Source organism: Rhizobium sp. BR 362 (genome assembly GCF_036528765.1).
Lineage (GTDB): Bacteria > Pseudomonadota > Alphaproteobacteria > Rhizobiales > Rhizobiaceae > Rhizobium.
The window spans coordinates 55,930-112,406 of sequence record NZ_JARWGH010000004.1; the positions used below are offsets into that span (position 1 = coordinate 55,930).

Genomic DNA, 56,477 nt, shown 5'->3' on the forward strand with positions numbered 1-56,477 from the left:
GAACGCAAGCGGCAACTCGCCATGCGGCTGTGGTCGCGCGGACGACCGGTCGCAGGCACCCCCGCCGAAACCTATTTCCGCAGACATCGCGGCATCGCCTGCCCATTGCCGTCAAGCCTGCTCTGGCTGCCGCCCTCCTGCCGGTTTCCCGGAGCCGCGATGCTGCCCTTCGAGGACCCGGCGACAGGAACGATCAAGGGGCTGCATCTGACGACACTCAAGGCTGACGGGATGAAGATCGAAAAGAAGATGCTCGGTCCCGGTTCGGCGGGTTATCCGCTCGTATGTGCCATGCCTGAAGGCTGCGATCATCTCGTCATAGCCGAGGGTGTCGAGGAAGCGCTTTCGCTGCATCAGGCGACAGGGTTGCCGTCATGGGCCGCCGGTTCGGCCGGGCGGCTGCCGGGGCTTGCTGCCCATGTTCCGCTCTGGGCGCGTCTGGTGACGATCGTCAAAGATGACGACGACGCCGGGCGAATGGGCAGCCTTAAACTGCAACGGCTGATGCACCGGCAGCGCCGCGAAGTCGCAATACTGGAGGCCGTTTGATGGATATCAACGACCATCTGCGCGCCGGTGGCGAGGACGAGGTTCGGAAGCTTTTCGACGCGGCTTGGCTGAAGCGCCGAACCGCGCTGGACGAAGCACAGGCGGTATTTCGAAAGTGGCTTTCCGACAGCTATGACACGGCTATTCTCCACGCGATCGTCGCCGCTAGGGTCAGCCACGATCTGGCCGGTATTCCGCTCTGGCTGCTCGTCGTTTCCGGTTCCGGCGCGGCGAAGACGGAGAGCGTAACATCGCTTCGCGAAACCGGCGTCCATATCGAAAGCACCATCGCATCCGAGGGCGCGCTGCTCAGCGCCTCGCCAAAAAAGAGCCATGCCAGAACAGCAACCGGAGGGCTCCTGCGCAAAATAGGCGACAGCGGCGTGGTCGTTATCAAGGATGTGACCACGATCCTGTCGATGCCATCCGTCGCCCGTGCGCCGATGCTGGCGGCATTGCGGGAAATCCATGACGGAAAATGGACCCGCAACGTCGGGACGGACGGGGGCCAGACGCTCGACTGGGAAGGCCGCGTCACTGTGATTGGAGCCGTCACCTCAGCGTGGGACGAGCATCACGGGGTCATCGCCATGATGGGCGACCGCTTCGCGCTGATGCGCTTCGACAGCAACGATTACCGGAGCGAGACTGGCCTGCAGGCGATTATGAACGGCAGCTATGAAACCCACATGCGCGACGAAATGGCGAGGGCTGTCAAGGCTGTCGTCGATGCCGCTGACTATGCGGATATCAGCCTTGCCGACGCGGAGATGCGGACGCTCGTCGCTATTGCCGATGCCGTCACATTTATCCGCACCGCCGTCGTTGTCGATTATCGCGGCGATATCGTCGACGCGCATCTGCCGGAAGCGCCGACGCGGTTCGCCAAGCAGCTGGCGCAACTGTTCAAAGGCGCGCTTGCCATCGGTATGAGCCGTGAGGACGCGATGAAACTGGTTGCCCGCTGCGGTCATGACACCGCGCCGCCGTCGCGGCTCTCGGTCCTGATTGATGTGGAAGCTAATCCGGGGACCAATATCACTGCCAGCGCAAAGCGCCTAGGCAGGCCGCGCAACACTGTGAGACGATGGTTTCATGCCCTGCTCATCCTCGGCCTTCTGACCTCAAGAGAGCTAGCCGACGGCAGCGATGGATACTGGATCGGCAAACGGCTGAACCGCGTCGGCTTTGCGCTGATCACGAAATCGGGGGGTGTCCGGTAAAAAATAATAGAAGTTAATTTTAATAAGAAAAATAAAGGGAAGAGGTGTTTTCAGCTGTGCTCCCTTTGCACCTACTTACATTACCGGACAGGAGGGTGATGATGTGGACAGCCCGCCCATTGTTGGCGAGCTTGCCTCAATCGCGTATCCTTACCCGATGCCACCGCTTTCGAACCAACGCCACGAAGGTTTTTGCCGCCTCATCAGCCGGGGAGAAGCCGCGTCACGGGCCTACGGTGCGGTCTATCATACGACCGGCAATAACGCGGAAGCGGCTGCCTCTCGCCTGTTAAGAAACGTCAAGGTGGCAAATCGCATTGCAGAACTGAAGGGAGCGGCGGCAAAACGGACATTGAAAACGGTCGAAAGTCTGGTTAGCGACCTCGATGAGGTCATTGTTTTTGCAAGACAATGCGGAAATCCAGCAGCGATGGTCAGTGCCATTGCTGCCCAAGCGCGACTGCTTGGACTTGAAGCGCCAAAGCAACTTGAGGTCATGCATAAGCCTGCACCGCTACCGACCAAGGTGCTCGAATTGACTGAGGCGGAATGGCAAGCGCAATTCTCCACTGGGCGAGGACCGAAACCCGCTTTGACCGGTGCGGGCAGGCGGAGGGCGGCGGCGAAGCGATTGAATGGCCACCCCCTTGAGAACCCCGTTTCCAACGCGACTGTGATCGGCGACACCACCAAGCCCATCGGATGGCTGGATTTGGATGAGGCGGAGTGATGAGCAGCGAGCCGCGAAACCATCCGCCCATCACGAGGGCTTGGCTTATCTCCGAGCTAAGATCAGTGGCCGCCGACGCGACGAAGCATGGCGATATGGTTGCGGCCAAAGAGGCGCTGGAACTGATCTGGCGCATCGCGCTTAGCGGCTGCGAAAATCGCACCCTTCACTGATATCCGCAAAGCATCCGCCTGCATGTAAGCGTCTCAGTTGAGTTGTTGACAGCTGTAAACCATCGACGCAAGGCGATCATTGCGTAGGGCCATAGCTAGCCCTTCAAATATTCCACAGCTAAATCGCGCGGATCGCCATTTCGTACCCTTAAGGAGGTGAGCCCTTTTTGGACGGACGGATGTAGTGCCGCGATCTTATTTTCTTTTGCATTTCCCTACCCGATTGAGGCGATTGCAGAAATCGGATTTGCAACTTGCGGCCTATCTCGTTTACTCTGCGGGAATCAGACTAGGGGGATCACTTGGCTAGCTATCAGCGTATCGCGCTCTTCGTTTTCTTCGACTCAATAGAGCAGGATCTTGTTCTTCGCCTCCGTTCGATACTACAGGGAAAGGACGCGGTACTTACGGCCGACGAGCGCGAGAGAACGATCACGCGTCTGAAAGACAGCGATCTGCCAAAAGAAGATCTAACGGACTTCGATCTCTTGCATCGCCTTGATATTGGGGACAAATACGCCGTTCTTTTGCGCCACAAGGCATTTTTATCTGACTCCGAACGCAAGCACTATCTGGCCAAGCATGCGGCGTTCAACGCCTGCATTGCCGTCCGTAACGCCGTCATGCACGGGCGGCCACTGACGATCGAGGAATACTCGAGATCGTTCGCCCTCGCGAGCGACTTGGTGAAAAGCCCATCCTATTGGCCGACGCTCGCTACCTCCTTCACTAAATACAACAAAGATCCAGAGTCGGTTGTTAATCTCGCTATTTCATTCATCGAGACCACCGACGGTTCCCAGATATTTCACAACCTTCCGATTCCTGATTATGACGATACCGGCTTTTTCCCTCGCCCGCAGTTGGAGGCCGAACTCAAGAAGAAGATTTTGAGCAGACACCCAGTCGTCACGGTTTTAGGAGACGGCGGCAACGGAAAAACGGCGATCACCCTCCAAACGTTATATGGTTTGGTTAATTCGAACGATCACCCCTTCGATGCGATCGTCTGGGTTTCGGCGAAATCTTCCCGGCTGACAGTCGGCGAAATTGAGCGCATTGAAAACGCTATCACCACTTCACTCGCGCTGTTTACCGAAGTTGCGGCCGTATTTGAACCGGGCGCGAAAGAACCGATCGACCGTGTTCGAGCCCTGCTGGAGAACAATAAAATTCTGTTGGCAATAGACAATTTGGAAACAGTTTTGGACGAATCGATCACGTCTTTCGCGTCTGATGTTCCGGGCGAAAGCAAGATAGTCTTCACGTCGCGGATTCCGCTTGGCGCTGATCTGACTGTTCAAGTCGGCGCATTTTCGGAAGCCGAAGGTCTGAGCTATTTGCGAAGCCTGATCAATATCTACGGCGTGAGCGGCTTGAAAGGTTTCGGCAACGAGGACCTTAAGCACTTTGCGGCCCGCCTCGGGAATAAACCATTGCTGATAAAGTGGTTCTGCCTTGGCGTGCTTACCGGCATGGCACCACATGCTATAGTCAAGAATCCGGAAATAGCTCTTCGATTCTGCATGGAGAATATCTACGACGCTTTATCAGCTAATGCGCGCAGTGTCCTCTCTGTCCTCGCATCGCTTCCACGAGCTGCATCGCAGGCGGTTATCCAACATGTGGCTTCCCTGAGCGCTATATTGATCGAATCAGGGATCGCCGAGCTATTGAAGTACTCGCTCATTCAGCGAGCTGCGGAGTACAAATACGAAACCTGTTACCAAATCCTTCCGTTCGCGCGCTCATATATTATCCGCGTCCTCAATTTGAGCGCTCAGGACAGTCATATGATTATCTCTAGATACAAATCCGTCTCATCAACGTTTCAGTCCGAACAGGGAGCGGCATATCGAGATCGTTACGGAATGCGCTCCTTCACGGTCCGTTCCCCCTCAGAAGCGCTCGCGGTTCAGAAACTCCGAAGGGCCGTCGGTTTCGCAACCGACGGCCATCTCGGGAGTGCCATCGAACTAATTGAAGACGCGAAGATATCCAACCCGGATTATTTCGAGGTCTATCGAGCTGAAGCTTTCGTTTATTTTCGTCAGTCGGACTACACCAAAGCCAAGCTCAGCTACGAAGCGGCGGTTGAGCTCGCGGGCGACCAGCCGCAGATCTTTTTTTTCTTCGGAGGCTTCCTCCTCCGCGCATACAACGACTACGATGGTGCCGAGGAAGCGTTTAATAAGGCTCGCGCACTCGATCCTTATTCCAATGAAGTAGTCAGGGAACTTGCGCGCACGAACATTTATGCGCATCGGTTCGAGCAGGCAAACAAACTCCTTGGCGAAGCTTTAGAACGCGGTGCGAGCAGTTCTAGGGAAGCCACTATTCTCACCGATTTGCAAATCCAAGCTTATACTCGAAACTTGGAGTATTTGCTGACGCGGAACTTGCATCCGGAGATCATCGCGACAGTCGCGCAATACCGCAAATTCGTCGAAAAAATCGCGCCGGATACCCTCGATATGACGATGGTTGGGCACTTGTTTTCGTCCTTAACGACAATCAGGAAGATTGAGCGCATAGTTGATCGATCAGAAGCATCCGCGCTGTCCCTTGGTATCACTAAATTGCTTCCTGTCCTTGATGGAGAGGGTTCAGTGGGCCGTCTGAAGGAGAAGGGTAGAAAGCCATCGTTTGGGTTCCTTGCCGATGCATTCGGCAACGAGACATACGTGTCGAGGTCTTCGGTTTCTGACATCGTATGGGAAGCGATGTGCAGCGGTAAGTCGGTTCGATATCTTGTCGGCAGAACCTCGGACGGCAAGACGTTCGCCGAAAAGGTTGAGGTCACTGAGCCCAGTTGAACTTACTCAGCAAGAAAATCTCACCCTTCACTGACATCCGGCACGATTTGTGTTGCATCTGTTTGTCCATATTTGTATCATTTGCTGAAGGAAATGTTACAGTCAGCGGGATGAAATACCTTGAGTGGCAAGGGAAGTATAAAGGCTGTGGCCTATCTGCGAACCTCCAGTTCGGCTAATGTCGGGCCGGACAAGGACAGCGAGAGGCGGCAGCGCGAGGCGATCACCGCATATGCCGAGGCAGCCGGTTACGAGATCGTGGAGAGCTACTACGATGCCGCCGTCAGCGGTGCCGATGCCGTCACCGAGCGGCCCGGCTTCTCCTCGATGCTGGAGCGGCTGCTGTCCAACGGCGTACGCACCATCCTCGTGGAGACAGCAAGCCGCTTTGCCCGCGACCTCATCGTTCAGGAAACAGGCCACGGGATGCTGAAGGTGCGGGGTATCGATCTAATCGCCGTCGACAGCCCTGACAGTTTCGTGGCCGATACTCCGACCGCTCGGCTGATTCGGCAGGTGCTCGGGGCGGTGTCGGAATTCGAAAAGGCGATGCTGGTCGAAAAACTGCGCGGTGCGCGTGAGCGCAAGCGCCGCGAGACCGGCAAAAAGGTTGGTGGCAGGCGGAACTATGCCGAGCTTGAGGGCGGCTCAGAAATGATCGCGCTGGCAAAGAAGCTGCATCGCTACCCGGTGAATGGCAGGAGGCGATCGCTGGCCGAGATTGCCGACGCGCTGAAAGAGGCTGGGTACCTGTCCGGCGCCGGAACTCGGTTCACTAGAATGGCCGTATCGCGCATGATCGGAAGGAAGGGAGGGTAGCCGCCAGCCCGGCTTTCCCGGACGGCGGCCCCCACTCCCAAAAAGGGGCCCACCCATCCCTCGTATATCGATCCTTCATTCCGCCAAGGAAGTCCACAGACGTGAGTAAAGCTTCGCTGGCGCCAAGATACGATTCAACCGTAAAATCCGCCGAGTAGTTAACGTCGGGCCGACATTGGCACATTCAACGCTCGAGGTTTGCCGGTTTGACTAGTTTCCCTAGCCAACCTATTGAATTTAAACCATAAGTTCAAGCGAGAACGCCGACCTCGAAACCCCATTGGGAAGTTCAGCTTAGGTGCGGCAACTTGCCGTAGCCTACAATGAAGCAGATGGCGCCAGAAAACTGCCTTTGACCTTTTGAGACTGCGAGCCAATCCAAGAACATCAAGATCTGTGCTGAAGGAGCGGAATACCGCATTTCTGAAGGTACTCAAATGTTTCGTCGTAAAAAGACGGAGGGCGCGTCGGGTCATTATCGTCTCCGCGCGGGACGAAAATCACCATACCCTGCCGGGCCCTAGTGAGAATGACGCGATATGCGTTGCGCTGATAGCGGCGACGTGCAGCATCGTTGACTGCCTGCCATTTGGTGCCCTTGAAGGCAAAATGCTTCCATTCTCTGCCTTGATACCGATAATCCGCATCCCAACAAACTACCGTCCAGTCGAGTTCGAGCCCTTGCACGTCGAATTCACTGGCGACTTCCTCAAGATAGTACGATGAGCGCACGTCGGCTCGGTCGTTGAGAAACCAGACTGGCGGATCAATCGCTGACTTCATTTGGATTCCTTCGGGTCGCAGGCGATACGCGCCAGAGGAAGCAACCAAGCCGAAGCGCTCGGAGCCGCGCGCGGTATTTCTGAGCCATTTTTTTGCCGGTTCCAGATCGCGCGTGACATAGATTGGATAACGCGACAGTATTTTTTCTGCGTAGATCCGTGCTTGTTCGGGATGGTTGTCTAGAGTTCTACTGACGAAGGCCGAGACGTCCTCGGCGCGAAACGAACGCATAGAAACATCGAGGTGTAGAGCGTTCTGTTGCGACACATGTGGAAGCGCGAGGAAACGCTCGGCGTTCGCCGCGCCGCTAAAATCCGGATCTGTAACGCGCTGAGAAATGTAAACATCCCAGTTCGCGTAAGATCTACCCAGCGCCTCGAGCCATTCTGGCAAGCCTGCCTCGCCAGTATTGATTTCCTGACCGCCCCCGATAAGGCATACGACCGTGCACCAATCGTTGTGGCGATTCATGACGCTGATTAGAAACTCGGGCTCGGACATATCGAAGCCATGATGGCCGCGTTTCTGTTGCATGAATTTGGAAGCTTGCTCACGGGTCCATGCTCTCTGCGCCTCATCGAACACGGTAACTTTTTCGACGGGAACCTCGGCTTCGCCAACATAGTGATCACGAAAGTGATGGATGTTCTGGACGAAGCTACGAACTTTCCGTTCGGCGGCGGACTTTGAAATACCCTGTCGCGCGGCTTGATCTCTCGACAGAGCCTCTCTGAGAACCGCCACGAGCGGCCCGTTCCCTGAGAGAAACACTGCGTGCTCATCTACGTGGCCCTCAGCGCGCTGGGTAGCGATGTTAAGTCCGGCAAGCGTCTTACCGGCACCCGGGACGCCAGTGACGAAGCAAATTGATTTTCGCCGGTTGCGTTTTGAATGCTCGATGATCCGACCGATGCAGTCGGCCGTGTCCTTGAGATTTCGAGCACCTGCGTCGGATCTTGAGATATCATCTACACCGTGTGTTTCGTACAGAACCCGAGCTGCCTCGATAATGGTAGGTGTAGGTCGATATCCAGCTGCGATCCACTCGGCAATACTGAAACTAGCCGCACGCTTCTCCGCGACAGTCGCCAAAATAAGTTGCCCCAGATCGCTCGCCGTGGCGCGGAGCGGGCGGGCAACGTTATCAACCCATTCAACGGGCTGGCTTATCACTTCGCGCGCCTTCGTGGCGACCACAATTGGCACAATTGGAAAGTGGTAGCTGCCCTCGTGAAAGCTGCGCAGGTCGAGTGCATAGTCTTCCACCTGCTCAATAGCATAAGCATCAAACCTATCTGCGCCGACCTTAAACTCCAGCACAAATATGATCCCATCCTTAATCAGAACTGCGTCGGCTCGCTTCCCCATTCGCGGGATGGTGAACTCGAGAAAAAGGTGGCCTGTCGATAGCCGCGACAGTTGGTGGCGTAGGATTGCAAGTTGGGCGAGCCAAGCCGATTTTTGGTCTAGATCAAGAGCGTGGGCGTGCCGGAGTGCTAACACGCCGAGTACCTGCTCATCCGACGCCTCGGCAAATGTAGAAATATCAGCATCAAAATATGATCGAACCGGCATGCTGTAGGTCCTCAACTTGCGGCAATGAAACATGAGTCCCTTATCACTGAAAGCGTTAACGGCTCGCGAGAAGCGGAACGACCCGGCATGTTGGTCTGCAATTCCTCAGAGGCCGTTGCTGGTTCCAATCGGCGGGCGAAGACGCGCTACGCCCGCATGGCTGTCTCGCGGATGCTGGAGCGGAAGCCGCAGGCTAAGTAGGGGGAGTGGTTGCCTCCTCCGGGCCCTTCCCGGTGGCGGGGTGGGGGGTCGTAAAATGGGTCCCCTTCCGCTCACGGAATGGGCATCAGTGAAGCGACCGACCGACCCGACTTGTGGATCGGCCAGTCCGGGACACTTATCGAAGATGCAATGCACAGACCGTTGCTAACATCGGCGCGGGCTTGCGTACTGGAGACGCGGCCAATATAAACTTCGCGAAGCAAAGACCTTACAAATCGTCGTGATTTGATCACTCTATGAAATTTTCGGTGCTGTTTGCTTGAGTATCGGTTTGTTGCAGTCTTGATTTGGTGTCCCATTGTTGGCCGCTACGCGGCAACCTTTTGTCGGCTATATTTAGCTTTCGAGAAGCGAGATGCCCGGCGACCGAACAAACACGCCACCTTTCTTAAGTAGTGCCCAAATTATTCTGGCTGTTTTGCTGGCTACAGCTACGGCCGCGACCATAAATGGGCGACGCTTCTTGAGTCGACTAATCCACGTTGCGTTGCCGTCAGCTTCTTTGACGTGTCTAAGAACCGCCATCGCGCCGATAACGAGCAACGAGCGGAGCTGCCTGTTCCCCATTCTCGAAACGGGGCCCAGCACACGGCTCTCTCCGCTTGAATGGGATTTCGGTGTTAGGCCTATCCAAGCCGCAAAATGACGTGCGGATTTGAAGCCAGACGGATCGGGAGCAAGTGCTTTGATGGCGACCGCAGTTGTTGGTCCGACGCCGGGGATTGTCGTCAATCGGTCAATGTCTTGGTCGCGCTTTGCCTGAACTTTGATTTCTCGCTCGATCTGCTCGACCGCCTCCTGCAGCCGTTCGATCTGCGCCACAACGATCGCAAGGCCAAAAAACACCGGTGGAGGAAGCAGCGTCGGGCCATGCTCGCGAACAAACTTCAATAGGTACGGGACGTTTGCTTTCCCTCTCGCTGCGACTATGCCCAACTCGGCCAGATGGGAGCGTAGCGCGTTGACCGATTGAGCTTTTTGACGCACCAGCAAGCTACGAGTGCGAAACAACATCGCGAGTGCCTGCTGAGAGATCGATTTGATTGGCACAAAGCGCATCGTCTTCCGCGTCAGCGCTTCGTTGATAGCTTCTGCATCAGCGGCGTCGGTTTTACCCCGTTTTACAAACGGCTTCACGTACGGCGGATGAATGAGGCGAACTTCATGGCCGAGACCCTGAATGCTCCGCGCCCAGTGGTGCGCCGACGCGCATGCTTCAAGCGCAACAAGACACGGTGGCAATTCACGGAAAAAGCCTAGAACGTCTGACCGTTGTAGCTTTCGATTTAATACTGTCGCCCCCGCGGCGTCGGCCGCGTGGACCTGAAAGACATTCTTCGCGATATCTAATCCAATGGTCGCAACTTCCTTCATGACATAACTCCGGATGATGGATGAACAACCGGCATAGTATCGGCGCAAATCGCAAGTTCTGCGACGAGCTTGCCATCTCTCGCATGCTCGAACGGAAACCAGAGGTCACGTCGGGAGGGATTGCTACCGCTCTTGGGGGCTTCGGGGGGCGGGGGTGGGTATCAAAAAAGGGTACCCTTCCGCAGACGGGTTTTCCGTTTTGCCGCCAGCTTGCCCGTGCCTTGCCCACGAGACACGCTTTGCGATATCAATTGACGCAATGCGGTTGCGCGAAGCGGGGACGGATGATGTGGATAGCTGCTGACTTTCTCGCGGGGTTTATCGTCTGTGCGGTCCTGTTTGGAATAGGGGCTGGACGGCTCGATGAGGCGAATGAACTGGGGGCGTTTGCCGATGAAAGGGAGCGCCTAAAGGGCCGAGTTCAATACTGGCGGAAGGTGACAGCAGCGTTCTATTGGACAGCATGTGGCTGGCTTGCGGTATGTGCGGCTTTGCTGCCAATCTCGCTTTTTGTTGACGGAATTGATGAAGAGATGAGACGGTGGCAATTGCTGGCGCCGTTGCTGCTGGCGGTAATTTCCTCCGCGATTGGGCTGTTTTGCTGGAGAGCTGGCATGATGACTGGCGATAAGCTTAGTGACCTTGAGGGGAAGAGCGCGCCGCCAGCAAGTATTCTGTAGGTGGCGGGTAATAACCCCTATTTCTAAATTTTCCTTTCGCATACAACTTGCTTTGAATTTGGCAAAAAGAACGGGGAACTCACACCTGTCGAGGTTTTCCGTCGCAGCGAGCGGTTGAATGACGCTCTATGAAGCACTTGCATCGCCAGCCCGTGACGCCAAAGGACGCCTTTCGGCGAAATATCTTCGCATGGCCACCTTCGGCCCAACCCGGTCACACGTCACCGATCAATTCTAGAAGCCCGCGAACCTCATCCGTGGCGTGCCACAATTACATTTATGCCGATCTGCTATCCTTCGTGGGAACAATGGAGGGTTCCATGAGCAAGAAGCGACTGCTGGCCGAAGCTGAGAAAAGACGCGTCCATGATGAGCAGATGGCGCTAGAGCGCCTCGCTTATCCTCATCATGACATCACGATCATGGTCGAAGATGAAACTGACAACAATGGCGAGCCGAAGGTGCATATCATCATCGATGGAGTGTTCGTTGCTGTCGGCTACTGACCCATGAAGATTTAAAAATCGAGTTCTGTGACCTGTCGAGGCGGCTTCTGAGACAAGATGCATCCTCGTTCCCGGCGAAATGCTTCGCATTCGCCCACCGCCCGCCGTTTCGTAGGCCCGTACGCAGGCCCATTATGCTTCACCCTTTCGACATGATAGGGAGCCACTAAGTATAAATGTCATAATGATTTCAACATGGTGCGGTCGACGGGAGCGAACCCGCATACCCGAAGGTGAGGGATTTTTAGTCAATCACGTCCCAAGGCCTCCTTTCGAATGAGCGGTCGACTCCCTGTTGCGAAATGGATGCCGAGCGGTGCGGTTTTTTGTTTTCGCAATGGTATTTTGTTACCTCAACTTTTTGAGGTCAGTCGCAAGACGCAACAAACCGTTAACGGCAATAGCAAAAATTGCTGGCGAACTCTGGTTGTCAATCCAGACTTTACACTCTACTTGACAATAGATAAAATATGCAAATCACACCGCTAGGATGGCAGCCACATGGATTCTGAAGACTTTGACCCGCTGCATGGCGCGGCGCCAAAAGAGATTCCCTTATCCAACGCGCCGCTCGCATCTGCGCTTTGCCAAGTGAGATTTCCTGACATCGTACAAGTTAGGGATATCAATTTCATTGGCGGATTTCAGGAGAAGGTTCGTGGCCACTATCCGCTGTTTTCTGGCGATCTCATCCAGACTTTCAACATGCTCCCTAACGGGCTTCAATCCAGTCAGGATCAATTATGGCGCCTCTCGGACGCGGACGCTAATTGGCGGATTTCACTGGGCGCCAACTTCGTGACTCTTGAGACTAAGAAGTATTCTTCTAGGGCCGACTTTCTCAAAAAACTGAGCTTCGTTTTGTCCTCCTTAGAGGACACAATTCGACCAACCCACGTCTGGCGGGTCGGCGTTCGATATGTGGACCGCGTGAAAACGTCTTCAATGGGTAATTTTGGGGACATGCTTCGGCAGGAGATGGCTGGCCTCAGCGCGACGCATCTTCGTAACTCGTTCAATCACTCCTTATCGGAAGTTTCCTGTAAGGTGGATGAGGGGAACCTTCTCGTTAAATGGGGGATTCTCCCAGCCAACGGCAGCCACGAGCCGGAGGTGATGCCACCGATCAACGATGAGTCGTGGTTTTTGGACATTGATGTTGCTCATGAGTATCGCGACGGCCCCCGACAGTTTCTAGTCGAGGAGTTGGTTGCTGACGCCGAGGCAAAGGCAACGCGATGCTATAGCTTCTTTAGATGGGTCGTTACGGACAAATTTCTACGCACCTTCGGAGGGAATGTCTGATGATCGTTGAAGTCCCTTATGGCCATCCGGAAACGGTAATCGAGAGGCGTTTAGGAACGTCTCCGTGCGCAGACGGCCATAATCCGCCGATCGCGGTTCTCGATGTTGGTTCGAAAACACTCAAAATTGGTGGTAACTTTGTGTCTTCGACCGTCTCCGGTTGGACTGCCGATGACATCGCCTTGCGAATTGGCAGAAATACAACCTCGACGTTCGAAAAGGTAAGATCGATCGAAAGCCCAAGCAGGGAGTTCGAACCCCAAGATGCGGCTGTCCAAATAGCTGAAATTAGGCGTCTGCTTGCAGTCAGCGTCGATCAGCTAGGTCGGTTACTCGGTTGCTCACGACAAGCTTTCTATGACTGGCAAAATGGCCTAAAGGTATCGCTGGCAAACCGCGAGAGAATTTCAAAGCTGCTTGCTGCATTGCAGTACCTCGACCGAGGTACTGCCGAAGAAAATCAGAACTTGCTTTTCGCTGCCAATAACGGAGCTTCGATTTTTGAGCTTCTGGAAAGCGGCGAATACGACCGCGTTCGCGCCGCTGTACCCAAAGGGGGCGGTCGACCGGACGCGCTGTGGAAGAAAAAAGATCAAGCTCAATCAAAATTTGCAGATGAGTGGTACGATAGACTTATCGCTTCTGACGACATTAGTGATTCGGCAGAGGGGTTTGCTGGCCGAGAAAGCGGAAAGAGGCTTCGGCTCAAGAAATTGTAGAGAGCTGGATGACTTCGACGGTAGATGCGTCTTCGGAAATAGACAAGGCCTCCTTGGAAAAGTGGCGCCAAGGCGACTTTACGGTAGAAATCAAGCAGTTCTTGGTGGTCGACAGCGTCGAAAATGGCGAGTTGATGCCATTCGGATTGGATGTGCCCGGTTTTGTTGTTGTTAGTCAAACCTGCGATATCGTTAACTATGGCCCCGGCAAAGAGAACGTTGTGGTCTGCCCGCTCCGCGAAGCGACCGAAGGCCTTCTGAGGGAAATACATCGAGGTCGAACTCCGGTCGCTGCGAAGCTTCAGCACCCTCCGAAAGAAAATCTCGTTGTCGACCTGAATCGGATGATGACGGTGCCGAAGAGCGTATTGAGTAAGCTAAAACGAGAAGTCGGATTTAGTGACGATGCCGAACGGAACCGTTTTGGCGAAGCTCTGGCTAGGAAGCATGGCCGCTTTGCGTTCCCGGATGATTTCAACGATGACGTGCTGGCGGCCATCAGAAGCAAAATGCAGAAGTGGCACGATAAGGATTCTGATAACGGAAAGGCGTTACGCTCCATCGCGAGCATTCGCGCGACTGCTGCGCCGGATTGGGATGCGAAGCTTGTTGAGGTCGGCTTTAGAGTGGTGTTGTACCCGGCGAATCGCAGGCTGATCTCGAACGACAAAATAGATGAAGTCTTGAAAACGCTTTTTAATGGCGTGCAGTGGCCTGCCAAATACACCAGAGCAAATCCGCTTTTCATTATGCAAACCTTGGCGGACTTGAGTGCGCAAGACTATATCGACAGCGTGGCTATCGACTGGGACTTCCTCTCCAACTCATCAAAATGAGAAACTCACCACACGCGGCACCTAACTATGCCCGATTGGCGATGGTGCCTGGTGCGGCACGAGTGGTATCTCCGCAACAATCCTGCTTAGTGTAAGCGCCGCAAAGGTGCAAGCAGCAGTGCAAACGGCTCGCAAATTATCTATAAGTTTTGAGATATTTCAATAGTTTAACTGAATACGATGGCGGACAGGGAGGGATTCGAACCCTCGGTACGCTTTCACGTACACACGCGTTCCAGGCGTGCGCCTTAAACCACTCGGCCACCTGTCCTTTGGCGTTTCGCAACCGGTCAGGAGGCAAATCGTCGGAACGGCCGCGATATATACCGATGAATTTCTGAGGATCAACCCGAATCTAACAGATTTTTGACTTCCCGACAGAAAACTCTCCGCCTCCGCTCCATTGCGCTTGTCAGGCTCTCAACTTATCTAAGTAGAAGGATGGCGCAGAGCTCGTCCATGGCCGATGGGTAATGCGTATGCGGAGGGTGCGATGCGTTTCTTGTTGCGTTTTGCCAGCCTTGTTGCGCTGGTCATTGCGGTGATCGCAGGCACCATCGATTCCATCCAATCGGTTGCCGCCTCTGCCGTCGTGCTGACGCCGATGGGCGATGCCTGGAACGATGTCAGCCCATCATCGCTTGCGACCGTCCAATCACTGGTTTCCTATTATATTCATCCGCGTCTTTATGATCTGGTCGTACAGTGGCTGTTGTTCCAGCCGGCCTTTGCGGTGTTCCTGGTGATCTCGCTGCTTTTATGGATGATCGCCTATAAGAAACCGCCAGTCGCAGGCCGCTTCAGCGTGTGAGGCCGTCGGGATACAATAAAAACCAGTCACCCAGGCGCCGGAGGCGGGAGAAGGAACTTGCTTGATCACGACCTCGGCCCCTTCGGCATAAAGGCAGAGCGCTGGAATATCGCCGCCGGCCTGACCTACATACCTGCAACACCATTTCACCGTCTTGGTATTCATATCGGAGCGCCGGTCAATGCCTCCTGCCGATGCGACGGCCGGCAACATCGTCGCCTTCAGTCTCATGGCGATATCGATATTGTTCCGGCGGGGTTGGACGGCGAATGGGAAGACGATGCCGACTGCACGATCCTCCGCCTTTGGATAAGTCCCGCCATTATGCGCAGCGCGGCGGAGGATATGGAGATCGATCCCGACAGCATTGCCGTCAGTCCGAGGTTTCAGCATCGGGATCCCGGTATCGAGCACATCGCCTTGGCGCTGGAGACACAAATGAGGACGGAGGAACCGGCCGATCGCCTGTTCGTCGAAAGCCTTGGAAAGGCCCTGGCGGTCCGGCTCATCGGCGGCCCATTCCGCCCGACGACCATAGCCGCCCGGCAAAAGCTTTCGTCAAGCCAGAGACGCAGGCTGGTCGAGTTCATCGAATCCAATCTCGATCGGGACCTATCGCTGGCGCAATTGGCTGACGTCGCTTCGATCAGCGTCTCGCATCTGAAGGTGCTGTTTCGCCGCTCGTTCGGCGTGCCGGTTCATCAATATGTGATCCGCCGCAGGGTGGAGCACGCGAGAAACCTGCTTGCCATGGGAGAGCTGCCGATCAGCCAGGTCGCCCTGGCCGCCGGTTTCGCCCATCAGAGCCATATGGCGCAGGCGATGAAGCGCATTCTCGGCCTGACCCCTGCTGGCATCCAGCGGATGAGGCAATAGCCCGAGAAAGGCCGACCGCTCCTTGGTCGCCATGGAAGCGATGATTTTGCTGTCCGTTTCTGCTCTTCATCGTCCGATCCTGTGCGACAGGACGTCTAAAAACAGCATGCTCTGCATCCGCAACGAAATCTTGGAGGATAAAGAGATGTTCGTAATTCTGGGTGCGACCGGAAAGATAGGGCGTGCGACCATTGCCGAGCTTCGCCGCCATGGCGCACCGGTAAAAGCCGTCGTTCGGCGTCAAAATAGCGCCGATGATCTCAAGGCTATGGGCTGCGAGGTTGCGGTCGCGGACATTCGGGACGGTGCGGCTCTCTATGAAAGCATGAGCGGCGCGACCGCCGTACAGATCATCTGCCCGACGAGCGTTCGAGCCGACGATGCAGCCGCAGAGATGAAAGACAGCATAAGATCGATCGTCGATGCACTCGACCGGAACAGGCCGAGTTCGGTTCTGGCCATCTCGGATTATGGCGCGCACCTGGCGTCCGACACCGGCATCACGCTGATTTTCCATCATCTCGAGTCGGAACTGAAAAAGCTACCCGCCGCTTTGACCTTCCTGCGCTCCGCCGAGCATATGGAGAATTGGAGCCGCCAGATCGGACGCGCGGTTGAGACCGGCGTGCTTCCTACCCTGCATCATCCGACAACCAAACTGTTCCCCACCATATCGGCTCCCGATGTCGGCCTGATTGCGGGCGAGTTGCTCTTGTCCAACGCCCACGCATTTCTCAACATCGTCCATGCGGAAGGGCCAGAGCGTTATAGCGCGGAGGACGTCGCGCGGATTGCTGGAGAACTCGCCGGCCGAAAAATTGTCGCAAGCGAGATGCCGCGCCCGGACTGGATCCCGGCACTCGTTCGCGGAGGGCTGAGCGCAAGCTATGCCGAACTGGTTGCCGAGATGTATGACGCCCACAATGCCGGGCGGATCGATGTCGAGCCAGGGGTTGGAGAGGTCAGGCGAGGCCGAACCAGTCTGCGCGAGGTTCTGGCGTCGATGACGGCAAATATCTGATGGGGGAACTTCGGGCTGCCTTTCGGCCAATCGCCCTCATATAGATCACGAGGGTATCAAGACAACGGATCGCAAGCGTGGCATGGCTTCGAAGCCGGTCCTGCGACATCGATCGTCGGCCGTTGCTTGGCTAATAAAATTGCAGTTTGAGAGCAAAAATGTTCGAAAATCAGCTCCTTTGAGCGCGTTTTTGGCAATTCCCACAAATCTTTACCAACTGAAAAATTTCTCGTGAATTTTTCCTGCAGCCATGCAAGGATGCGCGCCAGCTTGACCTCGGGGGAGGTCGGCGGTTCCGCAGACATGTCCGGCCAACGGGCTTGCGGGAGGACCCAACAAGATAGCAACAATAGGGCTGCAACTCATGAAAAAATCCCTTTTGACCCTTTTCGCCTTGGCTGCCATGTCGGCAACGGCGCTTGCGGCCGACATTAAGCCGGCGATCGTTTATGGCACCGGCGGCAAGTTCGACAAGTCCTTCAACGAAGCGGCCTATAACGGTGCCGAAAGGTTCAAGAAGGAAAGCGGCATCGCCTATCGCGACTTCGAGCCGACGGGCGACACTCAGGGCGAACAGGCGCTGCGCAACTTCGCCAGCAAGGGCTTCAATCCGGTCATCGCCGTCTCCTTTGCCTGGACATCCGCTCTTCAGAAGGTTGCCGCCGAATATCCGAAGACCCAATTCGTTCTGATCGACGACAGCCTCGACCTGCCGAACGTTCGCTCCGTCAAGTTCAAGGAAAACGAAGGCTCCTACCTTGCCGGCGTCATGGCGGCCATGGCTTCGAAGTCCGGCAAGATCGGCTTCGTCGGCGGCATGGACATTCCGCTGATCCGCAAGTTCGAATGTGGCTATGAGCAGGGCGCCCGCGCCACCAATCCGAAGATCGAAGTCCTCCAGAACATGACCGGCACGACGGGTGCGGCCTGGAACGACCCGGTTCGCGGCGGCGAGCTCACCAAGAACCAGATCGACCAGGGTGCCGACGTTGTTTACGCGGCTGCCGGCGCCACCGGCCTCGGCGTGCTGCAGACGGCTGCCGACAACAAGAAGCTCTCTGTCGGCGTCGATAGCAACCAGAACTATCTGCATCCGGGTTCGGTCCTGACCTCCGTCGTCAAGCGCGTCGACCTCGCCGTTTACAACGCCTTCACCGATGCGAAGAACGGCAAGTTCACAGCCGGCACGCAGGAACTCGGCCTCAAGGAAGAGGGCGTTGGCGCTGCCATGGACGACAACAACAAGCCGCTCGTCACGCCCGAAATGAAGGCCGCCGTCGACAAGGCGACTACCGACATCATTTCCGGCTCGGTCAAGGTGCACGACTACACGACCGACAACGCCTGCCCGAAGAGCTGATATGAAATAAGGGCGTATGACGATATTCAAACGTCATACGCCCTTTTCTTATCCGGAAGTCTGATTTCTGGAGCTGCGTAGTGAGCCAAACGCCTGCCATCGAACTCGTGGGCATCGACAAGAAGTTCGGTGCCGTCCATGCCAACAAAGACATCAACCTGACCGTCGCCAAGGGCTCGATCCACGGGATCATCGGTGAGAACGGTGCCGGGAAGTCGACTCTGATGTCGATCATCTACGGCTTCTATCATGCCGATAGTGGTGAGATCCGCATCAACGGCAATCCTATCGCCATCCGCGACAGCCAGACGGCGATTGCCGCCGGCATCGGCATGGTGCACCAGCATTTCATGCTGGTCGACAATTTCTCCGTGCTGGAAAACGTCATGTTGGGTGCCGAGGGCGGCGCTTTGTTGGCGAAGGGCGTCACGGCCGCCCGAGCCGAACTGAGGCGCCTGGAGCGGGATTATGGCCTCGACGTCGATCCGGACGCCTTGATCGAGGAGCTTCCCGTCGGTCAGCAGCAGCGCGTCGAGATCCTGAAGGCCATGTATCGCGGCGCCGAGATCCTCATTCTGGACGAGCCGACCGGCGTTTTGACGCCCGCCGAGGCCGACAATCTCTTCCGGATTCTCCGCGTATTGCGCGACCAGGGCAAGACCATCATTCTCATCACCCATAAGCTGCGCGAAATCATGGCCATTACCGATACGGTGTCGGTCATGCGCCGCGGCGAAATGGTCGCCACGCGCAAGACGTCCGAAACGACCGTCGAAGAGCTCGCAGAGCTGATGGTCGGCCGTCGCGTGTTGCTGCGGGTCGAAAAAGGCTCTGCCCATCCCGGCGAGGTGGTGCTTTCCGTCCGTAATCTGACCGTCAAGGACGGCCGTGGCGTGACCATGGTCGACAATGTTTCCTTCGACGTCCGCGCCGGCGAGATCGTCGGCATTGCCGGTGTCGCTGGCAACGGCCAGTCGGAACTGCTGGAGGCGATCGCCGGTATCCGCAAGCCGGCCTCGGGCGAAATCTACCTGCATGGCGAGCCGAGCGGCACGGCCGATCCGGCCGCCTTGCGTGAACTCGGTCTTGCCCATATCCCGGAAGACCGCCATCACATGGGTCTCGTCCTCAAGTTTGAGGAATATGAAAATTCCATGCTCGGCTATCACCGCGACCCGAAATACGGTCGGGCCGGCATGCTTGATCTCGACGCCATGCGCAGGGATGCGCTGGAGAAGATCGAGAAATACGATATCCGCCCGCCAAATGCCCGGCTGAAAACAGCCAACTTCTCCGGCGGCAACCAGCAGAAGATCGTCGTCGCCCGCGAGATCGAGCGCGATCCGAGGGCGCTGCTGATCGGCCAGCCGACACGCGGTGTGGATATCGGCGCCATCGAATTCATCCACCGCCGTATCATCGAGATGCGCGATGCCGGCAAGGCGATCCTGCTGGTGTCGGTGGAGCTTGATGAAATCCGCGCGCTTTCCGACCGCATCCTCGTCATGTTCGCCGGCCATATCGTCGGCGAGAAAACGGCTGACGCCGGTGAACAGACACTCGGCCTGATGATGGCCGGCATTGCCGCATGAGGCCTTGATGAGCACTGTTTCCGTTCCGCTTCCCAATTGGATCAACTACGGCCTGATCCCGGTCATCAATCTCATTATCGCCTTCCTGATTTCCGGCCTCGTCGTCTGGTTCATCGGCGAAAGCCCGCTGGATGCGCTGAACCTGCTCCTGCAGGGCGCGCTCGGCAGCGGCGAGGGTATCGGCTTCACGCTGTTCTATGCCACGAGTTTCATTTTCACCGGCCTGTCGGTGGCCGTCGCCATCCATGCCGGCCTGTTCAATATCGGCTCGGAAGGCCAGGCCTATGTCGGCGGGCTCGGCTGCGCGCTTGTGGCGCTGACGCTCGACAAATATGTGCCCTGGTATGTGACGATGCCTTTCGCCGTCATCGGTTCGGCCGTTTTCGGTGCGCTCTGGGCCCTTATTCCCGCCTGGCTGCAGGCCAAGCGCGGCAGCCATGTGGTCATCACCACCATCATGTTCAACTTCATCGCCTCCGCGATGATGAATTTCATCCTGGTGCATGTGCTGATCGTGCCCGGCAAGATGGCGCCGGAAACCCGCACTTTCCTTGCGGGCGGCCAGCTTCCGAAGCTGGACTGGCTGATGGGCATCTTCGGCTCGACCATCGGTGCGGCACCCCTCAACGTTTCCTTCCTGATCGCGCTGGTCATGTGCTTCCTCGTCTGGGTGCTCGTCTGGCGCACCAAGCTCGGTTATGAAATGCGCACGCTGGGCTTAAGCCCGACGGCCGCCGTCTATGCCGGCATTCCCTACGCCCGCACGGTCATCATCGCCATGCTGCTCTCGGGCGGTCTGGCCGGCATGATGGCGCTCAATCCGGTGATGGGCGCTTCGGCCCGCCTGCAGGTCGAGTTCGTGCTCGGCGCCGGTTTCGTCGGCATCGCCGTATCGCTGATGGGCCGTAACCATCCGATCGGCATCATCCTTGCGGCGATCCTGTTCGGCATTCTCTACCAGGGTGGCGATGCGCTTTCCTTCGACATGCCCAACATCACGCGCGACATGATTGTGGTCATCCAGGGTCTGGTCATCCTTTTTGCCGGCGCCCTCGAATATATGTTCCGGCCCGCGCTGGTGCGCACCTATCAAAAATTCGCGACGACGTGAGGATCGGCCGATGGAATATTATGACCTCCTCATCAGCATACTTGGCTCGACCATCCGCCTGTCGATTCCGCTGATCTTCACGGCCCTTGCCGGCCTCTTTTCCGAGCGCGCCGGGATTTTCGACATCGGCCTCGAAGGCAAGATGCTGGCCTCCGCCTTCGCCGCCGCCTGTGTCGCCTCCGTCTCCGGTTCGGCCTGGGCCGGTCTCGGTGCCGGCATCGTCATATCGGTCGCGTTCGGCCTGCTGCACGGCTTCGCATCGATCACCAATCGCGGCAACCAGATCGTCTCCGGCGTTGCCATCAACTTTTTGACCGCCGGGTTGACCATCGTGCTCGGCCAGGCCTGGTTCGGCCAGGGCGGTCGCACGCCGACGCTACCGGCCGAGGCGCGTTTTGCTTCGATCACCTTGCCTGGCGCCAACGCCATTCATGACGTGCCCTTTATCGGGCCGCTCTATGCCAACGTTATTTCCGGCAACAACATCCTCACCTATCTCGCCTTCCTCGCCGTGCCGATTTCGTGGTGGATCCTTTATCGGACCCGCTTTGGCCTGCGCCTGCGCGCCGTCGGCGAAAATCCGGGCGCCGTCGATACGGCCGGCATCTCCGTCGAGTGGCTGCGCTATCGGTCACTGATCGTCGCTGGCATTCTCTGCGGCTTCTCCGGCACCTATCTTGCCATCGCCCAATCGGCTGCCTTCATCAATAATATGTCCGCGGGCAAGGGCTATATCGCGCTAGCGGCGCTGATCTTCGCCAAATGGAAGCCGGTGCCGGTCATGTTCACCTGCCTGCTCTTCGGCTTCCTCGATGCTTTTGCCAATTTCATGCAGGGCAAGGCGGTGCCTGGCATCGGCGAAGTGCCGGTGCAGATTTTCCAGGCGCTGCCCTATATCCTGACCTGCATCTTGCTCGCAGGCTTCATCGGCGTCGCCAAACCGCCAAAGGCGGGCGGCGTGCCCTACACCAAGGAGCGCTGATCCATGTCGCATGATCTGTTCGAGGCTGCCCGCGGAGCGATGGTCTTTGCCCATGCACCCTATTCGAAATTCCCCGTCGGCGCGGCGATCCGCGCCGAGGACGGCAAGGTCTATACCGGCGCCAATATCGAGAATCTGTCCTTCCCGCAGGGCTGGTGCGCCGAGCCGACCGCAATCAGCCATATGATCATGGCCGGCGCCAAGAAGATCGTCGAAATGGCCGTCATCGCTGAAAAGCTGCCGCTCTGCCCGCCCTGCGGCGGGTGCCGGCAGAAGATCGCCGAGTTCGCCAGTAAGGAAACGCGCATCTATCTCTGCGACGAAACCGGCGTGAAGAAGACCATGACCATGGACGAGATGCTGCCCTTCAGCTTCGAAACCGAGATACTCGGATGACCGCCGCCGCCGACCTCTTGGCCGAAAAGCTCGGTGATCTTCAGCCGCGCTACGGCATCATCCTCGGCTCCGGCCTTGGTTCGCTGGTCGATCAGGTGAAGGATGCCGTGCGCATTCCCTATGCCGATCTTCCCGGTTTCCCCGTGAGTGCCGTCTCCGGTCACGCCGGCACGCTGGTCGCCGGTCATCTCGGCGACGTGCCGGTCATCATGCTGTCCGGCCGGGTGCATTATTATGAAAAAGGCGACGCCAACGCCATGCGTGTGCCGATCGAGACGCTGAAGGCGCTTGGCGTCGAAACGCTGATCCTCACCAATTCGGCCGGATCGCTGCGCGAGGAAATGCCGCCGGGATCGGTGATGCAGATCACCGATCACATCAATTACTCCGGCATGAACCCGCTGATCGGCGAAGAAAGCGACGCGCGTTTCGTCGGCATGACCAGTGCCTATGATACGGACCTGATCATGCGCATGCGCAAGGCGGCGGAAAAGGCCGAAGTCAAGCTGTCGCACGGCGTCTATATGTGGTTCTCCGGCCCGAGCTTCGAAACTCCGGCGGAAATCCGCATGGCGCGCATTTTGGGCGCCGATGCCGTCGGCATGTCGACGGTGCCGGAAGTTATTCTTGCGCGTCTTTTCGACCTGAGGGTTGCAGCGGCCTCCGTCATTACTAATTATGGGGCTGGCATGACCGGCGCTGAGCTCTCGCATGAAGAGACGAAGGACATGGCACCGGTTGGCGGCACTCGCCTTGCCGCCATCTTGAAGGAAATGATTGCGGACGGAGGAGACGAACAATGACGAGCCATTCCCTCAGAGAAACGGCGGCCGTTGCGCTTTCCCTTCTCGATCTTACCAATCTTAAGGACGACTGCACGCCGGCCCAGATCGAGACGCTCTGCGCGCGCGCCCAATCGCCCTATGGCAACACCGCCGCCATCTGCATCTGGCCGCGTTTCGTCGCCCAGGCGCGCGGTATTCTCGGGACCGACCATGCGGTAAGGATCGCGACCGTGGTGAATTTCCCGGCCGGCGATATGGAAGTCGCCGATGTCGCCGCAGAAGCACGCGAGGCGATCTCCGATGGCGCCGACGAGATCGATCTCGTCATTCCCTATCGTGCATTGTTGGCCGGCAATGAGCAGGCCGTCACCGACATGGTCGCCGCGGTCAAAGCCGAATGCACCGGGCCGGTGCTGCTGAAGACCATTCTCGAAACCGGCGAACTCAAGGACGTGGCGCTGATCCGGCGTGCCTCCGAACTGGCGATTGAGGCCGGCTCCGATTTCATCAAGACCTCCACCGGCAAGGTCGCCGTCAACGCAACGCTGGAAGCGGCCGATATCATGCTGCGGGCGATCCGCCAGAGCGGCCGTAAGGTTGGTTTCAAGCCGGCCGGCGGCATCAGCTCCGTCGCCGATGCGGCCCTCTATCTCAGCCTTGCCGAGACCATCATGGCGCCGGATTGGGCCATGCCTTCGACGTTCCGTTTCGGCGCGTCGAGTTTGCTCGACGATATCCTCAACGTGCTTGGCGGCGGGCAGTCCACCGCGGCGGCCTCCGGCTACTGAGCGATGATCCCGCAGGAGATCATCCGTCGGAAGCGGGATGGCGGCACGCTTCACGTTACCGATATCGACGCCTTCATCGCGGCCCTTGCCCGCGATGAGCTGGCCGAAAGCCAGATCGGCGCCTTCGCCATGGCCGTCTGGTACCGCGGCATGACGCGCGAGGAAACCGTGGCGTTGACACTCGCCATGGCCCGCTCCGGCGATATGCTTTCCTGGGCCGGCATAGACAGGCCGATCGCCGACAAGCACTCGACGGGGGGCATTGGCGACAATGTGTCATTGATGCTGGCGCCGATCGCCGCTGCCTGCGGGCTTGCCGTGCCGATGATTTCCGGCCGCGGCCTGGGGCATACCGGCGGCACGCTGGACAAGCTGGAATCGATCCCAGGCTACGGCATCACGCCGCATGCGAGCCACTTCCGCAAGGTGGTAGACGAGGTGGGCTGCGCCATTATCGGCCAGACCGGGACCTTAGCGCCCGCCGACGGCAAGCTTTATGCCGTGCGCGATGTCACCTCCACCGTCGATTCCGTGCCGCTGATCACCGCTTCGATCCTGTCGAAGAAGCTGGCGGCCGGTCTTCAGACCCTGGTCCTTGATGTCAAAATCGGCAATGGCGCCTTCATGACCTCGCTGGAGGAGGCTGAGACGCTGGCCCGCTCGCTGGTCGAGGTGGCGAATGGCGCTGGGGTCAAGACTTCGGCTTTGATCACCGACATGAACCAGCCGCTGGCCGATGCCGCCGGCAATGTCGTCGAACTCCGCAATTGCCTGGATTTCCTGAAGGGTGGCAAGGCGAACACGCGTCTGGAAACGGTCGTTCTGGCCTTCGCCGCCGAGATGCTGACGCAGGCCGGGATCGCAAAGACATTGCTCGATGCCGAGGCAAAAGCGCACGCAGCGCTCTCCTCCGGCAAGGCGGCCGAGCTTTTCGCCCGCATGGTCCAATCGCTCGGCGGCCCTGCCGATCTGCTGGATCGCCCGGACAAATATCTGACCGCCGCTCCGGTGCAGAAGGCTGTTCCTGCGTCTTCGGATGGTTGGCTTGCGGCCTGCGATGCCCGCGCCATCGGCATGAGCGTCATCGATCTCGGCGGCGGTCGCCGTCATCCGCAGGATAAGATCGATCATCGCGTCGGCTTTAGCGATATCCTGCCGCTCGGAACAAAGGTCAGCAAAGGCGACCGCATCGCAACCGTCCATGCCGCGGACGAGACGAGCGCCGAAAGAGCCGCAGCCGATCTCGGCGCAAACTACCGCATCGGCGACGCCGCACCCGTTTTGCCGCCGGTGATCGTTGCGCGGATTTGACGGACGATTATTGCGTCAGACGCAATGAGCCGTTTTCGGCGCTGTAGGAATTGAGCTTTTTCAGGAAGCTCATGCCGATCAGTGTCGTGCTCAATGCGCCGTCTTTCGCAACCACGGCCTCGACATCGCGAACCTTGATCGTGCCGATTTCGAGACGGTCGAGTTTGACGAGAGCCACCTTAGATGGGCCGTTGGCTGTCTGTATGGTGTAGCGATAATCGAGATCATTGCCGCTGATGCCGAGGCGGCGTGCCGTGCTCTCATTGATCGCCACATAGGTCGCGCCCGTGTCGATCATGCCGTGCACCGGCCGGCCATTGATCTTGAAGTCGCCCTCGTAGTGACCGCCCGCGCCCGCAGGCAACGTTACGCTTCCATATGCCGCCGCCGGCGTCGCAACCGACTGCTGCGGCACGGCAACCTTGACAACGGGCGTCGCGCTTTCGCTGATTGCCGTTTGCGTGCCGAGCAACGCGGGGACTTGTGTAGCCGCGGCGGCGATAATGCCGGCAATGACAACCACGCGAACGAGCATTGGCGAGATCCCTCCTATGAGCTTCGCATGTCGAGCCCATTGATTGATCTCTACTGTTTAAAGCAGCTTCGCTGACAGGGCGCTAAACAGATCAATAAAAAGCCCGGCAGTTGGGGGCTGCCAGGCAAAAAAAGCAGATATGATGGCAGGACTTACTTCGTGCCGTACATCCGGTCGCCGGCGTCGCCGAGGCCGGGGACGATATAGCCCTTTTCATTCAAATGGCTGTCGATCGCTGCCGTGAAGACAGGCACGTCCGGATGCGCCTTGCGGAAATTGGCAATGCCTTCCGGGGCGGCGAGCAGGCAGAGGAAGCGGATATTATGGGCGCCGCGTTCCTTAAGCTTGTCGATTGCCGCGATCGAGGAATTGCCGGTTGCCAGCATGGGGTCGACGACGATGATCAGTCGCTCGGAAACATCTTCCGGCGCCTTGAAATAATATTCGACCGGCTGCAACGTCTCATGATCGCGGTAGACGCCGATATGCGAAACGCGGGCCGAGGGCACAAGGTCGAGCATGCCTTCCAGCAGACCGTTGCCGGCGCGCAGGATCGAGGCGAAGACCAGCTTCTTGCCTTCCAGGATCGGGGCATCCATCGGCTGCAGCGGCGTCTCGATGGTCTCGATCGTCAGTTCGAGGTCGCGCGTCACTTCGTAGCAGAGGAGCGTCGAAATCTCCCGCAGAAGCCGGCGAAAGCTTCCCGTCGACGTCTCCTTCTTGCGCATGATGGTCAATTTATGCTGCACGAGCGGGTGATCGATGACAGTGACGCCGTCCATGGTTTCAGCCTTCCAGTAATTCCGCGATGTCAGATGTTTCTTCCACGGAAATTGTCTCTGGTGCAAGAAAATAGGACTGATGGCCCTACATCATCCCCAAGCTCATGCCGCCGACAGCGGGCGCGCGCGTTCGATCCGTTCGCGTTCTTGCGGAGAGTGCATCACGTCCCATAAGTCATTGCGCCGCTGCACATTAAGCCAAAACTCAGGGCTGTTACCAAATACGCGCGCAAGAATGAGAGCCGTCGCCGCTGTCACGCTACGACGATTATTGCACAGTTCATTAACATGCTTTCGTTGCACGCCCATGGCCTCGGCCAACGCACTTTGCGTCAGCTCCATCGGTGCCATGAATTCCTCGACCAATATTTCACCGACGCTTGCCGGCTTGCGTTTTGTCATCAACATGATTCATCTCACCGGTAGCTATGGTCATCCAAATAGATGTCCGTTGCTTCGCCATGGTTGCCGCTCCATCGAAAGATAAGCCGCCATTGCTTGTTGACGCGAATAGAACAAAAGCCTTCGAGGTTGCCGCGCAACTTCTCGAAATGATTGCTCGGCGGGACCCGCAAGTCCTGATCCGTCGTTGCATCATCGATCATTTGAAGCTTGCGAAACAGTCGGCTATCCAGACCGGCTGGTATTTTCTTCGAATATACATCTTCGACAAAGAACTCACGCAACCATTCATCTCGAAAGCTTACGATCATTTAATTTCCGCTGTGAGATAGTGTACCGCTCCATGGGACAAATTTCAATCCTGACAACCAAATTATGCCAGCCTTTCCAACAGGGACGTCCGTGTCGCGTCGTCCACAAACGCCGCCTCGACCGCCGTGCGGGTCATGGCATCGATCTCGTTGTCGCTGAAGCCGAAGGCCGTCGATGCCAGTTCGTATTCGCGCTTCAGGGAGGTGTGGAAGAAGGGCGGGTCGTCGGAATTGATGGTGACACGCACACCCGCATCGCGAAGCTGGCGCAGCGGATGCGCTGCGAAATCCGGAAAGACATTCAGAGCGACGTTCGAGCCGGGGCAGACTTCCAGCACCGTGCCGAGATCGGCAAGGCGCTTGACAAGGTCGGCATCTTCGACGGCTCGCACGCCATGGCCGATGCGGGACGGACGGACGAGTTCGACCGCATCGGCGACGCTGAAGGCGCCGCAGACTTCGCCGGCATGAATGGTGAGGCCGAGGCCGGCTTCACGGGCGATGTCGAAGGCGCGCGCGTAATCGGCAACGCGGCCCATGCGCTCCTCACCCGCCATATTAAAGCCCGTGATCAACGGATTATCGCTTCTGGCCGCATATTCGGCGGCCTTGATGACGCGCTCCGATCCGAAATGACGTTCGCCGGTGACAAGCAGCCGGGCGACGATGCCGCTCTTTTCCTGTGCTGCGCGAATGCCGGCCGAAACACCGGCCATATAGGCGTCGGCGCCGAGCCCAATGCGGTCGCCATGGTCGGGCGAGACGATCAGCTCGCTATAGATCGTGCCGATGCCCGCAAGCTCTTCGAGATAGGTCTCGGTCAGCAGCGCGTAGTCTTCCTCGGTGCGATAGAGCTCAGAGACCTTGTCGTAGCAGACGAGGAATTCGGTGAAATCATTCCAGAGGTAGATTCCGTCACGCATGAAGGCGCTGGTGTCGACGTTATATTTTCGTGCCTGTGCGAGCGTCAGCGCCGGCGGAGCAGCACCTTCCAAATGACAGTGCAGCTCGACCTTCTTCAAATGCGATGTCACAAAAAACTCCTTCCATGCGGCCCTGCCGCTATTCCCAAATGGCGGGCGACGGTTTCGCCAATATCGGCATAGCTCTGGCGGACGCCGATCGAGCGTGAGCGAATGCCAGGCCCGTAAGCGATCACAGGCACGCGCTCGCGCGTATGGTCCGTGCCGCGCCAAGTCGGGTCGCAGCCGTGGTCGGCGGTCAGGATGACGAGATCGCCGGGCTTCAGCTTCTCGTGCACCTCCGGCAGTCTTGCATCGAAGGCTTCAAGGGCCGCCGCATAGCCCGCCACGTCGCGGCGATGACCATAGACCATGTCGAAATCGACGAAATTCGTGAAGACGAGATCGCCGTCGGCTGCCTCGTCCATAGTCCGGAGCGTCGCATCCATCAGCTTCATGTTGCCATTGGCCTTGATGACTTTGGAGATACCCTGGTGGGCAAAGATATCGCCGATCTTGCCGACCGCATGCACGGTGCGTTCGGCTTTGACCAGGCGGTCGAGCAGGGTGGGTTCTGGCGGCAAGACGGAAAAATCGCGTCGATTGCCCGTGCGCTCGAATGTCGCCTGCGTTTCGCCGACGAATGGGCGGGCAATGACGCGGCCGATATTATAGGGATCAAGCAGGGTGCGGACGATCTGGCAGAGAGCAATCAGCCGTTCCAGGCCGAAATAATGTTCATGCGCGGCAATCTGGAAGACCGAGTCTGACGAGGTGTAGCAGATCGGCTTACCGCTGCTTATATGCTCCTCGCCATATTTGGCGATGATCTCGGTGCCGGATGCGTGGCAGTTGCCGAGAATGCCGGGGAGATCGGCTGCCTCGCAGATCGCTTCGACCAGTTCCGGCGGAAATGCGTCGCCCTCGGTGGGAAAATAACCCCAGTCGAACATGACCGGCGTGCCGGCAATTTCCCAGTGGCCGGATGGCGTGTCCTTGCCGCGCGACACTTCATTGGCGCAGCCATAAAGACCATAAAGCTGTTCCGGCTTCGGCATACCGTCCGGATAGCGGCCAGTGGCCGCCTTGGCAATCTCCAGCAAGCCGAGGCCCGACATGTTCGGCAATGACAAGGGGCCGGAACGCAGGCCCTCGCGGTCGGCGGCACCAGCCGCGCAGAACTCGGCGATATGGCCGAGGGTATCGGCACCCTCATCACCATAGGCGGCGGCATCCGGACCGCCGCCGACACCGAAGGAATCAAGAACGAAGAGAAAGGCGCGCGCCATGGTCCACCCGATAGGATTGCTCAACGCGCGACGCCCAGCGTCGAGCGCATTGAACGTCACCCATATAACGGCGACGTCAACTTGGCAATTTCCTGTTCAACTTCGCAATATAGCAGGAATTCACAGGGGTTCTGTTCAACAATCGCTGCAGGTAATCGCACTTTCGGTGCGTGGGCGATAGAAATATTCGCGGCCGATAGTGATCTGGCTGCTGCCGGCCGGCAGGAAATCCGAGCCGAAACTGATGAGCTGATATGGAATGGCGAGCTCGGTGCGCACCAGAAACGTGCTTGGCTGATCGATATCGCTGGGAACGGTGACGGCGCTGCCGGTCGAATAGGGTTTGCTGCCATCCTGTGCCCAGGACCAGGCGACAGTGGCGTTGCTGCTGGCGTCGAGCTGAATGCCGGTGATTTTCAGCGTCAGGCCGGTCGTGTCGTAGGGCGTGAAAATGGCGCTGGCAACCGAAGGCATGGTGGCGAGCAGCGTCTTGCTGACGCTCGATTGGTGCGTCAGGATGTCGGCGATGGATCCGGCCGACCGGCTGGCGCGTTTTTCAACGCTGAGCGCCACGGTAAGCTCGAAAGCGCCGAGATAAAGCATCAGCAGCACCGGGAAAAGAATGGCAAATTCGATCGCGCCGATGCCCCGCTCGTCTCGGGCAAGGCGCCGCAGGGGCGCGCAAAACCTAGCCATCAGCTTCTTCCGATCCATCGCGACCCTCCTCACGGATAATTCTCGTTTTGGAAGGCCGATGTCGCGACGATGAGATAGGTCGTCGGCATAGAACCGTCAGATGGACGTATGGTGGTGAGGTAAGGCCGCAGCAGATCGGTCATCACCTGCCAGCGATAGTAGGCACGCACCATGTTCTTCGACTCGGCACCGCCGGGCGCAAAAGTGAAGCCCGTCGTGTTCAGATCGGAATATGGGTCTGACGAGGTGCGCGGCACGGTTGTCGGCATAGCGGCGAAGGTCGCGTAGCTTTCGACATCGAGATAGAGATTGGTCGGCGTCGCCAGCTCGGCCGCGGAGCAGACGATGATCACGGAGATCTCGTTGCAGAAGGCCTGGCGAAACTGCGTCGCGGTCATGTCGGTCGTCGCGTTGTGATTATAGGTGATCTGCCCGGTTCTGATCTCGCGCGACACTGTATCGACCGCATTGGAAACCACTTGTTCGGCCGTGAAGGCGACGAAGGTTTCCAAAATTGCGAAGATGATCAGGAAATAGGGAATAGCCAGAAGGGCGAATTCGATGGCCGCAGTCCCGTCGCGAGAACGCACGAAATCGTGCAAGCGCCCGTACGCACGTCGCTGTGCAAAAATCCTGCCCCCAAGAAGATCGTCATCTGGCATCATACCGGAATCCGCGCCGATTTAAGTGGGGGTAAGGCTAGAGCTGCTTTCTTGATAATCCGTTTCGCATCTCCCTCCATATTGAAGGGATGCTTGGATTTATTTAAGAAAGAGATGTCTTATGTAGTATAATTGAATATAATAAGTGGCCGACGATGCCGTCGCTATGGCGTGGCGGATGCGGCGGTGGTGGTGTTGTTCTGTTGGGCGTGCTGCTCGCAATTGGGCGTGCAGGACAGCACCGAACGGCTGGTCTGGCGGTAGACGCGGACGGTATTACCCTCATCGATCGAAACCAGGATACGTTCGTCGACGATCGCATTGCCGTCGGAATCGAGCAGGACGATGTTCGTCGTGCCGAAACTGCGGCCGGTAAGCACGATGGTCTTCGGATCGGCGACCGTTGCGTCGGCAACCTGCGAGTTGCCGACGATGACCTTGCTGACCGGACGATCGAGCTTCAATACGCGCGCATGATCCATATAGACACGCAGCATGCCGTCGTCCGCAGCATACGAAAACTGCGGCACTAGGCCCACTGTTGCGGCGACGCAGGCAAAGAATGCGATTCTGCCGCGGGTCGGCATGGTTTGGCCTCGTGAAGCTGATGGCAAAATGATTGCCAAATAGAATGAGAAAGAATGGTGAACGAACAATTAAGAGAAGGGCTACTCGTTCAATTCCGATGCAGCGCCGCCTCTTCCTCTTTCATTTTGGGATTTCCCTACGGGAGCTGCAATATACCGGGACAACTCCCGCTAATCGCTAATATATAAACCCCTAAACATTGCGAAGAGGCTGAAGATTTTCTTTAAAAATGCTCGGAAAGACCTGAATTGACGTTAACTAGTCTATTTGCGTTTCCGAGTTTCCAATCTGTTAACCCACTTCTTTAAAGCGATGGAAACGGCCAATCGGTACCGTGCAACTCATCCGATCAACGGCAAACAGTTGGCGGACGTGCTGTCAACAAAGTGAGTGGAGTTAACCTATGACCAAGCTTTTTTCGCGTTTCCTTAAAGATGAATCCGGTGCGACCGCAATCGAATACGGCCTGATCGCAGCGCTGATCTCCGTTGCCATCATTGCGGGCGCCACGACCCTGGGCAACTCGCTCAGCAACGTTTTCAATCGTATTTCGAGCAATATGACCACCGCTTCGACCGCACATTAATTAATTGCGGGTGCTGCGAATTCATGTCTCAGGCGAAAACCGCTCAGTATCATGAGCGGTTTTTGACTTTTATAGCTGAGTTGGGGATGTTTGATGCTTGAAGCCGCGACATTGCTGATCTTCCCGCTGTGTCTGGCGGTCGCAGCCCTCACTGACCTGTTTACCATGACGATACCAAATCGGGTGTCGCTCATATTGGCCGGCTCATTCATCGTGCTGGCGCCGCTCGTTGGTCTGACGCTGCCCGAGATCGGTATGCACTTCGCCGGCGCGGCCATTGTTTTCTGCGCCTGTTTTGCGCTCTTCGCATTGAACGTCATGGGCGGCGGCGATGCTAAGCTGTTGGCAGCTTCCGCACTTTGGTTCGGCTTCGATGCGTCGCTTCTCTCTTTCCTTATCTATGTCGCCTTCCTCGGCGGCGTGGTGACGATTGTCATCCTGATGATACGCTCGCAGTCGAATGCCATCATGGCCATGGGACTGCCGCTGCCGAACTCGCTGCTGATTGCCAAAAAGATCCCCTACGGCATTGCCATCGCCATCGGCGGCTTCCTGGCTTTTCCCTCCTCGCCGATGGTCGCGGCAGTGTCATCGCAAATTATCTAAATTAGAACTTTCTAAGTATTAACGGTATATTGCCGATTTTATATTTTGCATGACTTCGATAGTCATTCTTAAGTAACTGTAAATGTAATATACCATTAACCATAATTACACCAATTGCAGAGCATTCTGCGGGGCGAAGAATCGTATTCCCCAAGGAATGATCATGAAACCCGCTCGCTTAATGATACTCGCGGTGGCAGTTGTCGCGGCAGGGCTTGCCGGACTGCTAGCGATGCGTCTGGCCGGCTCACGCACTGTCGTGCCGCAGATCGAAGCGGTAGTAGAGAAAGAGGCGACGGTTAATGTGCTCGTCGCCGACGCCAATCTTCCTGTCGGCTCGCGCCTGAATGACAAGTCGATTCACTGGATGGCCTGGCCGCAAAGCGGCGTCGTCAAAGGTTTCATCACCGAAACCGATCGCCCTGATGCGTTGAAAGACTTGAACGGCGCAGTCGTGCGTCTGCCGATCTTTGAAGGCGAACCTATCCGCGAAGAGAAGGTCGCCGATTCCAACAGCCACATTCTTTCCTCGCTGTTGCCCTCCGGCAAACGCGCAGTCTCCACCGAAATCTCCGTCGCGACGGGTGCCGGCGGCTTCATTCTTCCCAATGACCGGGTCGACGTGATCATGGTGCGCAAGGGCGATACCCAGAAATTCGTAACCGAGACCGTGCTCAGCAATGTCCGCGTGCTCGCCATAGATCAGCAGGTCGAGGAAAAGCAGGATGGTAGCAAGTCCGTCGTCGGCACGACCGCGACGCTTGAGCTGACGCCGGATCAAACCAAGGTGCTTGCGGTCGCCCAGCAGTTAGCCGACCGGCTGACGCTGGCGCTTCGCTCCGTCGCCGATGCCCAGCAGCCGGACACGACCGCCGCCGATTACCTGCTGGCCGGGGACAATGGCGGTGCCGTCGTCCAGGTCATCAAATCCGGCGCGATCGTCACCAATGGCGCAACCGCAGCCAAGACGCCATGAGAAGGGGCGGGACCATGTTCAAGACCAGCAAACCGATCGGCCTCCTCTCACTTGCGGCTCTCTCCTTTTCGACCGCTTTCATCGGTCTGCCCTTCGCAGAGGCGCCGGCTTTCCTGCGCATTGCGACGGCGAAAGCCGACGGTTCCGACAGCATTGTCACCATTGCCGGCCTCGGCACCAAGCGCACGCTGAAGCTCGGCCTCAACAAGGCGCTGGTCGTCGACTTGCCGGCAGATGCCCATGATATTCTCGTCTCCGATCCCAAGATGGCCGATGCCGTGACGCGTACCTCGCGTCGCATCTATCTCTTCGGCAAGACGGTGGGCCAGACCAATATCTTCGTCTTCGGTGCCGACGGGAAGGAGATCGTCAGCCTCGACCTCCAGATCGAGCGCGATATCTCCAGTCTTCAGTCCAATATCAAGCGTTTCATTCCGGACTCAGACATCAATGTCGAGATCGTCTCCGATAACATTGTCATGACTGGCACGGTGCGTACGCCGCAGGATTCGACGCGCGCCGAACAGCTTGCCGAGGCTTTCCTCAAGGGCGGTGAGGCGACGACGCGCAACGAAACCGCGAGCGCCAGCGGCGGTGACAATTCCGTCGCTCTCTTTGCGGAAGCGCGCCAGACATCACAGATCGTCAACCTTCTACAGATCGAGGGCGAGGATCAGGTGACGCTGAAGGTCACCGTCGCCGAGATCAAGCGCAGCGTGCTGAAGCAAATCGGCTTCGACAATCTCGTCAGCAATTCCTCCGGCCTGACCGTCGCTCAACTCGGCAGTATTACTAGTGACACGACAGCGGCTGCGGGCGGCGGCGGTATCGCCGCTCTGTTCAAGACTGCGCTCGGCAAATACAACATCAGCACCTATCTCTCCGCCATGGAACAAGCCGGCGCAGTTCGCACACTGGCAGAGCCGACCTTGACGGCAATCTCCGGTCAAGCCGCAACCTTCAATTCCGGTGGTCAGCAGCTTTACTCCACGACCGATAGCGACGGCAACGTCACGATCACTCCCTATACCTATGGCGTAAGCCTGGCCTTCACGCCTGTGGTTCTTTCAGCGGGACGCATCAGTCTCCATATCCAGACTCAAGTGTCCAACCCCGTCGGCACCTCGGGAACCGCGACGTATAACCAACGTGCGGCTGATACGTCGGTCGAGTTGCCCTCCGGCGGCTCCATCGCGCTGGCGGGTCTCCTCAGCGATAGTGTCCAGCAAACCACCAACGGCACCCCGGGCGCCTCGAAGATACCGATCCTCGGCGCACTCTTCCGTCAAAAGAGTTTTGAACGCGACGAAAGCGAACTCGTGATCATCGCGACGCCCTATCTGGTGCGGCCGGTCGCGCGGGCTCAGCTCGCTCGTCCCGACGACAATTTCTCACCTAGCAACGATGTCTCCGCCTTCTTCATGAATCGCGTCAACAAGATCTACGGGCACAGGGATGGGCCGCCGGTTGCGGATGCCGATTTCCACGGCACCGTCGGCTTTATCTACAAGTGAGGGGGAGACGGACAATGACGCATCCCTTTTCAACCGGAACAACGAGAGACCAAAAAATGGCCAGCCTCGATCGCAATGCGCCCCGTATCACCAGGCCGCGATTTGCCACCCTGGCCTTGATCATGATGGCTTCCGCCGTCAGCGGATGTGCCGGTTCGCCGGATGGCATGACGACCAGCGCTATTTCCGACGACTATCGTCAGCGCCACCCTATCGTGCTGACCGAAAAAGAACATCACGTCGACGTTCCCGTCATTGCAGGCGATCGTCGTCTTACGACCGGCGCCCGCGACACGGTTCGCGGTTTCGTGCAGGACTATAAGGCGCATGCTTCCGGCACCGTCGAAATCCTGGCGCCTGGCTCTTCGGCCAATTCGCCTGGGGTTTCTGTGTTCCGCCGACAGATTCGGCAAGAGCTTGTCGCAAGCGGCATCCCGTCGTCGCGCATCGTCGACAGCTATTATCAATCCGGCGGCCCCGGCGATGCTGCGCCGATCCGCCTGCGCTTCATGGCAACCACTGCGGCCACCAATGCCTGCGGCCAGTGGCCGGAAGATCTGTCCGCCAACGCCTTCGACAATCAGAATTACTATAACTTCGGCTGCGCTACTCAGAACAACCTCGCAGCGCAGGTGGCAAACCCGACCGACCTCATCGCGCCGCGTGCCATGTCGCCGATCGATACCGACCAGCGCAGCAAGGTGATCGATAATTACCGCAGCGGCAACGTCCCGACCAGCACGGCGACGATCGGCGGCTTCAGCAGCGGTTCCTGAGCATGAGGATAGCTGGCCGGCGGAACAGGATAGAATTATGAGCGCTATCAACTACGATATCAGAAAGCCCGAGATGGAGGCCGAGGACGCGCCCCGCACGGGCGATCTTGAGAACATGCGGCCATTGCCGCGCATTTCCGTGCATGCCTTTTGCGAAAGCGAGCAGTTGCAGCAGGTGATGGACCGATGCGCCAATGACCGGCGCATGTCCAAGGTCAGCCTCCGGATCACCAGCGGCAGCACGGCGGCGGCGGCAAACATGTTCGCCTCGACGCCGACGCCCAATCTGATCATTCTGGAAACCCGGGCCAATCCAGGCAATCTGCTGGCAGAGCTCGCGCCGCTCGCCGCCGTCTGCGATCCCAGCACCAAGGTGGTGATCGTCGGCTATCACAATGATATCGGCCTCTATCGCGAACTCATCCGCAACGGTATCTCCGAATATATGGTCCAGCCGGTTGCCATGGTCGATGTCATGGCAGCAATGACGGCGATCTTCGTCGATCCCGATGCCGAGCCGCTCGGCCGCAGCGTCGCCTTCATCGGCGCCAAGGGCGGGGTAGGGGCGTCCACCATCGCCCATAATTGCGCTTTCGGCATCTCGAACCTGTTCTCGACCGAGACGATTCTCGCCGATCTCGACCTGCCGTACGGCACCGCCAATATCGACTTCGATCAGGACCCTGCGCAAGGCATTGCCGAAGCGGTCTATGCGCCGGAGCGTCTTGACGAGGTTTTCCTCGACCGCCTTCTGACCAAATGTTCACAGCACCTGTCGCTGCTCGCTGCTCCCTCCATGCTCGACCGCGCCTATGATTTCGACGGCCAGGCCTTTCTGCCGGTGCTCGACGTCCTGCAGCGCAGCGCCCCGGTGAGTGTCCTCGACGTGCCGCATCTCTGGACGGAATGGACGCGCTCCGTGCTTTCGGCCGTCGACGAAGTCGTGATTTGCGCAGCGCCCGATCTTGCCAACCTGCGCAACGCCAAGAACATGTTGGATGCGCTGCGCAAGCTGCGCCCCAACGACAAGGCGCCGCATCTGATCCTCAATCAGGTCGGTATGCCGAAGCGCCCGGAAATCGGTCCCTCGGAGTTCTGCGAGCCGCTGGAGACCGACCCGATCGCCATCATTCCTTTCGATATCAACCTGTTCGGCAACGCCGCCAACAGCGGCCGCATGATTTCGGAGACCGATCCGAAATCACCGGTCGCCGAGACCTTCTCGCAGATATCGCACATCGTTACCGGGCGCATTGCGCTGAAGAAGGCCAAGAAGGGCGGCCTGTTGGGTCTCCTGAAGCGGAAGTAATTGTTTGATGTCGCATGATCTCGTTCGAAGGCCGGTTCGTGTTTTTGAGATTATGCTCTAGCGTAGAATTGGATCGACGGCATGTTTGGCAGACGCGGAAATGAAGGTCCTGCAAAGAGCGGCGGCGTCACGCCTCCGCCGTCGCCGCCGCGCGCACCGTCCGCTCCTGCGCCTGCGGCATCGACCGTACTGGTGGAGCCGGCGCGTGAAGGGGCGCAGCAACGCCAGCAAGTGGCGCCGCCATCGATGCAGACGCCGACACGACGCCGGCCGGCCCGCACCGAAGAATATTACGACACCAAGTCGCAGGTCTTTTCCGCGCTGATCGATACGATCGACCTGTCACAACTCTCAAAGCTCGATGCCGAGGCTGCGCGCGAGGAAATCCGCGACATCGTCAACGACATCATCACCATCAAGAATTTCGCGATGTCGATCTCCGAGCAGGAGGAACTGCTCGAGGACATCTGCAACGACGTGCTCGGTTATGGCCCGCTCGAGCCGTTGCTTGCCCGCGACGACATCGCCGACATCATGGTCAACGGCGCCGGCCAGACGTTCATCGAAGTCGGCGGCAAGACGGTGGAATCGGAAATCCGCTTCCGCGACAATGCCCAACTCCTTTCCATCTGCCAGCGCATCGTCAGCCAGGTCGGCCGCCGCGTCGACGAATCGAGCCCGATCTGCGACGCCCGCCTTCCGGACGGATCGCGCGTCAACGTCATCGCACCGCCGCTGTCGATTGACGGCCCGGCGCTCACCATCCGCAAATTCAAGAAGGACAAGCTGACGCTCGATCAGCTCGTCCGCTTCGGCGCCATCACACCGGAGGGCGCCACGCTGCTGCAGATCATCGGCCGCGTTCGTTGCAATGTCGTCATTTCCGGCGGTACCGGCTCGGGCAAGACGACGCTTTTGAACTGCCTGACCAACTACATCGACCGCGACGAGCGCGTCATCACCTGCGAAGACACGGCCGAACTGCAATTGCAGCAGCCGCATGTCGTTCGCCTCGAAACCCGCCCTCCGAATATCGAAGGCGAGGGTGAGATCACCATGCGCGATCTCGTCAAGAACTGCCTACGCATGCGTCCCGAGCGCATCATCGTCGGCGAAGTGCGCGGACCGGAAGTCTTCGACCTGTTGCAGGCGATGAACACCGGCCATGACGGCTCGATGGGCACGATCCACGCCAACACGCCGCGCGAGTGCCTCAGCCGTATGGAATCGATGATCGCGATGGGCGGCTTCAGCCTGCCAGCCAAGACGGTGCGCGAAATCATCTCCACCTCCGTCGACGTGGTCATCCAGGCCGCCCGCCTGCGCGACGGTTCGCGCCGCATCACCCAGATTACCGAGGTGATCGGCATGGAAGGCGATGTGATCATCACGCAGGACCTGATGCGCTACGAGATCGAAGGCGAAGATGCGGGCGGCAAGATCATCGGACGGCATGTGTCGACCGGCATCGGCAAGCCGAATTTCTGGGACCGCGCCCGCTACTACAACGAGGAAAAGCGCCTGGCGGCTGCCCTCGACGAAATGGAAAACAAGTCGAAATAGGACTTTCCCGATGTTCGGTGTCGATCCGGTGGTGCTTCTGATTGTCGTCCTCGCAGCCGTCTCCGCGGCCGCTGTCTGTTACAGCATTCTCTATTCGCGGATCGAGGCGCAGAAGAAAGCCGACAGTCGCGTCAACCGGATCAAATCGGCCGAGACTGACCGCATGAAGGTCAAGGCGGCGCGCGATCGCGTGCAGGAAATGTCGAAACGGCGCAAATCGGTGCAGGATTCGCTGAAGGATCTGGAAAAGCGCCAATTGGAGAACACCAAGCAGAAGCAATCGCTGAAAATGCGCCTCGGGCAGGCCGGCCTGCCGGTGACACCGGCGCGTTTTTATCTCTTCAGCGTGCTGTTCGGCTTTTTCGTCATGCTTGTCGTCTTCCTGGTCGGCGCGCCGCTCGCCGTCGTCGCCGGCCTTCCCTTCGCCGCCGCCTTCGGTCTGCCGCGCTGGGTCATCGGTTTCCTCATCAAGCGCCGGCAGAACAAATTCCTGGAAGAATTTCCCAATGCTCTCGACCTCATCACCCGCTCGATCCGCTCTGGCCTGCCGCTCAATGACGCCGTGCGGCTCGTGGCAAGCGAGGCCCGCGAGCCGGTGAAGTCCGAGTTCCGCCGCGTCGTCGAAGCCCAACAGGTCGGCCTCAGCATGCCCGATGCCTGTGCGCGCATGAGGAACCATATGCCGTTGCAGGAGGTGAACTTTTTCTCGATCGTCATCGCCATCCAGGCGCAGGCCGGCGGCAACCTGTCCGAAGCGCTGGGCAACCTCGCGCGCGTGCTGCGCGAGCGCAAGAAGATGAAAGCGAAGGTTACCGCCCTGTCGATGGAAGCAAAAGCCTCGGCCGTCATCATCGGCTCGCTGCCCTTCATCGTCGCGACGCTCGTCTATCTGACCTCGCCGCAATACATGCTGATCCTTTTCAAGGATCCGCGCGGCCATTTGATCCTGGGGGTCGCCGGCATCTGGATGTCCTTCGGCATCTACATCATGCGCAACATGGTCAATTTCGAGATTTGACCGAAGGAGACGCCGAGCCATGTCCGCCGATTTCGCCAGCAGATTGACCGACCCCGGCACGATCCTCGCCGTTTTCGTCGCGATTGCCGTCTTCGCCACCTTCTACACCATCGCCGTGCCCTTCCTGGAGCGCGGCGATCTCAACAAGCGCATGAAGGCTGTGTCCACCGAGCGCGAACAAATCCGCGCCCGGGAACGCGCCCGCTTGAGCGCCGACGGCGGCAAGGCCTCGCTGCGCAGCCAGAACAACCGCAATGTCCGTCAGATCGTTGAGCGCTTCAATCTGCGCAATGCTCTTGTCGATGCCAATACGGTCAACCGCCTGCGGGCCGCCGGGCTGCGCTCGGAAAATGCGCTGAACATGTTCCTGGTGGCGCGTTTTCTGTTGCCGTTCCTGTTTTTGACCGTTGCCGCCATTTTCGTTTTCGTCCTTGGCTACTTCGCCGCCAAGCCGTTCGCGATCCGCCTTCTCGGCGTTATCGCCACCGCCTATCTCGGTTTTTATGCGCCGAACATCTATATTTCCAATCGCGTGACCAAACGGCAGAAATCCATCAAGCGTGCCTGGCCGGATGCGCTCGACCTGATGCTGATCTGCGTGGAATCGGGTATTTCCATCGAAGCCGGCATGCGCCGCGTCTCGGAGGAAATGGCGGAACAGTCGGCATCGCTCGCCGAAGAAATGGTGCTGACCACGGCAGAACTCTCTTTCCTGCAGGATCGCCGCATGGCCTTCGACAATCTCGCCAGCCGCACGCAGATCGAAATCGTCAAATCGGTGACGCAGGCTCTGATTCAGGCCGAGCGCTACGGCACGCCCATCTCGCAGGCGCTGCGCGTGCTCGCGCAGGAAGGTCGCGACGAACGCATGAACGAAGCGGAGAAGAAGGCGGCCGCCCTGCCGCCGAAGCTGACCGTGCCGATGATCGTCTTCTTCCTGCCCGTCCTCATGGCCGTTATCCTTGGCCCGGCAGCCATCCAGGTGATGGATAAATTCTGAGATAGAAAACTTGCCGCCGGCGCGGGACGTGACTAGTTTCCAATCCTACGTCACGGGCGATGAGGTGTATCGGCGCGGGAGGAAAGCGCCACTCGCCCCGACGCTAGGTCGGGAGGATCTGCATGTCGTTCATCGCCATCTTTTTCAGCATCGTCGCTGCCGTTTTCATCGGGGCGGTCAGTCCCGGTCCGAGTTTCGTTCTCGTTTCCCGCATCGCCGTCTCCCGCTCGCGCAAGGCGGGCCTTGCGGCAGCCCTTGGCATGGGCGTGGGCAGCGTCACCTTCGCGACTTTGACCCTCTTCGGTCTGAACGCGCTGCTGATGCAGGTCGAATGGCTGTATCTTACCCTGAAGGTCGCCGGCGGCCTATATCTGATCTATATCGGCATCCGCATTTGGCGGAGCGCCGCCCATGATCTTGCTCTCCACGCCCCGGCCACGCCGACCGGCGGCAGCATCGGGCGCAATTTTTTGTTCGCGCTGGGAACGCAGCTCAGCAATCCGAAAACGGCAATTTTCTACGGCAGCATTTTTGCAGCGCTTCTCCCGGCCGAACCCGCTCCCGGGCTGATGCTCGCCGTGCCGCTGGCGGTCTTCGCCGTCGAGGTGGGCTGGTACACAGTGGTGACGCTCGCCTTTTCGTCGAACGGTCCACGCGCGCTCTATCTCGGAGCCAAGCTTTGGATCGACAGGATTGCCGGCGCGGTCATGGGCGCTCTCGGCGCTAGGCTCGTAGCGGAGGGCCTGCCACGCCACATTTGGAGGTGAAGGTTTAGTTGACAGCTTTCTTGGCGTCGCCGGCGGCAAGTTTCTGCCAGGAATTCTGCTGCGCCAGCATGGCGCGCAGATAGGCGACATTGGCGTTTGCCTGTTGTGCTGACAGTTCCTGGCGGGCGATCTGTTCGGCTTCGGCGAACCGGCCCTGCAGCCCGACCACGAGAGAAAGGTTCTGGCGAACGCGGCTGTCGGCTGCCGGCTGGTTGACGGCGGAGCGAAGATAGCTCTCGGCCGATTTCAGATCGCCGGTCAGCACATAGGACATGCCCAGATTGGAAAGGATCGACGGCTCGTTCGGCTGCAGCACGAGGGCGTCGCGGTATTTGCCGCGCGCTTCGGTCGAGCGGCCGAGCTGATCGAGGATCGCGCCTTCGGCCGACACAAGCCGCCAGTCCGGCCGGTCCGGCGTTTGCGCGCGGTCGATGGTCGCGAGCGCCTCTTGAAGTTGACCGGCAGCGGCCTGCGCTTTGCCGTAGGCAGCCAGCACGCCGCGGTCATTGGGATTTGCGATCGCCACCTGCTGCATGACCGCAAGCGCCTGATCGTTGCGGCCGCTCATGCGCAGCGCATTGGCGTAGTTGATGCCGGTGTCACGGTCTTTCGGATTGGCGTCATAGGCCTTGCCAAGGGTAAGGGTCGCCTGCGCGAGATCCGAGCCGCTCATCTCTTCGACTGGCTTCTTCGACATCGTCGGGATCGAGCCGGTCGTCATCTTGTCTTTTCCGGTCGTCGAGCAGCCGGCGAGCGCCAGCGCCACGAGCGCTGCCGAAGCGCCGTGGAGCAGGAAAGTCTTGAGTGAAGACGTAGTTGACGAAGTGGCCATAGCGCCTATCCCGGAATGCCTGAGTCCTGCGCCTGGCCTCAAATCGGAACAGGGAAAGGTTTGACGCAATGTTCGCTCCAGCAATAATCTGTTAACCCTAACAGAGAGTTAATCCGCGATTCCCGGAAATCATTGCCAAAGGATAGTTATGGCCCCCTATCAGTACATCGAGCGCGCAAGCCCCTTCAATTCGAAGGGTGGCGCGACGCTGCCGATCTTTGCCGTCACTCCGGCACATATCGAGACCGGCACCATCGATCCCATCGCGCTCGATTGGGCGCGCAAGGCCGGCTATAAGGCCGACAGCGGCTCGTTGCTATTGATTCCAACCGAAGAAGGCCATCTCGGCGGCGCCTTGTTCGGCCTTGGCTCCAACCCCTCGGAACAGCCCTTCCTGACCGGCAGGCTGGCGCGCAGCCTGCCGGCCGGCGATTGGCATATCGAAACCGCACCGCTCACGGCAAACCGGCTTTCCCTCGGCTTCGGTCTCGGCAGCTATCGGTTCGAGCGCTACAAATCCGAAAAGGCAGCGCCTCCGACGCTGATGATCCCACGGGATGCCGATGCGGCCGACATCAAACGCCAGCTCGCCGGCGTCTTCCTCGCCCGCGATCTTATCAACACGCCGACCAACGACATGGGGCCGGAACAGCTCGAAGCAGCTTTCCGGGCCCTCGCCGAGCACTATAAGGCGGATATGTCCGTCATTATCGGCGACGACCTCCTGAAGGAGAATTTTCCGCTGGTTCACACTGTCGGCCGCGCCAGCGCCGATGCGCCGCGCCTCTTGGAACTGCGCTGGGGCAAGAAGGGTCATCGCCGCATTACCCTGGTCGGCAAAGGCGTCTGCTTCGATACTGGCGGGCTCGACATCAAGCCGGCATCCTCCATGCTGTTGATGAAAAAGGATATGGGCGGCGCCGCCAATGTCATGGGCCTGGCGCTGATGATCATGGACGCCAAGCTGAAGGTCGATCTGCGCGTCATCGTTCCGGTCGTCGAAAATTCGATCTCCTCCAATGCCTTCCGTCCCGGCGACATCTATAAGAGCCGCAAGGGCCTGACCGTGCAGATCGACAATACCGATGCCGAAGGCCGCCTGATCCTCGCCGATGCACTGTCCTATGCTGACGAAGAGGCACCCGATCTGATGATCGATATGGCGACACTGACCGGCGCCGCCCGTGTCGCTCTCGGCCCGGACCTGCCGCCCTTCTTTACCGACGACAACGATCTCGCCCGCGATCTGACCGAAGCGAGCCTGGAGACCGACGATCCGCTGTGGCGCATGCCTCTCTACATGGGCTATGACAAGGATATCCGTGCCAAATTCGCAGATGTCACCAACGCCCCCTCCGGCGGCATGGCGGGGTCGATTACCGCTGCTCTGTTCCTCAAGCGCTTCGTGACGAAGACGCCGAGCTGGGTGCATTTCGACATCTTCGGCTGGGCGCAGAACGAACGCCCGCATTCGCCGGGCGGCGGCGAGGCGCAGGCGATCCGGGCGCTGTATCATCATATCCGGCAGAGCGTGCGGTAAAACTTACCCTCGCCCCATCGGGGAGAGGGTGGCGCTCCTGAGTTTATCGAAGGGGCGCCGGGTGAGGGGGCGTCGCACCGAAATTTATAATGACCAGCGTCTCCTTTCCCGGTAATGCCCCCTCAACCCGCGCTCACGCGCATCCTTCTCCCCGCTGGGGAGAAGGTGATCCAAATACCCTTGAAACCGCCATGATCTTGGCCGAGACTGAAACGGTAGCGTAACGATCTCCGAGGTTGCCTTTGCCGCTTGAACTCTCTGCCTCGCAGGCTCTCGGCCTCTGGCAAGGCGTGGCGCTCGAGCAGGTGCGTCGCGAGGGTCATGACCTGACGCTTCGGCAGATGGCGATCCTCCTGCAGATCTATCTCGTGCCGCCGCCGCATACGGTGCGGGGGCTTGCCGCAACGCTTGGCGTGACCAAGCCGGTTATCACCCGTGCCCTGGACACGATGGGCGAGATGGGGTTGGTCGACCGCGTCCGTGACGAGCGTGATCGCCGCAACGTTATCATCAAGCGCACCGTCGCAGGCGCGCTCTATCTGGAAAAGCTCGGTGATCTCGTCATCGAGCAAGGCCGCAAACTATCCGTCTAGGGGACCAAGTTCATGATGCTCGACCGCCGTCTCAACGCATTTCGTCCCGATCTTGCCGAAGCCTCGCTTCGGGGCAAGGTCGAGGCCGGCCGTTTTGTCGAGGGCACCAGGGCGCAAATCATCGCCCCCGTCGCTGCCCTTCGCCCGCAGCCGGATCCGGCGCGCGGCATCGATACCGAGCTCCTGTTCGGCGAAGAGGTCGATGTCTTCGAGCGCAGGGATGGCTGGTGCTGGGTGAAAGCGGTGTCGGACGGCTATGTCGGCTATCTTCCTGAAAATACGATCCGGAGTGAATTGGCGCCGCCCACGCATGTCGTCGTGACGCAGCGGACTTTTCTCTATCCTGAGCCGGAGCTCCGCAAGCCCCATACCGATGTACTCTCTATGGGCAGCCGCGTGCGCGTCACCGGCACGGCCGAGGCGCGTGGGAACCATTATGTCGTCCTCGAAGGCGGCGCGGCCATCTTCGCCAAGCATGTGCAGCCGATCGGCTACAATTATGGCGGCGATTATGTCGAGGTCGCCTTGCGGTTTTTGGAAACGCCCTATCTCTGGGGCGGCCGGTCCGGCCTCGGTATCGATTGCTCCGCATTAGTGCAGCTCGCCTTGCTGATGACGGGCCGCGCCGCGCCGCGCGACGCGGACATGCAAGCGGCCGGTCTCGGGGAAGCGATCAGCCGCGAGGAATTGCGCCGCGGCGATTTCGTCTTCTGGAAGGGACATGTGGCCATCATGGAAGACGAGAAAACCATCGTGCATGCCAACGGCCATACCATGACCACGGCGCGCGAAGATTTTGCCGCTGCTGTCGAGCGCATCGGCTGGCTCTACGAGCAACCGACAGGCTATCGCCGCCTGGCGGATTGAGAGCCGCCTGGAACAGGCCTGAATCTAAACCGTTGTTTCCTTGATTGAACACCTTCTTGTTCGAGAGGAGAAGCATCATGCCGATCACGGCGATGGAACAGGTGATCAGGGATATTCTGCGCGACACGCATCTGAGGCGCAGCCGCAAGATCGATCGACTGCTTGAGCTGCAGAGCGAGGCTCGCGGCATCCAGCGTGCCGGCAGCGAAAGCATGAGAACCATCGATGAGGGCTTGCAGGACGATCTTCGCGTTATCGAAAAGGCATTGCGGCAGCTTGGCGCCGATGGCGAAGAGAAGGGTGCGGCTGCGCTGTAGGCCCTCACCCTCCCCCGGCGGGGAGAGGGTCGCGCGGCACGCGCGGGGTGAGGGGGCGTTACCGGGAAAATGCTCTTCGTCAACCGCCAAGATTCGCTCAAAGTATGACGCGCCACCCCCTCATCCGCCCTCCTGAGCTTGTCGATGGGCGGGCACATTCTCGCCGAGGAGAAGGAATTAAGGATTGGGAGGCTTCGGCCAGTTCTTCACGCCGGCGGTCCAGGTCTCGAATGCCTTCGAGAGTTTCAGCACCAGCATGTCGCCAAAACGCGGACCGACGATTTGCAGCCCGATCGGCATGCCGGAGCGGGAGAAGCCGCAATTGATCGACGAAGCCGGCTGCTCCGACATGTTCCAGGGAACGGTGAAGCAAATATGTTCGAAGGGGAGGGCCGGGTCGTTGGTGGGCGAGGCCCACTCGGCCGGATAGGAGACGATCGGGTTGGTCGGCGACAGCATCGCATCGACCTCGGCAAACAGCCTTCCGCAACTCTTGCGCATCTCAAGTGTCTGATTGAAGCCGCGCACTGCATCGATGCCGCTGACATCGGCGCCGCCTTTCGCCCATATGTAGATATAGGGCAGGATCCTCGTGCGTCGTTCCTCGCTGAGACCCACGATATCGCCCCAGAGACGCGCTCGCCAGAAAACATCCAATCCGTCCAGCATCTCACGTGTCAATACCGGCGCGACGTCGATGATCACGGCGCCCGCTTCTTCGAAGCGCTTGGCGGCGGCAACGACTGCGTCGCGCACCTCGTCATCGACAGGCAGGCCGCAGCCGGCATCCAGCAACAGGCCAATCTTCATGCCGCTGATGTCGATGTCGAGATCCATCCAGTCGATGGCATTCGCCGGCAGGCTGGTGCCGTCGCGCCAGTCGGGCCGCGAGAGTGTTGCCATGGAAAATGCGGCGTCCTCGACGCTGCGCGTCATCGGTCCGGCGCAGCGGCCAACATAATAAGGGTCGACCGGAATGCGGCCGTGGCTCGGCTTGAAGCCGAAAATGCCGGTCCAGCCGGCCGGCAGGCGAACGGAGCCGCCGATATCCGTGCCGATATGCAGCGGCCCGTAGCCGGCAGCAGTCGCCGCCGAAGCGCCGGCGCTGGAGCCGCCGGGATTTTGCGTCGGGTTCCAGGGATTGCGGCAGAGCTTGTGAAAGCTCGAAAGACCGGAGGAAAGCATGCCGTAGTCCGGGCACGTGGTCTTGGCGAAGATCACCGCGCCATCCTCGCGCAAGCGGGCCGCGGCCGGTGCGTCCTCGGCGGCGGGAACGAGTTCGACGGCGGCCGTGCCGAGCGGCACCGGTTGCCCTTTGGTGGCGATCAGCTCCTTCAGCGTCACCGGAATGCCGTCGAGCGGCCCGAGCGGCGCGCTCTTTGCCCAGCGCTCAGTGGAAGCGGCCGCCTGCCTGCGCGCAACCTCGGGATCGTAGGCATAAAGCGCTGATATCGTCGGCTCCCATGCCTCGATATGCTGTTCCACCGCCAGCCAGTATTCGCTGGGAGACAGGCTTTTATCGGCGAATTTGCGCCTGAGTTCACGGATGGAAAGATCGATCGCTTCAGTCATGGCCTACACTCTTCATGTCATTACCAACGCCTCGCCTCACGGGGGTCGAGGAGATCGCGCAGCCCGTCGCCGAGCAGGTTAAAGCCGAGGACGGAGAGGGCGATGGCAAGGCCCGGCAGAAGAGCCAGCCACGGCGCGGCCTGGAAATAGGTCTGCGCATCCGCAAGCATCCGTCCCCAGGTCGGCGCCGGCGGCGGTATGCTGAGGCCCAGGAAGGCAAGCCCGGCCTCCGTCAGGATCGCAAGGCCAAGCTGAATCGTCGCCTGCACGATGATGCCACTGATGATATTCGGCAGCACGTGCCGCAAGGTGATCGACAAGCGCGTATTGCCGAGGGCGCGCGCCGCCATGACATAGTCCCTGCTCCAGGCCTGCAGCGCCGACCCCAAAGCCACGCGGGCAAACACAGGAATCATGAAGACGGCAATGGCGATGATGGCGGTAAAACGCCCGGTGCCAAGAAAAGCGCCGAGGATCATCGCCGAGAGGATCGGCGGCAAGGCGAAGACCACGTCGCAGGCCCGCATGACCAGCGATTCGAACAATCCCCGCTGAGCAGCAGCGGCGATGCCGATCACCGTGCCGATTGTGCCGCCGATTGCGACCGCCGACACCGAGATCGACAGAGAATTCCAGCAACCAGCCATTAGCATCGACAGCACGTCATGGCCGAGTTGATCGGTGCCAAGAAGGCCGAAGCCGAAGGGCGGCTGCAGCTTATGGGTGATCTGCATTTTCGCCGGCGGCACCGGCGTCCAGAAGAGCGACAGGACCGCGACACTGGCGAGCGAGAGAATGATGATGGCGCCGACGAGCAGATTGGCACGGCGCAAAGCTCGGAAACGGGAGCGATGGGGCGGGGCGGGGGCGGCGGTTTCGACGGCAATCATCGTGCACCCTCACTGCGCAATCGCGGATCGATGACGAGATACGAGATATCCACCAGGAAGTTCACGACGATGACGAGACCGGCAAAGAACAGCGCGACATCCTGAAGCACGACCACATCGCGCTGGCTGAGCGCCTGATAGGCGAGGCGGCCAAGACCGGGCAGGGTGAAGACGTTTTCGATCAGCACGGCGCCGGCGACCAGAAAGGTGAACTGCAGTCCGAGAATGGTGAGCACCGGCACCAGTGCATTCGGCACCACATGTCGCCAGAGCACCCGGCGGCGCGACAGGCCCTTGGCGACCGCCGTGCGGGCAAAATCCTCATGCAGCGTGTCGAGCACGGCCGAGCGGGTGACCCGGGTCAATACGGCCGCCTGCGGCAGTGCAAGCGCGACGGCGGGCAGCACGAGCGATTTCAAGGCCGGCCACAATCCATTGCTCCAGCCGGGAAAGCCGCCCGCCGGCATCAAGTCGAGCGAAGTGGCAAACAGCAGGATCAATAGCAGGCCCACCCAGAAGCCCGGCACGGCAATGCCCATCTGCGAGAACAGCGTCGCGACGATATCGAAGAAGCCGCCGCGCCGGGCGGCGGCCGCGACGCCAAGCGGCACTGCGATGAGCACGGAAAGGATGATGGCGAGGACAGCAAGCGGCAATGTGACGGCCAGCCGCTCGACGATGAGACCGGCGACCGGCACCCCATAGGTATAGGATTTGCCGAGATCGCCTGTTAGCACGCCGGCAAGCCACTGTCCGTAGCGGATGATCAGCGGCTGATCGAGGCCCATGCCGTGCCGCAATGCGGCAAGCGTCTCCGGCGTCGCCGAGGTGCCGAGCGTGATGGCGGCGGGATCGCCCGGCAGCAGGGCCATTACCGCAAAGAGTAGCAGCGAGACGGCGATCAGGGTCAGAATAAGGCCCGTGATCCGACGGGTAAGAAGTACGACCATTGCATGTCCACCGCCGGATCAGGTCCGGTATCGAAGCATTCCACAGCGGGCGAAGCAATCCGCCCTTCCGTTTGTACGAAGCCGAGGAAGATCAGTCTTCCCACGAGACGCTGGTCAGGACATTGGAGGGGATCGGCTCGTTCTCCCAGAGCCCCTTCAGCTTCTTGTCCCAGACTCCGAGCTTCGGCATGACGAAGAGGAAGAGCGCGGGCACATCCTCGGCGAGGATCGTCTGCGCTTCGCCATAAAGCTTGTTCTGCGCGGCCGGATCGGCGGTTAGCTGAATCTTCTTCATCAGCTCGGCGAAGACCGGGTTCTTATAGTTGAAATAATAGGGTTCGCGCGAATAGATGTCGATGTCCAGCGGCTCGGCATGGGCGACGATGGTCATGTCGTAATCGCGGCCGGTGAAGACGTCCTGCACCCATTTTGCCGGGAATTCCGTCGGCTCGATATTCATGGTGACGCCGATATCCGCAAACATCGCCTGCATCACCTGGGCGCTGCGTGGCGCATAGGCCATTTGCGGCGTCTTGATGGTGAAGGTAAAGCCGTTGGGATAGCCCGCCTCGGCAAGCAGCGCCTTGGCCTTGGCGGGATCGTAGGGCAGCGTGCCGGTCAGGTCCTGATATCCGGGGTCGTTCGGCGTGTAGTGGCTGCCGATCGCCGTGCCGAAACCGGACCAGGCGCCGTCGATGATTGTCTTGCGGTCGAGCGCCATCATCAGGGCCTGACGCACCCGCTTGTCGTCGAAGGGTTTGCGCGTGTTGTTCATGCCGGCGACGACCTTGAGCTCGGTATTGCCAATCTTGGTCATCAGCCGTGCGTCGCCGTCAAAAGAGCTCATCAGCTCCGGTGCCGCAAATTCCGGAAAGGCATCGAGGTCGCCGGCCTTCAGCGCCGCCGCTTCCGCCTGCGGATCGGAAATGAAGCGGAACGTCACTTTGTCGAGCTTCACGTTGACGGATTTGTTCCAGTAGTCCGGGTTCTTCACGAGCTCGACATGGTCACCCTTGGCCCAGGCCGAGAATTTGAACGGGCCGGTCCCGACTGGCGTCGTCTTGTCGTCGTCGGGAGATTTCGGACCGACCATGACGGAAGACGGCCAGCCCAGCCAATAGAGCAGGCTGCCGGTCGGAGACGAAAGATGCAGCACCAGCGTTTCCGCGTCCGGCGTGTCGATCGAGGTGATGGTCGCGAAGAACCGCTTTTGCGGATTGACGGATTTGCCGTCGCGGGCGCGGTCAAGCGCGAATTTCGCGGCCGACGAATCGAAGGCCTCGCCGTCGTGGAATTTGACGCCGGTCTGCAGCTTGAATGTATAGGTGAGGCCGTCAGGCGAGATGTCCCAGCTCTTCGCAAGCTGCGGCACGATTTTGCCGCTCTCGTCGATGGTGACCAACCCTTCATAGATATTCTGCCAGGTCACCTGACCGATTGCGACGGGTGCGGCGATCGTCGGATCGAGGCCGGTCGGCTCGACGCTCATGCCGATATTCAGCGTCGTCTTGGCCGCTTCCGCCGGCGTCAGGCTCAGCATCAGCAGCCCGGCCGACATCGCAGCGCCACAGGCCAGACGGCGAGCCAAATCCTCCAGGCCCGGACGTAAAATCTTGGTCATCTCAGTTCCCTTGCTGCAGCTCGCAATCCCGGTTCTCCCTCCGGCATGCGGCCATTTTTCTAAAATTGTGTCATCCCGCAGGGTCGAAACAGTGCCCGAGTCTGCATTGTCAAATCCCAAGCGACACCATCCGGTCCGGAAAGCGGTCCCGCCAGGCCGGCAGCGCGCCTTCGACGGGCAGAGACGTCGCCTCATAGACGCCTCGAGCAATCGCGCGCGCCATGACGAGGGCGGCGAGATGGCAGAGTTCCATGAAGCTTTGCAGGTCGTCTCTTTCGTGTTTGCCGGTCGATGCGGCAAAAACCGTGTCGCCGTCGAGCGGCAGATGCGCGGGCAAGAGCGCACGGGCAAAGCCATCATGGCCGCAGATCGACAGCCGGTGCGCTTCCGCCTTGGTCAAAGCAGCATCGGTGACGATGGCACCGATCGTTGTTGCCGTAACATTCGCGCCCTTCAGCCTGAGGCGGGTGTCGATGGTTTCAGGCATGCCGAGGCCGCCGAATTCGCCGCCGATCTCGAAGGGCGCGGCCCAGAAATGCGGTCCTTCGCCGATGGTGGCCGAACCCAAAGCATTGACGGCGACGATGGCGGCTATCCTATATCCTTGGCTGCTGACGGCGCTGGCCGAGCCCAGCCCGCCCTTGACCGTCGCGGTCGTCGCACCCGTGCCGGCACCGACCGTGCCGAGCGGGAAGGCGCCCTTGCCCGCGGCTTTGAAGGCGGCATAACCCATGTCGCGATAGGGCGAATGCAGGCCCCAATCCTTGTTGCCGCCATTGATGAGATCGAAGAGGATCGCCTGCGGCACCAGCGGCACACGCGCAGTGCCGACCTGCAGGCCGCGCCCGATCTTGCGCAAGCCCGCCTGCACGCCGCCCGCCGCATCCAGCCCGAATGCCGAGCCGCCCGACAGCACCAGCCCGTCGACCGCACTGACCGTCATTGCCGGATCGAGCAATGCCGTGTCGCGCCCTCCCGGCGCGCCGCCGAGCACGGAGCAGGAGGCGACCGCCGGCTCATCGAAGATGATGGCGGTGACGCCGGAGCCCAGCGCAGGATCGGTGCAATGACCGACGGCGACGCCTTCGATATCGGTCAGGAGATTGAGCAGATCAGCCAATGAAAAATCCTTCGCCTTCGAAGCGCGAGGTCGTCATGGCGATAGGATCGCAAAGAAGGAGAAAAGACAAGATGGGTTTGTCGAAGGGGAGTGCCGTTGGGGCCGACCCTCGTGGTTCGAGGCTCCGGCTTTCAGTCTATGCACCTCACCGTGAGACCGGAAAAAATGCGGCGAATCGACGAAAAGTCTGTGCGGCTGCTTAGTGCGAAAGACCAGCCCTCATGGTGAGGAGGCCTACAAGGCCGTCTCGAACCACGAGGGCGGGTGATGTGATGATGAGAAAACGAAGGCGAGCCGATCCATCAAACGTGGATCGGCTTGGCCTGTTGGCGGGTGAGGAGATCGCGGATGGCGAGCTTGACCTCGTCAGCGCTTCTGAAACGCTGCTCGTCCAGATCGTGGACATGGTACTTCACTGCGATGAACTTCAGCCGGTCTTCATCCGGAATGACGATGCCGACGGGAACGCCAGCATATTCGATGACTTGCTTCTTCATAAAAAATACTCCCTCCGCGCCCTAGCGGCGCAGACATGGCGAATTGACTGTTTGAATCCGATAAGGGGACGAACGTCACATTCGACAGCGCGGGCGGGAGAGCACGCCCGAGCGGTCATGGCCAAGCACGGACCGCCCAAGGATCGAAGCGATGACTTTAAAATTCAGCATGTCACTTCCTTAGTTGGCGTTGTACTTGTATGGGCTCCGATGACGAAGCCCGCGATACGGCAGTTATTATCTACAATCTTAGTAGAGAATAACAATTTCATCCCCAGAAACATATTCCGAAAGATGTCAAAATGTCGGCGACCAGGAAAATAAAATTCCGCGCTGGGGTTGGTTGCGAGAAAGAGCATATCAACTTTCTCCCGAGCGGCATTGCCGATCACCGCCACACAGATAGGAATTGGTATGAGATTCGACAATGCCCCCGGAGGACTAAAATCGCGCCGTCACCAAATCACCCCAATGGTTAACGCCTGGGATGACGAGCCTAAAAGCCGTCATTCAGCGCCTTTTCCAAGGCTTTGACGAAGAAATCGGCGCTCTCAGCCGAGAGGCAAAGCGGCGGTTTTATCTTCAACACATTCAGGTGATCGCCGGTCGGCTGCATGATCACGCCAAGCTCGAGCAGCCGTTCGCAGATAGCGGCCGTCTCCTCCGTGGCAGGTGTCAGCGTCTCGTGATCCCGGACGAATTCGACGCCGAGATAAAGGCCCATGCCGTGTACGGCACCGATCAGCGGGAAATGGTCCATCAGTCCGATCAGCCCCACCTTGAGGTGGTCACCGATGATTCGGGCATTCTCCTGAAGGCCTTCGTCCTCCATGATGTCCAGCACGGTAAGGCCGACGACCGAACTCACCGGACTGCCGCCGGACGACGAGAAGAAATAGCCCTCTTTCTCCAGTGATTCGGCAATCTCCCGCCTGGTGATGACGGCGCCGAGCGGATGGCCATTGCCCATGCCCTTGGCGACGGTGATGATATCGGGCACGACGTCCTGGCTCTCGAAGCCCCAGAAATGATGGCCGAGCCGACCGTAACCCACCTGCACCTCGTCGGCGATGCAGAGGCCGCCCCGTTGCCGGACGGCGGCGTAGACATCGGCGAGATAGCCGCGCGGCAGGGCGATGCCGCCGGCATTGCCGTAGACCGGCTCTGCAATGAAGCCGGCAAGACCCTCGCCCTTCTCGTCGATGGTCTCCAGCAGGGTGGTAACGCCAGCCATGTAGTCGGCAGCCAAATCCGGACCGCGGAATGGTCCGCGATAGGTATTGGGCGAAGCGAGCGGATGCACCCAGTCCGGTCGCGTCGTTAACGCCTGCGGATTGTCGGCAATGGAGGTGGAGACGGCATCGCTTGCCAGCGTCCAGCCATGATAGGCCTCCAGCAGACACAGCATGTTTTTCTTGCCCGTATGTGCCCAGGCAAGCCGCATGGCGAGATCGTTGGCTTCGGAACCGCTGTTGACGAGGAAGACGCTGTCGAGACCATCGGGCGCCAAGGCCGCCAGGCGTTCCGAAAATTCCGCAACGGCGGCATAATGGAAGCGGGAATTGGTGTTGAGCCGTGACCATTGCCGTTCGATGGCCGCCGTCAGCCGGGGATGCGCATGGCCGAGCATGGTCACGTTGTTGACCATGTCGAGATAGGCGCGGCCTTCCGTGTCGAACACGAATTCATGCCAGCCGCGCTCGATCTGGGGCGGGGCGTCGTAATAATGTTTTTGCGGCTTGGCAAAATGCGCTTCGCGTTGCGTAAGAAGTTCGGCGTTGTCCAGCCGCGGCGCTTCGCAGGCCTGATTGAGGAGGGCGGCCGGCGACGGGCAGATGGCCGACCAGCCATCGGCCTGATGGGCCGTGGCAAAGAGCGGCGGTACCAGCCCCTGAATGCGGCAGAGCTGCACGCGCAGTCCCCCGACGGCCGAGCCTTCGCTGCCGATCGTGCCGATGATCGCCCCTTGCTCTACCCCGGCTCCTTCTTCCAGCGCGCACTCGACGCCATCGAGATGCAGACTGACGGTTTCGCCGACCAGAACCAGATGCTGGCCATGCCATTGGATGCGTCCGGCAAAGGGGGCCGTGACCGCAGTGCCGGCCGGCAGGCAGATATCGCTGTGCAGCGCGAAATTGTGCGGCGGCGTCATGCTGAGAAGATCGGCATGCGACAGACGGAATTCCCCGTAGCGGGTCGCGGCAGAGCCGGAGGCGATCGCCGCCTTGGCAAGCAATCGCCAGTCCATGTCCGGCTTCAGCCAGTTGCCGTCGACAAAATGCGGGCTGGTCGCGGAAAGATCGACGGCGGCAATATGGTCCGATGCGATCTCCGGCAGCAAGGCGGACCAGCCTTCGGTGGCGAGCGGGGCGATGTCGAAGCCTGCGGCCCGTAGGATCGCCGCTTCCATCACGTCAGGTTGCGCGCCGGTGGCGACGTCGAAAATCTTGCGCTCGAATTCGAGATTGCCGCGCACATAATCATTATCGGGATCGATGGCGAGTTGTTGCTCGCCGCTGGCGGCGAGAATCACCGCACGGGCAACGATCAGGGGCCAGAGCGCCTTCAATTCGGCTTCCCTGAGGGGATAGATCGCCTGATAGGCCTTGATGGCAGGAATGATGTAGAAGGGATCGCCTTCGGCGTGGTGGAGGAGCGAGGCGCAGGTGACGGCGAGGTCGCCCACCAGCCATCCCTGGATGATGTCGCCGAAATCGATCACCCCATCCGGGATCGGCTGTCCGTGCGCGTCCGGGTGGCTGACCACATTGTCGTCGGTGACGTCGTGATGGACGGGCTGCACGCGAAGCCCGCTCGCAAGCGGCTGGATGCGCTTCACGGCCGCGACCATCGCCTTAGCGATGCGGTCGCGCGCCTCATGATCCGATATCGCCGACAGAAGCTGTACGGCAACCGGCCCGGCCCGGCGCAGGTCCCATTGCAGGCTGCGGTGAAGGCCCGGGTGGTCGAAATCGGCGAGGTCGCGGGCAAGCCGGCCCGAAAGGGCCCCCAGCGCCGCGACGGCGGCGGCGGGCAGATGCTTGCGCCGCGTCAGGGATTGACCGGGCAGATAGCTGAGCAGCCGAACGAGATAATCCTGCTCGCGAATGGTAACGACGACAATGTCCCGGCCATTCAACGAGGGCACGATATTGGGCACGCGCGGCGCGTCGGCTTTGGTATGCAGATGGCGGATGGCGGCGTTTTGCGCCTCCAGCTCGACCGCGGCATATTCCGTCCGGCAGATCTTCAGGACATAGCTGTTGTCACCCGCGTCGATGCGGTAGTTGCGGTCCTGTTGGCTGCCGAGTTCGGTGATCGTTCCGGTCAGGCCATAATGCGTCTGCAAGATTTCCGCCGCCGCCTCCGGCGTCGTATCCGGCCTTGGCAGTTGCATACGATTGACGAGCGCGGCGTCGGTCATGGCACCCCCGGATGGTTCATCTGCGTCGACACTAAACCATTCCGTCTAAAAGAAAATCACCGAAAACGAATAGGGTGACCTAACGATAAGACGGAACATAGGCTCCTGATTACGCCTGCCTAGAGCGCAGTGCCTTCAAATGAACGCATAAAGGTCGCCTGGCTTTGTGAAACTTGAGCGGATGCTCAAGAGTGACGTGCGTTCATTTGAATGTACAAAAGTCGGCCACTCGTTCCGACCTCACTCGACCTCAATCGAATAGCTGCAGCCGGCGAGCGTCTTGCCGGGATGGTTGATATCGGTCGAGACGTCGAGGGCAATGCGCGTATGCAGCACCGTGTCGGAATTCTCCATTTGCTCTTTCTTGGAGAAGATTTCCTTCTCGGCGAGGAACTTGTCGAACCTGTCGACGGCGGCGGTAACATCCAGCTCCTTGGCAATAGGATGCGGATCGGCCTCGTCGAGCAGGGCAAGAGGACCGGAGGAAGCGAAAGCGATCCTGTCGGTCTGTCGCCCGAAGACGGTGATCGGCTTTGTCAGCTTGAATTCTCGCAGCAGAAGGCTGTTCG

General features: G+C 59.1%; 57 protein-coding genes and 1 tRNA gene (2 of these 58 only partly in view). 35 read left to right on the plus strand and 23 right to left on the minus strand.

Annotated elements, in window-relative coordinates; translation table 11 throughout:
- The 3 genes from QDY28_RS06790 to QDY28_RS06800 form a co-directional block, all read left to right on the plus strand.
- A protein-coding gene (locus QDY28_RS06790; RefSeq protein WP_331380934.1) for a DUF7146 domain-containing protein crosses the window boundary here: on the plus strand, window positions 1–549 show its 3' portion. It extends 276 nt beyond the left edge of the window; the window shows 549 of its 825 coding nt (coding positions 277–825); its start codon lies off the left edge, out of view; its stop codon occupies window positions 547–549.
- Window positions 549–1,772, plus strand: coding sequence for an ArsR family transcriptional regulator (locus tag QDY28_RS06795; protein WP_331380935.1), 1,224 nt, complete (start codon window positions 549–551; stop codon window positions 1,770–1,772). Before QDY28_RS06790 ends, QDY28_RS06795 begins: the two co-directional genes overlap by 1 nt.
- Window positions 1,773–1,875: 103 nt before the next feature.
- Window positions 1,876–2,502, plus strand: a complete 627-nt coding sequence (locus QDY28_RS06800; protein WP_331380936.1) for a Terminase small subunit — start codon at window positions 1,876–1,878, stop codon at window positions 2,500–2,502.
- Between the two features lie 62 nt (window positions 2,503–2,564).
- Here QDY28_RS06800 and QDY28_RS06805 read toward each other — a convergent pair whose 3' ends face one another.
- Window positions 2,565–2,699: a hypothetical protein gene (locus tag QDY28_RS06805; protein WP_331380937.1), complete on the minus strand. Its 135-nt coding sequence runs from the start codon at window positions 2,697–2,699 to the stop codon at window positions 2,565–2,567.
- Window positions 2,700–2,977: 278 nt separating this feature from the next.
- On the opposite strand from QDY28_RS06805, the gene QDY28_RS06810 reads away from it, so the two are divergent.
- Both QDY28_RS06810 and QDY28_RS06815 read left to right on the plus strand, forming a co-directional pair.
- Window positions 2,978–5,491, plus strand: coding sequence for an NB-ARC domain-containing protein (locus tag QDY28_RS06810; RefSeq protein WP_331380938.1), 2,514 nt, complete (start codon window positions 2,978–2,980; stop codon window positions 5,489–5,491).
- A 120-nt stretch (window positions 5,492–5,611) separates the two neighbouring features.
- Window positions 5,612–6,310, plus strand: coding sequence for a recombinase family protein (locus tag QDY28_RS06815; RefSeq protein ID WP_331380939.1), 699 nt, complete (start codon window positions 5,612–5,614; stop codon window positions 6,308–6,310).
- Window positions 6,311–6,697: 387 nt separating this feature from the next.
- On the opposite strand, the gene QDY28_RS06820 is transcribed toward QDY28_RS06815, so the two are convergent.
- On the minus strand, window positions 6,698–8,668 hold the full coding sequence (locus QDY28_RS06820) for a DUF2075 domain-containing protein (protein ID WP_331380940.1): 1,971 nt from the start codon (window positions 8,666–8,668) through the stop codon (window positions 6,698–6,700).
- A gap of 558 nt (window positions 8,669–9,226) precedes the next feature.
- The gene (locus tag QDY28_RS06825; RefSeq protein ID WP_331380941.1) at window positions 9,227–10,264 is read right to left on the minus strand and encodes an IS110 family transposase; all 1,038 of its coding nucleotides are present in this window, start codon (window positions 10,262–10,264) and stop codon (window positions 9,227–9,229) included.
- A 284-nt stretch (window positions 10,265–10,548) separates the two neighbouring features.
- Here QDY28_RS06825 and QDY28_RS06830 point away from each other — a divergent pair, with 284 nt between their 5' ends.
- From QDY28_RS06830 to QDY28_RS06850, 5 genes are all read left to right on the plus strand, one after another.
- Window positions 10,549–10,944 (plus strand): hypothetical protein, encoded by a 396-nt coding sequence (locus QDY28_RS06830; protein WP_331380942.1) that lies wholly within the window; start codon window positions 10,549–10,551, stop codon window positions 10,942–10,944.
- 320 nt (window positions 10,945–11,264) lie between these two features.
- A complete protein-coding gene (locus QDY28_RS06835) occupies window positions 11,265–11,450 on the plus strand; it encodes a hypothetical protein (protein ID WP_331380943.1) in 186 nt (61 codons plus the stop codon).
- A 501-nt stretch (window positions 11,451–11,951) separates the two neighbouring features.
- A complete protein-coding gene (locus QDY28_RS06840) occupies window positions 11,952–12,755 on the plus strand; it encodes a TIGR04255 family protein (protein ID WP_331380944.1) in 804 nt (267 codons plus the stop codon).
- On the plus strand, window positions 12,755–13,474 hold the full coding sequence (locus tag QDY28_RS06845; RefSeq protein WP_331380945.1) for a hypothetical protein: 720 nt from the start codon (window positions 12,755–12,757) through the stop codon (window positions 13,472–13,474). The genes QDY28_RS06840 and QDY28_RS06845 overlap by 1 nt, the downstream gene beginning before the upstream one ends.
- An 8-nt stretch (window positions 13,475–13,482) precedes the next feature.
- The gene (locus QDY28_RS06850) at window positions 13,483–14,310 is read left to right on the plus strand and encodes a hypothetical protein (RefSeq protein ID WP_331380946.1); all 828 of its coding nucleotides are present in this window, start codon (window positions 13,483–13,485) and stop codon (window positions 14,308–14,310) included.
- 181 nt (window positions 14,311–14,491) lie between these two features.
- Here QDY28_RS06850 and QDY28_RS06855 read toward each other — a convergent pair.
- A tRNA-Ser gene (locus QDY28_RS06855) sits at window positions 14,492–14,581 on the minus strand.
- Between the two features lie 222 nt (window positions 14,582–14,803).
- On the opposite strand from QDY28_RS06855, the gene QDY28_RS06860 reads away from it, so the two are divergent.
- The 3 genes from QDY28_RS06860 (at window position 14,804) to QDY28_RS06870 (ending at window position 17,018) form a co-directional block, all read left to right on the plus strand.
- A complete protein-coding gene (locus QDY28_RS06860) occupies window positions 14,804–15,121 on the plus strand; it encodes a hypothetical protein (protein WP_331380947.1) in 318 nt (105 codons plus the stop codon).
- 57 nt (window positions 15,122–15,178) lie between these two features.
- Window positions 15,179–15,997 (plus strand): helix-turn-helix transcriptional regulator, encoded by an 819-nt coding sequence (locus tag QDY28_RS06865; protein ID WP_331380948.1) that lies wholly within the window; start codon window positions 15,179–15,181, stop codon window positions 15,995–15,997.
- Window positions 15,998–16,142: 145 nt separating this feature from the next.
- A complete protein-coding gene (locus QDY28_RS06870; protein ID WP_331380949.1) occupies window positions 16,143–17,018 on the plus strand; it encodes an NAD(P)H-binding protein in 876 nt (291 codons plus the stop codon).
- Between the two features lie 56 nt (window positions 17,019–17,074).
- Here QDY28_RS06870 and QDY28_RS06875 read toward each other — a convergent pair whose 3' ends face one another.
- A complete protein-coding gene (locus QDY28_RS06875; protein WP_331380950.1) occupies window positions 17,075–17,323 on the minus strand; it encodes a hypothetical protein in 249 nt (82 codons plus the stop codon).
- A 59-nt stretch (window positions 17,324–17,382) separates the two neighbouring features.
- On the opposite strand from QDY28_RS06875, the gene QDY28_RS06880 reads away from it, so the two are divergent.
- The 8 genes from QDY28_RS06880 to deoA all read left to right on the plus strand — a co-directional run bounded on the left by QDY28_RS06880 (window position 17,383) and on the right by deoA (window position 25,343).
- On the plus strand, window positions 17,383–18,378 hold the full coding sequence (locus tag QDY28_RS06880) for a BMP family lipoprotein (protein WP_331380951.1): 996 nt from the start codon (window positions 17,383–17,385) through the stop codon (window positions 18,376–18,378).
- 80 nt (window positions 18,379–18,458) lie between these two features.
- A complete protein-coding gene (locus QDY28_RS06885) occupies window positions 18,459–19,970 on the plus strand; it encodes an ABC transporter ATP-binding protein (RefSeq protein WP_331380952.1) in 1,512 nt (503 codons plus the stop codon).
- Between the two features lie 7 nt (window positions 19,971–19,977).
- Window positions 19,978–21,081, plus strand: coding sequence for an ABC transporter permease (locus QDY28_RS06890; RefSeq protein WP_331380953.1), 1,104 nt, complete (start codon window positions 19,978–19,980; stop codon window positions 21,079–21,081).
- 10 nt (window positions 21,082–21,091) lie between these two features.
- Window positions 21,092–22,063: an ABC transporter permease gene (locus QDY28_RS06895; protein WP_331380954.1), complete on the plus strand. Its 972-nt coding sequence runs from the start codon at window positions 21,092–21,094 to the stop codon at window positions 22,061–22,063.
- 3 nt (window positions 22,064–22,066) lie between these two features.
- Window positions 22,067–22,459: a cytidine deaminase gene (locus tag QDY28_RS06900; RefSeq protein WP_331380955.1), complete on the plus strand. Its 393-nt coding sequence runs from the start codon at window positions 22,067–22,069 to the stop codon at window positions 22,457–22,459.
- Window positions 22,456–23,262: a purine-nucleoside phosphorylase gene (locus QDY28_RS06905; protein WP_331380956.1), complete on the plus strand. Its 807-nt coding sequence runs from the start codon at window positions 22,456–22,458 to the stop codon at window positions 23,260–23,262. Before QDY28_RS06900 ends, QDY28_RS06905 begins: the two co-directional genes overlap by 4 nt.
- Entirely contained in the window at window positions 23,259–24,032 is a 774-nt protein-coding gene (gene deoC, locus QDY28_RS06910) for a deoxyribose-phosphate aldolase (protein ID WP_331380957.1), read from the plus strand. The genes QDY28_RS06905 and deoC overlap by 4 nt, the downstream gene beginning before the upstream one ends.
- Window positions 24,033–24,035: 3 nt before the next feature.
- Complete coding sequence (gene deoA, locus QDY28_RS06915) at window positions 24,036–25,343, plus strand: thymidine phosphorylase (RefSeq protein ID WP_331380958.1); 1,308 nt, start codon at window positions 24,036–24,038, stop codon at window positions 25,341–25,343.
- A gap of 7 nt (window positions 25,344–25,350) precedes the next feature.
- On the opposite strand, the gene QDY28_RS06920 is transcribed toward deoA, so the two are convergent.
- The 9 genes from QDY28_RS06920 to QDY28_RS06960 all read right to left on the minus strand — a co-directional run bounded on the left by QDY28_RS06920 (window position 25,351) and on the right by QDY28_RS06960 (window position 31,569).
- The gene (locus tag QDY28_RS06920; RefSeq protein WP_331380959.1) at window positions 25,351–25,878 is read right to left on the minus strand and encodes a TIGR02281 family clan AA aspartic protease; all 528 of its coding nucleotides are present in this window, start codon (window positions 25,876–25,878) and stop codon (window positions 25,351–25,353) included.
- A 152-nt stretch (window positions 25,879–26,030) separates the two neighbouring features.
- On the minus strand, window positions 26,031–26,660 hold the full coding sequence (gene upp, locus QDY28_RS06925) for a uracil phosphoribosyltransferase (protein ID WP_331380960.1): 630 nt from the start codon (window positions 26,658–26,660) through the stop codon (window positions 26,031–26,033).
- Window positions 26,661–26,762: 102 nt separating this feature from the next.
- Window positions 26,763–27,068, minus strand: coding sequence for a HigA family addiction module antitoxin (locus QDY28_RS06930; protein WP_331380961.1), 306 nt, complete (start codon window positions 27,066–27,068; stop codon window positions 26,763–26,765).
- An 8-nt stretch (window positions 27,069–27,076) separates the two neighbouring features.
- Window positions 27,077–27,373 carry a type II toxin-antitoxin system RelE/ParE family toxin gene (locus tag QDY28_RS06935; protein ID WP_331380962.1) on the minus strand — a complete coding sequence of 99 codons (297 nt, stop codon included), beginning with the start codon at window positions 27,371–27,373 and terminating at the stop codon, window positions 27,077–27,079.
- Between the two features lie 62 nt (window positions 27,374–27,435).
- A complete protein-coding gene (locus QDY28_RS06940; protein ID WP_331380963.1) occupies window positions 27,436–28,407 on the minus strand; it encodes an adenosine deaminase in 972 nt (323 codons plus the stop codon).
- Entirely contained in the window at window positions 28,404–29,624 is a 1,221-nt protein-coding gene (locus QDY28_RS06945) for a phosphopentomutase (RefSeq protein WP_331381270.1), read from the minus strand. The genes QDY28_RS06940 and QDY28_RS06945 overlap by 4 nt, the downstream gene beginning before the upstream one ends.
- Window positions 29,625–29,759: 135 nt before the next feature.
- Entirely contained in the window at window positions 29,760–30,338 is a 579-nt protein-coding gene (locus QDY28_RS06950; RefSeq protein WP_331380964.1) for a TadE/TadG family type IV pilus assembly protein, read from the minus strand.
- 11 nt (window positions 30,339–30,349) lie between these two features.
- Window positions 30,350–30,985 carry a TadE/TadG family type IV pilus assembly protein gene (locus tag QDY28_RS06955; RefSeq protein WP_331380965.1) on the minus strand — a complete coding sequence of 212 codons (636 nt, stop codon included), beginning with the start codon at window positions 30,983–30,985 and terminating at the stop codon, window positions 30,350–30,352.
- Window positions 30,986–31,146: 161 nt separating this feature from the next.
- A complete protein-coding gene (locus tag QDY28_RS06960; RefSeq protein ID WP_331380966.1) occupies window positions 31,147–31,569 on the minus strand; it encodes a pilus assembly protein N-terminal domain-containing protein in 423 nt (140 codons plus the stop codon).
- A 404-nt stretch (window positions 31,570–31,973) separates the two neighbouring features.
- On the opposite strand from QDY28_RS06960, the gene QDY28_RS06965 reads away from it, so the two are divergent.
- The 10 genes from QDY28_RS06965 (at window position 31,974) to QDY28_RS07010 (ending at window position 41,685) form a co-directional block, all read left to right on the plus strand.
- Entirely contained in the window at window positions 31,974–32,156 is a 183-nt protein-coding gene (locus tag QDY28_RS06965) for a Flp family type IVb pilin (RefSeq protein ID WP_331380967.1), read from the plus strand.
- A 93-nt stretch (window positions 32,157–32,249) separates the two neighbouring features.
- A complete protein-coding gene (locus QDY28_RS06970; protein WP_331380969.1) occupies window positions 32,250–32,762 on the plus strand; it encodes an A24 family peptidase in 513 nt (170 codons plus the stop codon).
- Between the two features lie 163 nt (window positions 32,763–32,925).
- Complete coding sequence (gene cpaB, locus QDY28_RS06975; RefSeq protein WP_331380970.1) at window positions 32,926–33,738, plus strand: Flp pilus assembly protein CpaB; 813 nt, start codon at window positions 32,926–32,928, stop codon at window positions 33,736–33,738.
- 14 nt (window positions 33,739–33,752) lie between these two features.
- Window positions 33,753–35,252, plus strand: coding sequence for a type II and III secretion system protein family protein (locus tag QDY28_RS06980; protein ID WP_331380971.1), 1,500 nt, complete (start codon window positions 33,753–33,755; stop codon window positions 35,250–35,252).
- 56 nt (window positions 35,253–35,308) lie between these two features.
- Complete coding sequence (locus QDY28_RS06985) at window positions 35,309–36,028, plus strand: CpaD family pilus assembly protein (RefSeq protein WP_331380972.1); 720 nt, start codon at window positions 35,309–35,311, stop codon at window positions 36,026–36,028.
- A 37-nt stretch (window positions 36,029–36,065) separates the two neighbouring features.
- Window positions 36,066–37,337, plus strand: coding sequence for an AAA family ATPase (locus tag QDY28_RS06990; RefSeq protein WP_331380973.1), 1,272 nt, complete (start codon window positions 36,066–36,068; stop codon window positions 37,335–37,337).
- 81 nt (window positions 37,338–37,418) lie between these two features.
- Window positions 37,419–38,900 (plus strand): CpaF family protein, encoded by a 1,482-nt coding sequence (locus QDY28_RS06995; protein ID WP_331380974.1) that lies wholly within the window; start codon window positions 37,419–37,421, stop codon window positions 38,898–38,900.
- 10 nt (window positions 38,901–38,910) lie between these two features.
- Window positions 38,911–39,918, plus strand: coding sequence for a type II secretion system F family protein (locus tag QDY28_RS07000; protein WP_331380975.1), 1,008 nt, complete (start codon window positions 38,911–38,913; stop codon window positions 39,916–39,918).
- A 19-nt stretch (window positions 39,919–39,937) separates the two neighbouring features.
- Entirely contained in the window at window positions 39,938–40,918 is a 981-nt protein-coding gene (locus QDY28_RS07005) for a type II secretion system F family protein (RefSeq protein WP_331380976.1), read from the plus strand.
- Between the two features lie 122 nt (window positions 40,919–41,040).
- Window positions 41,041–41,685 (plus strand): LysE family translocator, encoded by a 645-nt coding sequence (locus tag QDY28_RS07010; protein WP_331380977.1) that lies wholly within the window; start codon window positions 41,041–41,043, stop codon window positions 41,683–41,685.
- 4 nt (window positions 41,686–41,689) lie between these two features.
- On the opposite strand, the gene QDY28_RS07015 is transcribed toward QDY28_RS07010, so the two are convergent.
- The gene (locus QDY28_RS07015; RefSeq protein WP_331380978.1) at window positions 41,690–42,517 is read right to left on the minus strand and encodes a tetratricopeptide repeat protein; all 828 of its coding nucleotides are present in this window, start codon (window positions 42,515–42,517) and stop codon (window positions 41,690–41,692) included.
- 148 nt (window positions 42,518–42,665) lie between these two features.
- Here QDY28_RS07015 and QDY28_RS07020 point away from each other — a divergent pair, with 148 nt between their 5' ends.
- The 4 genes from QDY28_RS07020 (at window position 42,666) to QDY28_RS07035 (ending at window position 45,834) form a co-directional block, all read left to right on the plus strand.
- Window positions 42,666–44,057 carry a leucyl aminopeptidase family protein gene (locus QDY28_RS07020; protein ID WP_331380979.1) on the plus strand — a complete coding sequence of 464 codons (1,392 nt, stop codon included), beginning with the start codon at window positions 42,666–42,668 and terminating at the stop codon, window positions 44,055–44,057.
- A gap of 242 nt (window positions 44,058–44,299) precedes the next feature.
- Window positions 44,300–44,650 (plus strand): MarR family transcriptional regulator, encoded by a 351-nt coding sequence (locus tag QDY28_RS07025; RefSeq protein WP_104821653.1) that lies wholly within the window; start codon window positions 44,300–44,302, stop codon window positions 44,648–44,650.
- A gap of 12 nt (window positions 44,651–44,662) precedes the next feature.
- Window positions 44,663–45,517 carry a C40 family peptidase gene (locus QDY28_RS07030; RefSeq protein ID WP_331380980.1) on the plus strand — a complete coding sequence of 285 codons (855 nt, stop codon included), beginning with the start codon at window positions 44,663–44,665 and terminating at the stop codon, window positions 45,515–45,517.
- A 77-nt stretch (window positions 45,518–45,594) separates the two neighbouring features.
- Window positions 45,595–45,834 carry a hypothetical protein gene (locus QDY28_RS07035; protein ID WP_331380981.1) on the plus strand — a complete coding sequence of 80 codons (240 nt, stop codon included), beginning with the start codon at window positions 45,595–45,597 and terminating at the stop codon, window positions 45,832–45,834.
- 177 nt (window positions 45,835–46,011) lie between these two features.
- Here QDY28_RS07035 and QDY28_RS07040 read toward each other — a convergent pair whose 3' ends face one another.
- From QDY28_RS07040 to QDY28_RS07075, 8 genes are all read right to left on the minus strand, one after another.
- A complete protein-coding gene (locus tag QDY28_RS07040; protein ID WP_331380982.1) occupies window positions 46,012–47,406 on the minus strand; it encodes an amidase in 1,395 nt (464 codons plus the stop codon).
- 20 nt (window positions 47,407–47,426) lie between these two features.
- Window positions 47,427–48,296, minus strand: coding sequence for an ABC transporter permease (locus QDY28_RS07045; RefSeq protein ID WP_331380983.1), 870 nt, complete (start codon window positions 48,294–48,296; stop codon window positions 47,427–47,429).
- Window positions 48,293–49,246 carry an ABC transporter permease gene (locus QDY28_RS07050; RefSeq protein WP_331380984.1) on the minus strand — a complete coding sequence of 318 codons (954 nt, stop codon included), beginning with the start codon at window positions 49,244–49,246 and terminating at the stop codon, window positions 48,293–48,295. The genes QDY28_RS07045 and QDY28_RS07050 overlap by 4 nt, the downstream gene beginning before the upstream one ends.
- 91 nt (window positions 49,247–49,337) lie before the next feature.
- On the minus strand, window positions 49,338–50,867 hold the full coding sequence (locus tag QDY28_RS07055) for an ABC transporter substrate-binding protein (protein ID WP_331380985.1): 1,530 nt from the start codon (window positions 50,865–50,867) through the stop codon (window positions 49,338–49,340).
- Window positions 50,868–50,976: 109 nt separating this feature from the next.
- A complete protein-coding gene (locus QDY28_RS07060) occupies window positions 50,977–51,987 on the minus strand; it encodes a P1 family peptidase (protein ID WP_331380986.1) in 1,011 nt (336 codons plus the stop codon).
- A gap of 302 nt (window positions 51,988–52,289) precedes the next feature.
- The gene (locus QDY28_RS07065; protein ID WP_028754369.1) at window positions 52,290–52,484 is read right to left on the minus strand and encodes a hypothetical protein; all 195 of its coding nucleotides are present in this window, start codon (window positions 52,482–52,484) and stop codon (window positions 52,290–52,292) included.
- 496 nt (window positions 52,485–52,980) lie between these two features.
- Window positions 52,981–55,908, minus strand: a complete 2,928-nt coding sequence (locus tag QDY28_RS07070) for an aminotransferase (protein WP_331380987.1) — start codon at window positions 55,906–55,908, stop codon at window positions 52,981–52,983.
- A 240-nt stretch (window positions 55,909–56,148) separates the two neighbouring features.
- Window positions 56,149–56,477, minus strand: the 3' portion of a protein-coding gene (locus QDY28_RS07075) for a hypothetical protein (protein ID WP_331380988.1). Its footprint extends 232 nt past the window's final position; the window shows 329 of its 561 coding nt (coding positions 233–561); the start codon falls outside the window, past its right edge — the gene reads right to left on this strand; its stop codon occupies window positions 56,149–56,151.

Bases quoted from the DNA above. Each gene is read 5' to 3' on its own strand.
- QDY28_RS06795 (WP_331380935.1), top strand. From the start codon at position 549: ATGGATATCAACGACCATCTGCGCGCCGGTGGCGAGGACGAGGTTCGG.
- QDY28_RS06805 (WP_331380937.1), bottom strand. From the start codon at position 2,699: ATGCAGGCGGATGCTTTGCGGATATCAGTGAAGGGTGCGATTTTCGCA.
- QDY28_RS06820 (WP_331380940.1), bottom strand. From the start codon at position 8,668: ATGCCGGTTCGATCATATTTTGATGCTGATATTTCTACATTTGCCGAG.
- QDY28_RS06825 (WP_331380941.1), bottom strand. From the start codon at position 10,264: ATGAAGGAAGTTGCGACCATTGGATTAGATATCGCGAAGAATGTCTTT.
- QDY28_RS06830 (WP_331380942.1), top strand. From the start codon at position 10,549: ATGATGTGGATAGCTGCTGACTTTCTCGCGGGGTTTATCGTCTGTGCG.
- QDY28_RS06835 (WP_331380943.1), top strand. From the start codon at position 11,265: ATGAGCAAGAAGCGACTGCTGGCCGAAGCTGAGAAAAGACGCGTCCAT.
- QDY28_RS06840 (WP_331380944.1), top strand. From the start codon at position 11,952: ATGGATTCTGAAGACTTTGACCCGCTGCATGGCGCGGCGCCAAAAGAG.
- QDY28_RS06845 (WP_331380945.1), top strand. From the start codon at position 12,755: ATGATCGTTGAAGTCCCTTATGGCCATCCGGAAACGGTAATCGAGAGG.
- QDY28_RS06850 (WP_331380946.1), top strand. From the start codon at position 13,483: ATGACTTCGACGGTAGATGCGTCTTCGGAAATAGACAAGGCCTCCTTG.
- QDY28_RS06860 (WP_331380947.1), top strand. From the start codon at position 14,804: ATGCGTTTCTTGTTGCGTTTTGCCAGCCTTGTTGCGCTGGTCATTGCG.
- QDY28_RS06870 (WP_331380949.1), top strand. From the start codon at position 16,143: ATGTTCGTAATTCTGGGTGCGACCGGAAAGATAGGGCGTGCGACCATT.
- QDY28_RS06875 (WP_331380950.1), bottom strand. From the start codon at position 17,323: ATGTCTGCGGAACCGCCGACCTCCCCCGAGGTCAAGCTGGCGCGCATC.
- QDY28_RS06880 (WP_331380951.1), top strand. From the start codon at position 17,383: ATGAAAAAATCCCTTTTGACCCTTTTCGCCTTGGCTGCCATGTCGGCA.
- QDY28_RS06890 (WP_331380953.1), top strand. From the start codon at position 19,978: ATGAGCACTGTTTCCGTTCCGCTTCCCAATTGGATCAACTACGGCCTG.
- QDY28_RS06895 (WP_331380954.1), top strand. From the start codon at position 21,092: ATGGAATATTATGACCTCCTCATCAGCATACTTGGCTCGACCATCCGC.
- QDY28_RS06900 (WP_331380955.1), top strand. From the start codon at position 22,067: ATGTCGCATGATCTGTTCGAGGCTGCCCGCGGAGCGATGGTCTTTGCC.
- QDY28_RS06905 (WP_331380956.1), top strand. From the start codon at position 22,456: ATGACCGCCGCCGCCGACCTCTTGGCCGAAAAGCTCGGTGATCTTCAG.
- deoC (WP_331380957.1), top strand. From the start codon at position 23,259: ATGACGAGCCATTCCCTCAGAGAAACGGCGGCCGTTGCGCTTTCCCTT.
- deoA (WP_331380958.1), top strand. From the start codon at position 24,036: ATGATCCCGCAGGAGATCATCCGTCGGAAGCGGGATGGCGGCACGCTT.
- QDY28_RS06920 (WP_331380959.1), bottom strand. From the start codon at position 25,878: ATGCTCGTTCGCGTGGTTGTCATTGCCGGCATTATCGCCGCCGCGGCT.
- upp (WP_331380960.1), bottom strand. From the start codon at position 26,660: ATGGACGGCGTCACTGTCATCGATCACCCGCTCGTGCAGCATAAATTG.
- QDY28_RS06930 (WP_331380961.1), bottom strand. From the start codon at position 27,068: ATGTTGATGACAAAACGCAAGCCGGCAAGCGTCGGTGAAATATTGGTC.
- QDY28_RS06935 (WP_331380962.1), bottom strand. From the start codon at position 27,373: ATGATCGTAAGCTTTCGAGATGAATGGTTGCGTGAGTTCTTTGTCGAA.
- QDY28_RS06945 (WP_331381270.1), bottom strand. From the start codon at position 29,624: ATGGCGCGCGCCTTTCTCTTCGTTCTTGATTCCTTCGGTGTCGGCGGC.
- QDY28_RS06950 (WP_331380964.1), bottom strand. From the start codon at position 30,338: ATGGATCGGAAGAAGCTGATGGCTAGGTTTTGCGCGCCCCTGCGGCGC.
- QDY28_RS06955 (WP_331380965.1), bottom strand. From the start codon at position 30,985: ATGATGCCAGATGACGATCTTCTTGGGGGCAGGATTTTTGCACAGCGA.
- QDY28_RS06960 (WP_331380966.1), bottom strand. From the start codon at position 31,569: ATGCCGACCCGCGGCAGAATCGCATTCTTTGCCTGCGTCGCCGCAACA.
- QDY28_RS06965 (WP_331380967.1), top strand. From the start codon at position 31,974: ATGACCAAGCTTTTTTCGCGTTTCCTTAAAGATGAATCCGGTGCGACC.
- QDY28_RS06970 (WP_331380969.1), top strand. From the start codon at position 32,250: ATGCTTGAAGCCGCGACATTGCTGATCTTCCCGCTGTGTCTGGCGGTC.
- cpaB (WP_331380970.1), top strand. From the start codon at position 32,926: ATGAAACCCGCTCGCTTAATGATACTCGCGGTGGCAGTTGTCGCGGCA.
- QDY28_RS06980 (WP_331380971.1), top strand. From the start codon at position 33,753: ATGTTCAAGACCAGCAAACCGATCGGCCTCCTCTCACTTGCGGCTCTC.
- QDY28_RS06985 (WP_331380972.1), top strand. From the start codon at position 35,309: ATGGCCAGCCTCGATCGCAATGCGCCCCGTATCACCAGGCCGCGATTT.
- QDY28_RS06990 (WP_331380973.1), top strand. From the start codon at position 36,066: ATGAGCGCTATCAACTACGATATCAGAAAGCCCGAGATGGAGGCCGAG.
- QDY28_RS06995 (WP_331380974.1), top strand. From the start codon at position 37,419: ATGTTTGGCAGACGCGGAAATGAAGGTCCTGCAAAGAGCGGCGGCGTC.
- QDY28_RS07000 (WP_331380975.1), top strand. From the start codon at position 38,911: ATGTTCGGTGTCGATCCGGTGGTGCTTCTGATTGTCGTCCTCGCAGCC.
- QDY28_RS07005 (WP_331380976.1), top strand. From the start codon at position 39,938: ATGTCCGCCGATTTCGCCAGCAGATTGACCGACCCCGGCACGATCCTC.
- QDY28_RS07010 (WP_331380977.1), top strand. From the start codon at position 41,041: ATGTCGTTCATCGCCATCTTTTTCAGCATCGTCGCTGCCGTTTTCATC.
- QDY28_RS07015 (WP_331380978.1), bottom strand. From the start codon at position 42,517: ATGGCCACTTCGTCAACTACGTCTTCACTCAAGACTTTCCTGCTCCAC.
- QDY28_RS07020 (WP_331380979.1), top strand. From the start codon at position 42,666: ATGGCCCCCTATCAGTACATCGAGCGCGCAAGCCCCTTCAATTCGAAG.
- QDY28_RS07030 (WP_331380980.1), top strand. From the start codon at position 44,663: ATGATGCTCGACCGCCGTCTCAACGCATTTCGTCCCGATCTTGCCGAA.
- QDY28_RS07035 (WP_331380981.1), top strand. From the start codon at position 45,595: ATGCCGATCACGGCGATGGAACAGGTGATCAGGGATATTCTGCGCGAC.
- QDY28_RS07040 (WP_331380982.1), bottom strand. From the start codon at position 47,406: ATGACTGAAGCGATCGATCTTTCCATCCGTGAACTCAGGCGCAAATTC.
- QDY28_RS07045 (WP_331380983.1), bottom strand. From the start codon at position 48,296: ATGATTGCCGTCGAAACCGCCGCCCCCGCCCCGCCCCATCGCTCCCGT.
- QDY28_RS07050 (WP_331380984.1), bottom strand. From the start codon at position 49,246: ATGGTCGTACTTCTTACCCGTCGGATCACGGGCCTTATTCTGACCCTG.
- QDY28_RS07055 (WP_331380985.1), bottom strand. From the start codon at position 50,867: ATGACCAAGATTTTACGTCCGGGCCTGGAGGATTTGGCTCGCCGTCTG.
- QDY28_RS07065 (WP_028754369.1), bottom strand. From the start codon at position 52,484: ATGAAGAAGCAAGTCATCGAATATGCTGGCGTTCCCGTCGGCATCGTC.
- QDY28_RS07070 (WP_331380987.1), bottom strand. From the start codon at position 55,908: ATGACCGACGCCGCGCTCGTCAATCGTATGCAACTGCCAAGGCCGGAT.